The following is a 57,671-nucleotide window of genomic DNA, read 5'->3' as shown; positions in this document are numbered from 1 at the left end:
TTGCGCAGAGCCTGCCCGAGGCGGAGGAGCTGTTCGTCGGCAACCCGTACGCCAAGTACGCGGCGCCCTGTTTGCAGACCGGTCGGCGCTCCGGGACTGGCTACTTCGCACCCGGCCTCGACGCCAGCCGCTTGGCCCGCTCGGACCTCTTCGTCCGGGTTCCCCTGCGGCCGGAGGTCATCATGCCGCCGTGGGAGATCTACGGGCCTCGGCCACGAAAGGCCGCGGGGGTGACCGCCTGATGCCGCTCGGAGCACAGACCGACGTCACTGTCCTCAATGGTGTCCCCTTCACCGACCGGAGTTTCTCCATCCCGATGCTCTTCGGCGGGGTGGTCGCGGTCCGGCTGATGAACGGCCAGAGGATGAATGTCGCAGGGCTGCCCGTCTCCGGGGAACCCAGGGACTGGCTGACCCCCGAGGTCGCAGTCATGACCCGGCCGGGCGCCTCTCCGCTCCCCGTACGGCCGGTCCCCGTCGCCCGTCTTCGGAGGATCAGGCGCTCCGTGAACCGGCTCGCGGATCTCCTCCCCCACTGGCGCCCCCTGATGGCTCTTCCCGTGGAGTTCCATCTGACGGAGCAGGGAGACACCTCTCTGTCGGCCTCCAGCTACCTGTGGCCCCAGCACGTTCTCCTCGGGGACCCGTCATTCGACAGCAACGAAGCGCTCGACGAGCTGATCGTGCATGAGATGTGCCACCAGTGGCTCTACCTGATCGAGGAGCTGTGGCCCTTCGACGTCCCCCACGCGCGCCGCGTCGCCCTGCCCTCCGGTACCCCCAACCGGGCCCCACGCGAGGTCATCGGTGCCGCCCACGTGGCCGCAGCGACCCTGTGCATGTACCAGGCCCTCGGCGTGCACGGCGGAGAGCGCGTCGAAATGTTCACCGCGTACGGACGCGGCTGCCTCGCGCTGCTCGACGAGCTCGATGCAGACCTCACCCCGGCCGGGCGCACGGTCGCCGGCCAACTCAAGGAGGCGATATGACGACGACGCGAACCCATTCGACCACCTTCACGGCCTGGCCGACCGGCTTCTACCAGGCCGACCTGACCGCGATGGACGGCCCGGGGCTCGGCCTCGAGACGGTCCAGGAGATGAATTCCCAGCTCCGGACCCTGATCCTTGAGGCTGAAGCGAAGCAACCGGAGTACCGGTTCGGCGTCATCGGGGCGCAGAAGTCCAGCCTCGACATCCTGCGCTGGGACCACCCGGCCGTCGACTGGCTGCGCGAACGCATTCTTCACGCGATCCGCGACCTCACCCTCGATGCCCTGTCCGACAAGGAAGATCTGGCGGCGCGGGTATTCGAGAAGTCCGCGATCCGTGCCGAGGGCTGGGCCGTGGTCTACCACGAGGGCGGCAGCCACCGGCAGCACACGCACCACGACTCGGTGTTCTCCGGCACCTACTACATCGAGACCGGTGGCGTGGGCCCAGACGCCGGGCACCTCCAACTCCTTGACCCGCGGCCGGCCGCCGTCGCCCGCCATGGCTCCCCGGGGGTTTACTCCGTCCAGCCCCGGCCCGGGCTCCTCGTCGGCTTCCCCTCCTGGCTCCCACACAGTGTGAAGGCCACGCTCCACGACGGAGGGACCCGCATCTGCATCGCCTGGAACGCCGCATTCGACACATCGGAGGCCCTTTCATGAGCACGATGCTGAAGCCGGGCGAGAAGACCGTCACCCGCCTGTGGGAGACCGCCTGCGGCGTACGCAGAATCGACCTGGCGACGATCATCCGCCTCTTCGACATCCCCCTCGAAGGCCCGCAGCAGGAGTTCCTGCCCCTGGAAACCGCGCTGACTGACCCAGACACCTTGCGCGCTGAATTCATCTCCGCGATGGACGAGTTGGAGCAGGAGCACGGACTTCAGGGCGGTGTGCCGAGCTATGCGGCCACCGACGAGATGAGGCTGTCTGAGGCGAGGCGCCCCGACGGCACGATCAAGATGACCGTCCAGGTCTGGCGCCGCGGCTTCGAGCTTCCCCAATACGCCTCATCATCCGATCTCTTCGGCTGGTGCTTCCTGCACGCCACCCAGCCGAAGCACGAAGACTCCGGGTCCGTGGCTCTCCTCGACCCCCGCGCGGGGAGCGAGGGAACCGCGATGCCCGGTCTGCCCTGGGGAAGGGAAGTCACCTTCCGTCCCTCCCCCGGGCTGCTGGCGGTCGGACCGGGCTGGCTGACCAGCACGGTCCGGCCAGTGGAAGACGGCCAAGCCGTCGTGGTGGCGGTCGCAAGCAAGACCGCCTGACATCTGTATCCCGTCGCACAACAAGGAGATCCCGCATGAGCGACACCGTCGTCGAATCGAAGAGCCTCGCCCTGGACGCGCCCGGCATGGGCGTGACCGCGGCGGACGTCGAGGAGTGGACCGAGCTCGCGGCCGGCGGCCTGGTGGGCACCGGCGCGAACAACTGCGGCGCCGTCCAGAACAACAAGGCGCTGCGCCCGGACACCACCGTGACCCTGAAGCCGTCGACACCCACCGTCGCAGCCTGACCGCTCCGAACCGCGCTGAACGTGAGGCGGGGATCGTCGGTGGTCCCCGCCCCACCCACTGAGTGAGCGCGCCCGCATGACGATGGGGCCCGCACCAATCTGGTGCTGCGCCATCAGCATCAGCTCACACGTCAAAGACGACGAGGACTGATCCCAGCACTGCACAGGGTAGGAACCGTCGTCAGCACGTTCACGGACCGACTCGTTCAAGGAGGAATGCGATGAACGCCGAATCGGTGCTCCACGACCTGGAGGAGATGTTCACCACCTCGGCCCGCACCACGGCGCCGACCCCCGAGGCCCGGCACCGCAAGCCCTCGGGCCAGGGTGACCAGCGCGTCAACGAGGACGACTGACCCTCTGTCCTCAACGGGGCCCCTCCTTGCGAGGGGCCCCGTCCCAGTCTCCGAGCTAAGGAGCGGCTGATGCTGAGTATGCGGTTCGATACCGCGTCGATCAGCACGTCATGGGAGTGGGCCGGTGACCGCTGGCGCAGTGGCTCCTCCTGGATCTCCCCCTACGATCATCCCGCGCTGGAAACCTGGTCGGCCCAGGACAGCCAACGTGTTGTCTTCCAGGTACGCGAGCGAGCGCCCGGACTGCTGCCCCACTCACCAGGCTCACCAAGGCCATTGAGCACGCGGGCCTACAGCGAAGCGTTCAGTGAGGCGACTTCGTGGGCGCGGGCACACCATCTCATCGAGATCACCCCGAACGGGATCACAGTCAGCACCGGAGCGCACGCTCCGGCTCCTGTCTACTTGACGGCGAATCACGGCATCTTGCACGGGCATTGGGACGTGACGCGCTTGCGCAGCGCGATGCCCAACCAGCATCTTGACCCCATCGAGATCGCCCGGCTGTTGGCCCTGACCGGCCACTACAGCACCCGCACCGCGTGGCAGGGCATCTCTTTGCTCACCGAACGCTCTAGCGCCTGGTTCCATGATGGGGAACTCCGCGTGCGGATGCCTGAGCCTGCTCGCCACGATGAGCCCCGCGAACTCGCCCCGGATGCAAGGGTCCTCGACGGCTACGAACGGCTCCTCGACGCGGTATTGGCAGACCACCACTACGTACCCGAGCGGACCGCGGTCGAGTTGTCCGGAGGGATGGACAGCAGCAACGTGGCCATGTCGTTGGCCACCCGCCACGGGCCCGTCCTCTTCAGCGGAGCGCTGATCCAGGAAGGTGCTGCCGGGGAACAGCAGAAGCGGCGCCGGGAGGCGATGATCCGCTATGGCGGCTTCCGGGACACCGTGCTGCGTGCCGCCGATTACCTGCCGCTGGACCCGCGGCACGCCCCGCGCGTGCAGTTGGGACCCCACGAGGAGATCTACATTGCCGGGCACAGCCGGCTGCTCGCCAAGTGGAAGGCCGACGGCGTGCTCTGGGCCGCGGCCGGGGTGGGCGGGGACGAGATGCTGAGCCTGCCGCCGGAACCACACCCGCCGCTGGCGCCCTCAGACGTCCCCCGCTGGCTCACCCCCAGCACGTTCGAGGCCCTACGGGACCAGGAGAGCGGAATTCCCCCAGCACCCCCGATCTCCGACTCCACACTCCGCGCCCTCGCCTGCGGTGCGCCCATGTACCTGCGGGCCGGAGTGTGGCCGCTGTACCCGCTCGCCGATCCAGCGCTGTGGCGGTTCGGCCAGTGGCTGCCGTTCTCATGGCGCCGGAACAAGCACCTGGCCCGCACCCGCCTCCAGCGCCTCGGCTTCGACCCGGAGGTGACCCATCCGCCGCTGCGGGAAAACTTCCACGATGTGCTGCACCAGGCCCTCACCCGCTTCGGCCCGGCAGCGATCCGCACGATGCTGGACACGGGATCACCGCTGATCGATGGCAAGTTCGTCGACGCGGAAGAGCTGGCGGCCGCCGCCCTACGGCTGGAGCAGCAACAGCCAACGCAGCACGACGGGATGGTGGCGCACGTGCTGCGTCTGCACAACGCACTCATCTGATGCCAGTGGGGGCTTCCCGGCGTCCAGCCAGGAAGCCCCCACGGCTTAGATCAGAGCTCGCCGCAGCGCCACATCTCGTGCTGCTCGGTGAGGAGTGCTTCATCGACCGTCCGCTGACGGACTGACTCCACCCAGGCGGCCGCTAGTCCGCCGAAGGTCTCCAGGTTTTCCGGCATCACATGCTCGTCCACGATGAACAGGGCGAGCAGTTCAGCGGCTGCAGGGTCTGTCTGATCGCAGCCGCTGCACAGTACTGCTTCCTTGATCCCGGGGACGTCCTCGTCGCGGTTGTTCTTCCAGGAGTGCTGGTACCGGGCGAGGAGCACCGTGTTGCCGCCGCAGCGCGGACACGGGGGGGTTTCGTCGACCTTAAGCAGGATCGCGTCCTCGCCCTGCGGATCACTGTGCTGGTCGTCGTTCATGCCACGCCTTGCCATGCGTCCTGGCCGAAGGAACCCTTGATGTCAGACGCAATCGTCGTCGCGTTCACCGTCGACTGGAGCCGGAACACGGTGGTTTTCTGAGGGCCACGCACCGACAGGAGAACTGGGTTCTCCCCTGGATGGGCCCTCATGATCCGCTTGAGCTCCTTCACTGTGGGCTCGCTGATGCGGTGGTAGGGGAACGTGAGCTGGACTGGGGCTGCGCCGTTGCGCTCAGCTGAGGTGATGTCGAGCACCTGCAACTCCCGAGCAGCGACATTTAGAGTTCCGTCACGGTCCTGGATACGGCCTTCCAACGTCACGACGCTGTCCTCGACCAGTGCACCTGAGACGAGCTGATACACGGCAGGGAAGCACAGCACTTCGAGCGTCCCGTCGCGGTCGGCGAGGTTGATGATTGCCCAGTTGTTGCCCTGCTTGGTCATCTTGAGCTGAACGCTGGTGATCAGCCCGGACAGCCGGACAAAGCCCTCGGTACGTCCCGACGACACAAGGTCGACGATCGTGGTGTCCCGATTGGCAGCAAGGATGTGCTCAGTGCCGTCCAAGGGATGCGCGGAGACGTACATGCCGAGCATCTCCCGCTCACTCGTCAGGAGTTGCTTCCGAGGCCACTCACCATCGTCGATCCTTATATCGAGACCGACCCCAGCCCCATCGCCTCCATCATCGCCGCCCATCGCCGCGAAAAGGTCATCTTGGCCGTAGGCCGCGGCCTTCTTCAGCGGCACAACCGCGTCGATAGCCATTTCATGCGCAGCGGACAGACCCTTGCGGGTATGCCCGAGTGAGTCGAACGCACCCGCCTTAATGAGCGATTCAATGGCCCGCTTGTTGAGCGCCGGCAACTCGACCTTGTCGAGGAAGTCCGTGAAGGAGGTGAATTTCCCCTTGGACTTGCGGGCCGCGATGATCGCCTCAATGACGTTGTCACCGACGTTGCGCACCGACAAAAGGCCGAATCGCACGTCGTCGCCGACGGCCGCGAACTCGGCCAGTGACTCATTCACGTCAGGCGGCAGGACGGTGACGCCGAGCTTGCGGGCATCAGCGAGGTAGATGCCCGCCTTGTCCTTGTCGTCGCCGACGGAGGTGAGCAGTGCGGCCATGTACTCGGCCGGGTAGTTTGCCTTGAGGTATGCGGTCCAGTAGCTGACCAAGCCGTAACCGGCCGTGTGCGACTTGTTGAAGGCGTAGCCGGAGAACGGGAGCATGACGTCCCAGATCGCCTTGATGGCCTCTTCCGAGTAGCCGTTGGCCTCCATGCCATCGTGGAACTTCTGCCACTCGGCTGCCAGCACCTCGGGCTTCTTCTTGCCCATAGCGCGGCGCAGCATGTCGGCGCCGCCGAGGGTGTACCCGGCCAAGGTCCGTGCGATGGCCATGATCTGCTCTTGGAAGATGAGCAGATGGTGGGTCGAGCCCAGGATCGGGTCGAGGACTTCCTTCAGATCGGGGTGGATGGGGTCCGGGGTCTGCTTGCCGTTCTGGCGCAGCGCGTAGTTGGTGTGCGCGTTGGCTGCCATCGGGCCCGGCCGGTACAGGGCGAGGGCAGCCGCGATGTCCTCGAATCGGGACGGCTCCATCAGCTTGAGCAGAGCGCGCATGCCGCCGCCGTCGAGCTGGAACACGCCGAAGGTGTCTCCACGGCCAAGGAGTTCGAAGGTCTTCTTGTCATCGAGCGGGATGACCGTGACGCTGTTGTCGCCGTCGCCGGGGTCGACCGTGGCCAGCTTGACGCCGCGGTTCTCGCGGATGTTCTTCAGCGCGTGGTCGATGACGCCAAGGTTCCGCAGGCCCAGGAAGTCCATCTTGACCAGCCCCATGTTTTCGCAACTGGGGTAGTCGAAGCCGGTGATCTTGACGCCGTCTTTGGCGCGCATATGCAGCGGGATGCGGTCGGTCAACTTCGTCTTGGACAGGATGACCGCTGCCGCGTGCACGCCGGTGCCGCGGGTCAAGCCCTCGACACCCTTGGCGGTGTCGATGACCTTCTTCACGTCCGGCTCGTTCTCGTACATCGTCCGGATCTCGCCCGCCTCGCCGTAACGGGGGTGCGCCGGGTCGAAGATCCCGTCGAGCGGGATCGACTTGCCCATGATGTCCGGCGGGAGCGCCTTGGTGATCCGCTCACCGTGGGAGAACGGGTAGCCGAGAATGCGCGAGCTGTCCTTGATCGCGTTCTTGGCCTTGATCTTGCCGAACGTATTGACCATGGCCGTGTACTCGTCGCCGTACTTCTCGGTGACGTAGCGCACCATCGTGTCGCGCTGGCGGTCGTCGAAGTCGAGGTCGACATCCGGCGGGTTGATGCGCTCGGGGTTGAGGAACCTCTCGAACAGCAGGCCGTGCTCCAGCGGGCACAGCTCTGTGATGCGGGTCGCGTACGCGACGATCGAGCCTGTGGCCGAGCCACGGCCGGGCCCGACCGGGATGCCTCTGTCGCGGGCGTACTTACAGATGTCCGCGACCACGAGGAAGTAGCTGGAGAAGCCCATGGGGCCGATGACCGACATCTCGATCTCGAACCGCTCCATCACCTCGGCGGGAAGCGGGGCGCCGTAGCGCATCTCCAGGCCCTTGAGGCACTCCTTGCGCAGCCACGACTCCTGGGTCTCCCCCTCCGGCACGTCGGGGAACTGCGGCATCTCGTCGACATTCTCGAAGACGCTGTCGTATGACTCGACGCGCTCAGCGATCAGCAGCGTGTTGTCACACGCTTCCGGAAGTTCGGAGAACAGCGAGCGCATCTGCTCTGCGGTCTTGAGGTAGTAGTCGGCGCCAGCGAACCGGAACCGCTTCTCGTCGGCCTTGTTCTTGCCGACTCCGATGCACAGAAGGTTGTCGTGTGCGTCAGCCTGGTCTTCGTGGATGTAATGCGCATCGTTGGTGGCCAGGAGCGGGATGTTCAGGTCCTTGGCCAGGCGCAGCAGTCCATCCCGGACCTGCTTCTCGATGGAGAGACCATGGTCCATCAGCTCCAGGAAGTAGTTCTCCCGGCCGAAGATGTCCTGGTAGGCCGCGGCGACCTGCCTCGCCTCGTCGTACTGGTTCAGCCGCAGCCGGGTCTGGATTGCACCGGAGGGGCAGCCGGTAGTGGCGATGATGCCCTCGGCGTGCTCGCTGATCAGCTCCATGTCCATGCGGGGCTTGCCCGCGGGGAACTGCCCGGTGTAGCTGGCCTCGGTGGACAGGTAGAAGAGGTTCTTGAGGCCCTGGACGTTCTGGGCCCACATGGTCATGTGGGTGAAGCGGCCTCCGCCGGAGACGTCCTTCGATCCCTCGCCGTCGTCCGACATGGCGCGCTGCCCGCCCGGACCCCAGAACTCCTGCTTGCGGTTGCGGCGCGAGGATGGGGCGACGTACGCCTCGATCCCGATGATCGGCTTGACGTTCTCGAAGCCCTGGCTCACCTGATGGAACTCGTACGCACCGAACATGTTGCCGTGGTCACTCATGGCAACGGCTGGCATGCCCTGCCGGTCGACCTCAGCGAACATCGGCTTCAGCTTTTGAGCGCCGTCGAGCATCGAGTATTCGGTGTGATTGTGCAGGTGAACAAAGCTGTCGGCCACCGGGCGGGCACCTCCGAGATGGATCGTGGAATGCCCCACCCTATCCCTCTCAGAAGATCAGATCTGGGGGCTTCGCACGGCCTTCTGGCGCGTCGGAAATGATCACATCTGTGACCTTCAATGATCACGCAAAGGTGTTGATCCACTCCAGTGAGTTGCCCCAGACGGGCCACGTGTAACAGATCACGGCCGTTGACGTTTGGGCTGTGAAGGGGGTTGCGGTTTACGTCAACCCCGCAGCGCTCCGGAGGAACGGTGACTACCGCGATAGCTCCCCTCTCATCCGAGACCGGCCACCGGTCGCACCTGCAAGAGAGCTTGTTCGCCTGGCTTGGGCCCGAGATGGCGCCCAAGGCGGAGACCAAGACGCTTGAGGAGTCCGCCACGGAGCCCCCGGCCCCGCCGCCAACGGAGGAGAAGCCGGATTTCTCACACGTGTGGGTGGTGGCCGCGGAGATCGAGGTCACGCCCAAGGTCGCGAAGATCGCGGACTACCGCGGCTGCTTCAAGGCCGTCGAAGGGCAGCGCGTTGACGCCCTGGAGGTGTACTGCAAGGGCTGCCGACGCCCGTACGACGAAGTACGCGGCGACGACTGCGCAGCCAAGATCGACAACCGACATCTGATCGGCGGCGACCAGAGCACCCGCGCGAAGCGGAAGATCCCCGTACCGCCGAGGAACGCCCGCGTCGTCCCCGGCGGCACCATCCAGCGCCGCGGCATCGGCGCCTACATGTCCGGCGTGTCACGGCCCCCACGCTGAGCACGCGACACTAACGCCGCCCGCTGTTCATGGTGCGCGGCGTGACTACTCAGCAACCTCAGCCGTCGAACGGCGACCCGATTGTCGCCACCACCGACATCACTGGGTCGGTGCTCCCCGACGCGAAGATCGGCCGGGAGGCGTTCGGGTTCCTCCTGCTCTCGTTCGGTGTGCTCGGCGGCCTCGGGGCGCTGGGCGCCTTGCACTGGACCGCGGGCCTGTCCGCCGCCCTCGTCGGCCTGTGCGCCAGTGGTGTTCTCGTCCGCCGCAACTCCGAGCGCCGATGGCAGCAAGACGCCGGAGCCATCGCCGCGTTCAGCGGCTACGCGGGGCAGACCGCCGTTCTGTTCTACCTGTTGCCGCCGCTCGGATGGCTGGCCATCAGCATCCTTGCTGTCGCCGCTGGCCTGTGGCTGTCCAGCGATGAGGGGGCCTGATGCCCCGCCAACTCTTCCCCGGACTCCGCGGTCTCCTCGTCCCGCGGACCGCTGCACCTCCGCCGCCCACGGAGACAAAGGATCTCCTGGCGGGCAACGCGTACGTGTCGATGACGTACGCCGGCGTCACGAACATCTGGGGGACGCCCGGCCGCGCGGACGGCTGGGATCTCGAGCGCGTCATCGTCGAGGGCTACGAACGCAGCATCTGGACCTTCAAGTCCATCGAGGCGATCAGCAAGCACGCCAGTACCCTGCCAATCCAGATAGGCCGGGGAGGCGACGAACGGCGCTTCAAGGAGACCCTCGACGACCACCCGCTTCTTCGCCTGCTGAACAAGAAGGCCAACCCCTTGGAGACCGCCGACGTCTTCAAGAAGCGGCTGAGCGCGCAGCTCCTTCTGTCGAAGAAGGGCGTGTTCATCGAGAAGACCTACTCACGCGGCGGCACCCTCACGCGGCTCGATCTGCTGCCACCGGACCGCGTCCAGATCATCCCGGACGACGAGAACGGCGACTACCTCAAGCACTTCGAGTTCACCAACTACGCCGGCCAGGTCCGGGAACTGAAGCCGAAACACGTCATCTGGATCAGGGACCCCCACCCCACCGATCCGTTCTGCGGTGTCACCCCGCTTGAGGCCGCGGGATTGTCCGTCGACCTGGACGTCAAGGCCCGCACATACAACATCTCATTTATTGACAATGACGGCAGACCGGGCGGAATTGTCGGTATCGACCTGGACGGCGTCGACCCGCGTGAAGTCGACCGTATCCAGAAGCGCCTGGCCCCGGGCGCGCACAACGCCGGGCAGCTCACCCTCGTCGGCACCGGCCCTGGCGGTGTCACGTACGTGGACACCTCCGCGCGGCCGCGCGAGATGGCGTACGAGACGCTGGCCGGCATCTCCAAGGGCGAGATCCTGGCCGCCTTCGGTGTGCCCGAGAGCATCGTCGGCAACGCCTCGGAGCGCACGTATGCCAACGCTGACCGGGAAGAGTGGAACTTCTGGGACCACACCGAACTTCCACACCTCAACCTGGTGGCCTCCGGGTTCGACCCTGAGCTGGACGACGGCTGGACCGTCCGGTTCGACACCTCCCGCGTTCAGGCCCTCGAGTTCCCCCGCCGCCAGGCGCGGCAAGAAGCCCGGGAGGAGTTCGACAAGGGCCTCATCACCATCGACGAGTACCGGGAGATCGCGGGCCGGGAAGCGTTCAACGTCCCGCAGTCCCGCGCCCTGTGGATCAGCCCGCAGAAGGCACCCATACCCGCCAACCCGCAGGACGCCGCGGCTCTCGGCCTCGGTCCCGACCCGGCCACCGGCGGAATGTCCGGCTCGGCGCCCACCGGCACCTCGCTCCCCCAGGGCGCAGCTACGGAAGACTCCGCGGCCGCGGACGTGGCAGCCGCGCGCGCCGTTGGGCCCGGCCAGGACGCGGCGGGCGCCGTCGCCGCGGCACGAGCGCAGGCCCCCCTCGCACTGCCCGCAGGCAGCACCGCCGCGGATGCCGTCGCCTCCGCGCGCGCCACGAACACCGCGGCCGCCCCGGGCGATGCGGCCGCCGACGTCGACCGCGCCCGCAGCGCACGAGAGCAGACCCAGCCTGGCGAGGCCTTCGAGGACGTTGCCGCCGCTCGCGACACGATCGAGAGCAAGGCACTCCCCCAGGACGACGGATACGAAGTCACAGACGACGACTTCGACGCCCTCTCCATGGCCGTGGCAGCCGCCGTCACTGCCCTCCTGGCGCGCCAGGAAGGCGTCATCCTGGCCCGGCTCCGCGCGCCGAAGATCCGGAAGTACACGCGGTACTGGCAGCCGGAGAACGACAACGACGTCCGGCACGGCGACGCCGACCTCGACCAGAACCGCGTCGTCAGCGCCGCCCGCTGGGCTGAGGAGACCTCTCAGACCCTGACGCCGATGCTGCAGCAGGCAGCCATCGCCACCGCCCGCAAGGTGGGGCAGTCCCTCACCGGCTCAGACGACGTTCCCCCTTCCGCGGCCGCGGCCGCCATCGTCACCGCGGCGTTCGCCGGCGAGGCCGTGACCGCGTTCCTCACCGAACTCGCCGACGCACTTGCCGCAGCGCAGAACGACGCCAAGGACGTGGGCGACCTGGAGCACACCGTCGTCAGCCACTACCACTCCGCAGAGCCCGCCCTGATCGCCCGGATCGCCGAGACCTGCGCCATCTCGACCATCAACGGCGCCGCAGACGCCGCCGCCGAACACGCCGGCCCCGGCGTCGTCCGAACCTGGATCACCCGCGGAGACGACCGCGTACGCCCCGCCCACAAGGCGCTGAACGGCAAGACGCTCCCCGTCGGCACCCCGTACACCGTCGACGGCTCCAGCCTCCGCTACCCCGGCGACCCATTCGCACCGATCGCCCTGACGGTCAACTGCCGATGCCGCCTCCACTACGCAACCGCCGAGGAGGCGAACTGACGTGAACACCTACCCCGCCACGCTCGAGCACGTCGTCGACGGCGACACCCTCGACCTCGACATAGACCTCGGCTTCACCATCCGCACACGCCAACGCGTCCGCCTGACGGGCCTGAACACCCCCGAGAAGAACACCGATGAGGGCAAAGCAGCGAATGCCTGGGTCACCGACTGGCTCGCTCAGCATGGCCCCGGCCTCGTCGTTGAGACCCACCGCCGCGAAAAGTACGGCCGATGGCTCGCCACCATCAGGTCCGTCAGCGGCGCATGCCTGAACACCGACCTGATCGACACCGGCCACGCCGCCCCGTACGACGGCCACGGCCCCCGCCCCCTCCCCGAACCGAAGGAGTAGCCGCCATGTGGGCCGCCATCTGGATCGCCTGGACCGCCGCGTTTGCCCTGGCCGAGGGCATCGCCCTGGCCAACAAGCGGGACGAGGACACCCTGTCGGAGAACGTCCGCCGCATGTTCCGCACCCGTACCAGCAGAGTCGGCCGAGCCATATTCGCCGCCACCTGGTTCGGATTCAGCGGCTGGTTCGCCCTGCACATCCTCACCGAGACCATGTGAGCGCCCGGGGCGCCCCACAGCCGCACCATGCCCAGCGCGCGACGCTAAGCACCCGCGCTCTGCATGGTCCGCGGCATGCTGAATCGCCCCACTGCACAGGCTGAGTCGCAGGACCTGAATCGCGACCTCGAGGTCAAGGTCACGCGTCGGCCGTGGAACCCTGCCCTGCACCCCCGCGACAGCAAGGGCCGCTTCATCGAGACGGGTGGAACGGTCAGGCTCTGGGGCGGCAAGCTCGCGCGAGTCGTGCGCGCCCTTCCGCACGACCGCGTCCTCGTCCAGGACCAGAGCGGCCCCAACGAGTTCCGGGGACGCCGGCACACCACGAGTGCCAAGTGGGTGACGATGGTCGCCCGTCCCGACGGCACCGCGCCCACCGAGGACGAGAACAAGGTCGTCGCCGAGGACGAGCGTCGGCACGAGGACCCACGCCGCGGCAACGGCGTTGCCCGGGACGACGACGGCGACCCGGACACCCCCAACGACCCCCACGACGTCGACGACCAGGGCCGCCCGATCGGAGACGACGAGGGCAACGGCCCGGACCACGAGGACGACCAGGACGAGCCGGAAGACGGCGCCCACCCCGTCAACCTCGACGCGCTTCCCAACCAGCAGAACGCAGCCGGAGCCCGGTACGCCGACACCGCGGCCGTCCGCCGCCACTTCACGCAGCTCGCCCAGCAGCCCGGCACCAAGCCGGAGATGGCCACCTTCCTGCGATCGGTCGCCCAGGACGACGACCTGCAGGTGACCCCGAACGGCCGCTTCGCGATCCTCCGCGACGACAACGGCCGCTGGTACCTGACGGCCACCGGCACCGGACAGCGCATGGACGGCGCCGGTGACTTCGACACACCGCAGGACGCCGCCCGGTTCGCCGAACACCTCGACAAGACCGCCGTCAACGGGCAGATCACCAAGTTCGGCCAGCCGTTCGACTTCTCCGACCCGCAACTGGACCGCGCCGCCCGCGACTGGCGCTCCACCAAGGGCGAGAACATCCAGGGCGCCATCATCCGAGCCCGCAAGGAGTTCGACGCCACTCCCGCGCCGACCACCAACCCGGCCACCCCGTCGGCCCCGGCCGCGGACGGGCGACGGTTCGCCACCCTGCAGGACGTCCGCACGCACTGGCAGGGCATCCGAGAGCGCCTGAGCCAGCACACCGACCCCACCTCCCGCGCCGCGCTGCAGAAGCTGGACAGCCTCATCGCCGACGACCGCCTCAAGCTCGTCGGTCGGGGCCAGCTCGTCACCCACCGGGACGGAGACGGCAATTGGCAACTCGTCGCCACCGGCAGCGGCTTCACCCTGCACCCCCGCTTCGAGACCCAGCAGGAAGCACAGCGCTTCGGCCGCTTCCTCGTCGCCTCCAACATCAAGGGCGAGGACGGCAAGCCGCTGGACCTCTCCCACGTCACCGTGAGCAAGTGGCGGTCCGAGGACAACAAGTCCTTCCGCGAGGTCGTCGACGAGGCCCTCGCCAAGCTGCAGCAGGAACAGGGCGGTGGAGCCCCCGCTGGCCAGAACGCCCCGGCAGCCGCGCCCCAGGCCCCGAACGCCCCCGACGCCCCTCAGCAGCCGGAGGCCCAGCCGGAGCCCACACCGGCACTCCCGGACGGCGCACAGCCTGTCGACGGCGTCGACGGCTACCACTACGCCAACGACGGCGGCGCGATCACCCTGTACGGCCCCGACGGGCAGGTCGCCGCCACCAGCGAGCGCGGCTACCCACCGAAGGCCACGATCAACGGCGTCGTTGTCCCCGTCCCGCAGTACCCCAGGCAGGGCGCCCAGGTCATGGCCCGCCTCCACCTCGCCGCGCAGAACCCGCAGAAGCGGGACCGCGTCACCGCGGCGTGGGTGATGAAGCCGGGCAAGGACGGCAAGCCCGCCAAGCGCGTCATGGTGTTCCGCGGCACCATCAAGGGCGACCAGCGGGACTACGACGCGGTCGGCAAGGTCAAGGCCGTGAAGTGGGCTCCGACGATGGGCCCCGTCGGCTCCTGGCAGACCCAGGCGAACATGACCGACGCCACCCGGGACGAACGCATCTCGGAGGTCCTGAGCAATCTCGCCCGCCAGGGCCGCAACGTCCACGTCACCGACGAGACCAGCCAGGGCACCCCCGACGCACCCGGGGACAGAGGCGACGAAACCGCCGCGCTGCGCCGCGAGATCAGCGACGCCACCGACACCCGGCTGAACCAGATGAAGAACGAGCGGTACACGAAGTACCGCACCTCCCGCTCCGAGGCCAACCGTCGGCGCATCGACAGCGAGATCGACCTGATCACCGAGGAGCAGAAGCGCCGGCGCAAGGAGCGGGACGAAGCCGCGGCCCGCGACGCCACCCAGCTCAGCGACGCCGACATCGAGGCCCGCGTCAAGGAGTCGCAGCAGGAACGCGGCACGTACGGCTCCCGCAGGGGCGAGACCGCGAACGACGTCGAGCGCGCCATCTACAGCGAGCGCCGCCGCCGCTCCCAGGCTCTATCCGACGAGAACACCGACCTGACCACGATGGCCGAAGAGGACCTCGCCAAGGCCCGCGGCGCCGTCGCCCACCGGGTCACCCTGCACCAGGCCGCCGGCGACGACCACGAGGCCGAGCAGACCGTACGCCAGGCCCTGCAGAAGCGGCACGACGCCATCGTCGGTGAGCAACAGCGCCGCCGCGCCGAGCAGATCGCCGACCGGCCGCCGGTCGCTGACCTCGACGACGAAGCCCTGTCCGAGGAATACAACGAACTCATCAAGCGGGACTTCCGCAAGGCGTCCCCGGAGGCTCAGCGCGTCCTCGAGGGCCGCCTGGAGGACATCAAGCAGGAGCGGCGCGAACGGGAGAAGCGGGCCATCACGGACCGGGACACCCCCGACGCCGTCGACTCCAAGAAGCTGCTCGACGAGTACACCGAACTGCGCCGCGGCCGCTCGAACTACGAGGCTGACGACGTCAAGGCGGCCCGCGAGGCACGCATGGCCGCCATCGAGGCCGAGCTGAACCGCCGGGCCACCACCCCCGAGGTCGAGCAACTCCTCGCCCGCATCGACAACCCCGACTCCAACGGGCAAATCAGCATCGACGGCGGCGCCGGGTACGGCTACATCGACTACAACCAGAACGTCGGCTACGGGCGCGACCGCCGAGAGATCGGCTGGACCTGGGGCAAGAACTCCTGGGGCCACGGCAACACGTCGTACCCCTCGCGAGCCGTTGCCCTGGCCGCGATGGTCCGCGCCTACGACCAAGACCCGGACACCCGCGGTGAGCGCACCTGGGGCCGTGAGCGGCGCGTGTTCGTCCCGAAGATGTTCGTCGAGCTGTACCAGACGGCCCGCCTCGGCGACCGGCTCTCCAGGGCATCCGAGGAACGCCAGTATCTCTTCCACCTGTTCCGGGACCGGTACGGCTGGGACGACGGCGTGAACCCGCTGGTGCCCAGCAACAAGAAGGGCCACCACATCAAGGGCCGGAACTTGGTCATTCCCGAGGGTCTCCTCGCGGAGCTGCACCGGGTGACGGAAGAACTGTCGCGGGACATGTCCGTGCAGGCCGCGGACCGCGACGCGGACAAGTCGGACCGGGCGAAGGCCAAGACGCGACTCGCGTCCATCAACGTGGCGCTGCACGCGATTGAGTCAGCCCGTGAGGCAGTCCGCAAGAATGGCGGGAACGACGACCAGAAGGTCATCTCCCGCGAGGAGATCGAGGCACAGCAGGCCGCGCTCCGTGCAGCGCTGGGAGGCGACGACGATGAACATGTTCAGTCCGACGGTCCGGGATCACTGGCGGACGTACCGGCCGCAGGAGTGGGCGGCGATGGACGATCCGGAGGCGTTCGTGGAGACGAAGGCCAGGGAGATCGAGAGCCGGATTCTGGTCGCGGAGCAGGCGCTGGAGGAGACGGTGCCGGAGCCGGAGGGCTACGACGAGAGGGTCGGCCGGCTCAAGCAGATCAGGGCGGACGCGACGGCGATGGTTCTGAGGGAGCTTCTGCCCGAGCCGGAGCCGGAGGCGGAGAAGGCGCCCGAGCAGACGCCGATGGAGCAGCACCTGCAGGAGATCAGGGACGCGATGTACGACGCGTAGCGCGGTTCCGGCCGGACCCGGCCGACGCGCCAAAGGGCGCACGCGCGCGTGCGGCCGCCAACGTCGAGGCCATCAAGGTCCTCAAGAAGCTGGAGGCAGAGAACCGGCCGGCCACCGACGAGGAGAAGCGCATCCTCGCCCGCTGGTCTGGGTGGGGTTCGGTGCCGATCATCTTCGCCAGCGAGCCGAACGAGAAGGAACCGCGCTACCAGCAGGGCGGCACCCGGTACGGCAAGTTCGCCAAGGACCACGAGCGGTGGTCCGAGTACAGCGACATCCGCGGCGAGCTGCAGCGCGTTCTGACGCCGGTTGAGTTCCGGCAGGCGTCCCGCGGCGTGCTGTCCATGCACTACACGCCGCAGCCCATCGCCGAGGCGATGTGGGATGGCCTGCGCGCCTTCGGGTTCGACCGCGGCGACGTCCTCGAAGCCGGTTCCGGCGCGGGCACGTTCTTCGGCGTCGCCCCCGACGGCGCGCGCCTGACCGGTGTGGAGCTCGACCCGACCACGGCCCGGATCGCTCAGGCGATCTACCCGCACGCCAACGTCCTGAACGAGTCCTTCGCGGAGACCGACGCCCGGCCGGGGACCTTCGACGCGGCGATCGGCAACGTCCCCTTCGCCCGCGTCCCGTTCGATGACAAGCGGTACCCGGCGGAGAGCCTGCACAACGGGTTCGTCACCAAGGAGATCGCCCTCGTCCGTCCGGGCGGCATCACAGCCGTCATCACCTCCCGGCAGACGCTCGACTCCAAGGGCGACAAGGCCCGCCGCCAGATGGCCAAGTACGGCGACCTGGTGGGTGCCGTCCGCCTGCCCTCCGGCGTCTTCAACGACGCCGGCACCGGGGTCACCACCGACGTGCTCGTGTTCCGACGCCGTGAGGACGGCACCGAGCCGGCCGACACCTCATGGCTGGACGCCCCCGAACGGGACCTCAACGGCACCCCGCACCACATCAACGCCTACTTCGACGAGCACCCCGAGCACATCCTCGGCACGCTGACCACCCAGTCCGGCCCGTACGGACCGGAGGTCACCGTCAAGGGCGACCCCGCCAAGGCCGCCGAACAGCTCCGCAAGGCGCTCGAGGACATCGCTGAGAAGGCGAAGGCCGACGGCCGCGGCTACGAGCCGCACCCCGACGGCGACGACCGGCCCCCGGTCCACCTGCAGACCGCCCGGGAGAAGCACGCCAACGACTGGACCGGCCGCCTCTACGAGGGCGACGACGGCCAGTTCTACCAGCACGTCAACGGCGCTGAGCCGGTCCTCATCGACCCCGCCGACGGCAACACCGCCCAGCTCCGCGACCTCATGCAGCTCCGCGACGTCGCCGCCGAACTGCGCGAGCTGGACCGCAAGAACGACGAGGAGGAGCGCGCCGACGCCCTCCGCGCCCAGCTCCGCGACCTGCACGCCGCCTACGTCGAGCAGTACGGGCCGCTGTCCAAGCCCGGCCAGCACCGCACCAAGAACGGCCGCCCGACAGCGTGGGGTTACTTCCGCGCCGACCCGGATGCCGCGGCCGTCCTCGCCCTGGAACGGTGGGACGCCAAGACCGGTGAGCCGGTCCTCTCCCGCATCTTCACCGAGCGCGCCGCGGCCCGTCGGCGTCAGTTGACGTCGACCGACGACCCGAAGGCGGCCCTGGCCGCGGTCGTCGCCGCGCACGGCGAAGTGGACCTCGGGGAAGTCGCGCGCCTCCTCGACGTCGACCCGCAGGAGGCGTTGAAGCGCCTTGGCAACGAGGTCTTCACCAACCCGGCTACCGGCCGCCTCGAGCTGGCCAGCGCCTACCTGTCTGGTGCCGTCCGCGACAAGCTCGACGCCGCCCGCAAGGCCGCGGAGAAGGACCCGGCGTACGCGGTCAACGTGGCCGCGCTGGAGGCCGTACAGCCGCCGGAGCGGACCATCGGCCAGTTCACGCCCGAGATGGGCGCGCACTGGACGCCTCCGGAGCTGCTGCAGGGCTTCCTGCGCGAGTACCTGGGCGACCGGACCCTGCGTGTTGCGCACGATGACCGGTACGGCTGGATTCTCAACACCGGCCGCGTGCCCGAGGCCAACAACGTCATGTACGGCGTTCCGGCCAACCCGGAGAAGGGCACCAAGGGCAAGTCCGCCGTAGAGATCGCCCGCGCGGTCCTCGGCTTCGGATCGCTGACCGTCTACCACGACGACAAGCGAAAGGACGTCGACGAGGCGACCTCCCGTCTGATCCGGCAGAAGGCCGACCAGATGCGGGCGGAGTTCGCCAAGTACGCCACGGCGAACGCCGAGCGGCTGACGGTCCTCACCGAGTCCTACAACCGCATCATGAACGGGCACGTCGTCCGTTCGTACGAGGGCATGTCGCCCACCCTGGAAGGCTTCACGCCCGACAGGACCCCGCACGCCTGGCAGCTCGCCGGAGCCGCCCGGATGCAGTTCGAGCGGGGCGTGATCCTCGCCCACGAGGTGGGCCTCGGTAAGACCTCAACGCTCGTCATCGGCACACAGGCGCTCAAGGCGTCCGGGCAAATCGAAAAGCCCATGGCCGTGGTGCCGAACCACCTGGCAAAGCAGTGGGCGGACGAAGCGCGGTACCTGTACCCGAACGCCGATATCCACCTGATCACCTCGGCGGACCTCGCCAGTGACCGGCGCTCCAGCACGCTGGAGTGGCTGCGCGCCAACAAGCCGGACCTGGTCATCTTCACTGAAGAGGCGTTCGGCTCCATCAAGATGAGCCCGGAGGCTCAGGAGGAGTACGAGTTCCGGGAGCTGGAGGCGCTGCGCGAGCAGCTTGACCGCCAGTACGAGGACGCCGACAACCCCAACCACCCGTTCATCGTCGCGAAGATCGAGCAGCGCATCGCGACGGTCCAGCGGAACATCAACAAGAACGCCGCGCCCATGCGGAAGCCGGGCGAGACGTACTGGGATGACCTCGGCTTCGACTACTTCGTCGTCGACGAGGCTCACCGCTACAAGGGCGTCGGCTTCCGCTCCAAGGAGGCCGGCGGCGACCCCGCGTCCATCCGCGGCGTCGACCTGCACCAGAAGACCACCGACCTGCACCGCCGCCGCGGCGGCCGCGCCACGATCACGCTCGCCACCGGCACGCCGCTGTCGAACAGCATCAGCGAGCAGTTCACCATGCTCCAGTTCGCGGCGCCGTGGGTGCTCGACGCCTACAAGGCGGGCGCCCCGGACCTGTGGGCCAACACCTTCGGCCGCAAGACCCTGCGCATCGAGAACGCTCCCGACGGGTCCGGCCTGCGCGTCGTGGAGCGCTTCTCCGAGTTCCACAACAAGCGCGCCATGAAGACCATGTGGGGCCTGGTCGCGGACACCAAGCGCGCCGACGACGTCGGCATTCCCCGGCCGAAGCTCAAGGGCAACGCCCCCAACCTGATCATGGTCGACGCCACCGCCGACCAGAAGAAGCGTCTCAAGGGGCTCGTAGCCCGCGGCCGCGCCATCCACAACGGCGAGGTCGACCGCCACCAGGACAACATGCTCGCGGTGTCCAACGAGGGCACCAGCGTCGCCCTCGACCCGCGGCTCATCGACCCCAAGGCCCCGGCCGGTAACAAGCTCAAGGCCGTCGCTGACCGGCATATCGAGCGGTACCACGCCAACAAGGACCGGGTTTACAAGGTCGCGTACGGCAGCGACGAGAACCACCCCGTCCGCGGCGCCCTACAGATGATCTTCCTGAACGAAGGCGTCCCGGGCGGCAACAACAAGGGCGGCTTCGACGCCTACGCCGAACTCAAGCGGCTCATGGTCGCCGGCGGCATACCCGAAGACAAGATCGCCTTCGTCCAGGACGCCAAGAAGTCCGGCAAGCCCGAGGACATGACGGAGCTGTTCCGGAAGGCCCGCGAAGGTGAAATCGCGGTCCTCATCGGCTCCAGCGCCGTCGCGGGCACGGGCATGAACGCCCAGGACCGCATGATCTCCCTCTCGCACGTCGACCTCGACTGGGGCGCCGCGCAGATGGAGCAGCGCAACGGCCGCGTCCTGCGCTACGGCAACATGAACCCCGAGGTCGAGATCGACATCTACGCGACCAAGGGCTCCATGGACGGCTGGAAGGCCGGATTCGTCGCCGCCAAGGCCGAGGGCCTGGTCGACATCCAGCGGCCCGAGCCGGAGGACGGCGACACCAGCGACGTCGTCCAGGAGATCGACGGCGCCGAGTTCGACTACGAGACGATGGAAGCCGAGATCGGCGGCAACCCCTACATGAGCCAGCTCATGAAGGCCCGCCGCACGCTCAAGGACCTCGAGATCGACCAGCACAACGAGGCCGCCGAGCGAATCCGCCGCGCCGAAGCCCTCGATGAGCTGCGCCAGCAAGCCCAGGCCACCCGAGACGGTATCCAGCGCCGCGAGCAGGCCCTGCCCCGCATCCAAGAGGCCGGCGACCGCTTCACCATGACCATCGGCGGCTCCCCGTACGGCGAGCGCTCCGACGCCGGCAAGGCGCTGCACCGCGAGGTGACCGCCCGGCTCCTGGACCACAACCGCGAGGGCATGAGCCCGTGGCACGTCATCGGCCAGTTCCGCGGCCTGGACTTCGGCGTCCGTACGGAGAGGAAGGAGGACGCCAAGCTCGTCGCCCACGTCGGCTTCCCGGACCTCCGGAACTCCGACTTTGAGCGCACGGTCGAAGACCTCCAGAAGAAGGGCGCCGGGTCGGGCATGATCACCCGCCTCGGCAACGCCCTCGACAAGGCGCCCGCCCTGCAGGAGTCGGACCGGGCCAAGGTCCCCGAGCTGGACGAGCAAATAGCCTTGCTCCAGTCCGCCCACGCCGCCGCGGACCTCACCCCGCAGATCGACCACGCGCGCGCACGGGCCAACCTGCTCGAGGAGGTCGTCGCCCGCATCACCGACCTCGACGCCAAGCCCGAGATCGACCCCGACGAACTCGACAAGAAGCGGTACAAGAAGCACGACCGCGAGATGATCGCCAAGGAGAGGCGCGAGGAGCGGGCACCGCTGCAGGCCGCGGTCGACGAAGCCCTGGCAAACCTCCAGCGCTGGGACGAGCAGAACCCGGAGCCGGAGAGGGACGACACCGTTCACCTCTCCGAGGACGAGGTGCGCGACACCCTCGCGCGTCTGACCCCCAACCCCCCGGCGCACGACGCCTCGCAGACGGACAACGGTGACGGCAACTCCACCGACACGACCCCGGACGCCGACGCATCGGGCCCCGAGGAGACGAACACCGCGGCGCCCGACAACGCCAGCAGTACGGGCGATCTCGCCGACGAGAACGGCGACCAGGAGCACGACGACACCGTTCGCCTCTCCCAGGACGAGGTCAGCGACACCCTCGCCAGCATCCGACCTGACGACACGGAGAGCCAGGACACCGCGGACGCGGAGGAGCCCGACGAACCGCTCAAGTACGCGTGGGACAAGCCCGAGGACTTCGTCACGCTGACCATGCCGGCGGCACTCGTCGACTTCCTCAACGTCGACGAGACCGCGGCCATGGAGGACCCGGACACCCGGAAGGCGCTCAAGGAGGCCAAGCCGGGCCGTAAGGGCACGCTCAAGGTGACGGGCCCCATCGAGGTGCACCGCGCACTCCTGGAGTGGGCGTGGACGCTGGAAGGCGGCGAGGGGCTGGAGTCCGACCCGTCCGAGGTGCGCGCATACCGCGCGTACCGCAAGGCCATCGACGAGGCCGGGGTCGAGCTGCGCCGCCGCCGCGCGGAGCGGGAGAGCAACGACGGCGACTTCACCGACGCCACCCCGGACGTCGACGTACCGGACACCGCGGAGACGAACACCCCGGACGCTGGCAGCGCGGGCGACGGAGGCGACGACGAGCCGCCGGCGGACACCCCGTCGGGCACCGGCGACCTCGGCGACGACAGCAACGACGACCAGGACCAGGGCGCCGACCAGAGCGAGGCAGACGGCGAGGAAGGCAACGACACCGTCACCCTGACTCCGGACGAGGTGTCCGACCAGCTCGACGCCGTACGCCCCGAGGGGTCCAAGGCTCCGTCCTCGATGGACGATGGCGAAATCCGCGACGAGATCGTGGACCTGATGGGCCGCGAGATGGCCAACGGCGGGGAACTGTCCGGCGTTGACCGCACCCGCCTGCAGGTTCTCGAAGCAGAAGAGGCCCGCCGCGCCGGTCGCGCCCCGAAGCAGGAGCCCAAGCCCAAGCAGACCAGGGAGGAGCCCGGCGGCCTCTTCGACGTCGACGAGCCGACCACCCGGCAGGCGGACAGCACCGCGGACCCGGACAACCCGGAGGACCGGCCTGCCGACGAGTTCGGCACACCGGACATGTTCGCCGCCGCCCAGGGCCGCGACACCAGCGACCTGCGCCCGGCGCAGATGCGGAACGCCGCCGACCTGGAGCCGGGCGACCGGTACACCGACGCCGACGGCCGTACGCACACCGTGGCCGAGCCGCCGGTGCGTACCGGCCGCGGCCGTACCCGCATCGTCACCAACGACGGTGAGGAGCGCTTCTACAACTCCGACGCCCAGGTGAGGCTGCGTTACCCGGACGAGGAGATCCCCGACAACCACAGGGACGAGCGTTCCGAGTCCGACGTCGACGAGACCAGCACTCCCGATAACCCCGACACCGACGGCACCCCCGACGTCAACGAGCCCGCGGTCGACGAGCCGGAGGCCACCCCGGACAGCGGCCGAAGCGACATCAAGGACCGCACCGACCGCATGTCCGACCTGGTGCGCCAGGCCACCGACGAAGCGGGCGGGGACGATCTTCCCGAGATCCGCGACGTCACCGACGCCATGGGGCGCGCGGCGGACTCCGACGACCCCGACGCCGAGCTGCGTGACGCCGCCGACCGGCTCGACTCCCTCGCGGAGATGTACGAATTGGGTGGCCCCGATGGAGAGCGCGCGGCCGAGCGGTTCCGCCGCGCCGCCCGGATCGCGCGGGGCGAGGACGACGGCAGCAACGACCGCCGCGACGACGAGAACAACCGCGACGAGAACGAGACCAACGTCCCGGACAACACCAGCGACAGCGACACCGAGGAGGACCAGGACCAGGGCAACGAGGAACGCCGGCAGCGCCGTGACGGCGACCTCGACGGCGGCGCCGACCCTGACGGGGGCGGAGCCGACACCCCTGACGCCCCGTCCGACGATGAGGAGAACAGCAACAGCTCCGACGCGCCGGACAACGCCGACGACCAGCAGGACGAGCCGGACGCCAAAGACCAGGACAACGAGGACGAGCAGGACGACCGCGACCGGCGTAGGCGTCGCCGGCGCCGTCGCAACGGCGGCAACGGTGGCCCCGGTGGTCCTGGTGGCCTCGGCGGGCCCGGCCTGCCGCACCTGAACCTGCCCGACTCCAACGTTCCGGCCGCCACCGGCAACGGTGGCAACGGCGAGGGGCACACCCCCGACGGCCGCGACCGCCGCTCTCCGGTCCACCACGGTGACGTGGACTCCCTTCGCCGCGCCTGGAGGAACGGCGAAGGTCTCACCGCGGCTGAGGACACCGCCGAGCGGCGCGCCGCCCTCGCGCAGGCCGCCGAGCGGGAAGGCATGGTTCTCTCCCCGGGCGGTGGGCTGGTCACATGGCCGGAACCGCAGGACGACGGCACCACCCTGTGGCGGTTCGCTCAGGCCCGCAACGGCACCAACCTGCCCGGCCTGACCCTGCGCACCGACAACCCCGAGGAGGCCCGCGCCCTTGCCAGTCGCTTCGAGGAGATCACCGGCAGCGACGGACAGCCCTTCGACTGGCACCAGCCGTGGGGGCCGAGCACCGTCGCCCAGTGGCGCGACAGCGAGGGCCGCAACCTGCAGCGCGCCCTCCACGCTGCCCTCGATGACTTCGAGCAGCAGCGCACCGCGGACACCGAGCCGAAGCCGCGCGCCCTGCCGGACGACCTCACGGAACTGGACGACGACGCGCTGGTCGACGCATGGGGCGACGACCTCAGCCCCGAAGACCAGATGCGCCTCATGCAGGAGATGGACCGCCGCGACGGCTACACCGACCAACGTGTTCGCGACGCCGTCCCGGACACACCGCCGGCCGACGCCGAAGAGGCGGAACGCCGCGGCAGGGCCATGGACGAGGCCCTGGGCTTCGGGGGCAGCGACGTCACCCGGCCCCGCCGCACACAAGAGGAAATCATCCGCGCGGCGTTCGCCGACTTCGACGAGGCCCGCTACCAGCAGGCCATCGAGGAGACGAACGGCTATTTCTTCAACCGCAAGCACAAGTACGGCTACAACCGTCCCGACGAGCGCTCGCTGTTCTCTGGCGGCGAGCTGGCAAAGTTCGGGCGCTGGAGGGAGTACGCCAGTGAGGAGCTGATCAACTGGTACGACGCCAACGGCGGCCGGATCACCTACAACCAGTTCAAGCTGCAGTACCGCGACAACGACCGCAGGGACCGGGAGATCTTCGAGGAGGAACAGCGCCGACAGGCCGAGGCAGAGCAGCGGCAGCAGACGGACGCGGGCGAGGCCCCCGAGGAGCCCACCGCCACCACGGAGCCCGAGCCCAATGCCAGCGGCACGCCCGCGCCGGACGCAGATGCAGCAGCGGGCACGGACGCTCCACGTTTCGCCAACGTTGACGAGGTTCGTGACCGGTGGCGGCGCGGTGAACTCGACGAGCCAAGCCACGCCTCGTCCGTTCCCGAGGAGCGCTTCCGCGACCACTACGCGGACAACCCGACTCTTGAGCTGTCTGAGGGCGGACACCTGGCCATCCTCGGCAGAGATGACATCGGGGCGAGCTGGACCGTCATGGCGCCCGGGTCGATGGAACCCGTCGCCCGTGCCTTCGACCGTGACGACGCAAGGGCGTATGCGCGCATCCTCGAAGGCGTTCGTGACGAGAACGGTCGCCCCTTCCCTTGGGACGCACCGGATGCAGCAGAGCAGGCCCGCACCTTCCGCGGGCCCAACGGGGAATCCCTCGGTGAGGCTGTCGCGCAGCGCATCGTCGACCGCGGCGAGGCGGAGGGCCTGCACAAGCACTGGCAGGACAAGGCTCGTCTCTACCTCGACCGTGAGCGGCAGTTGGATGAGCACTACGACTCTTGGCGCGCCCAGCAGCACGTTGACGGCTACACCATCCCCGTCGACGTCCGCGACGCTCAGGCGGGCGACGACATCTCCGCGCTCGACCAGGACGAGCGCATAAGCCAGCGCGGTCGTCTCACCGGCCCGCTGCGGGCCCAGCACATGAACCGCACCGGCACCTGGCCGTTCACGAACGGGACGGACTACTCGGCGGACCTCGAGGGCAGGACAGTCGAGGTCAACCCGGATCACCCGGACCCGGAGAAGCGGGAGCGGGAGACCCCGTTCCCCTTCTTCGGCTTCCGGAACACCCCAGACCGGCCCACGGCTTTCCGCCGGCCGCGCCCTGGCGAGGAGGAGCAGAACGACCGGGCGGAGACGCCGCAGGCCGAGCCCACCAGCACCCCGGAGCCCGCCACACGGCCGGAGCCGACACCGGACAGGGCACCCGCGGAGCCCGAGCCTGCCACGCCCGACGTCCCAGCCGAGGAGCCGCAGGGCGAGCCCGAGCCCGTAGGTGGCCAGCCCGCGAACTGGGCCCGGGTCTCAGACCTGGTGCCCGGCGACATGGTCCGCATGGACGGCAGGACGAGGAACGGGCGCGCCGTCACGCGGTCCGGGTACGTCTTCACGGGCCCGGTGCGCGTGGAGGTCACCCGCAACGGCCGCACCGAGCACATGTGGCGTACGTACGTCACGGCGAACCCGGACGGCACCGGCAAGCGCGGCAACGTCTTCACGCCGCTCAACGCCACCGCCGCCCGTGCCGAAGCCCCGGACGACACCGTGCCCGGCTCTCCGGCCAGCGGCGCCCAGAGCGCCGTCCAGACCGGCAGCCTGCCCGACAGGGTGCCCACGGACCGCAACGGCCGCGGCCTGTTCCCGGGCAGCACCGTCACCGGTGTTGACGGGCTGCGCACCCGGGAAGGCACCGTCACCGGCGCCACCAGCACCACCGTGTCTGTGCGCTGGGACAACGACGACACCGCCGACGGCCTGTCGCCCACCACCCTCACGGTGACCGGCGGCGACCGTCCCGACGGCTGGACCGCATCCGGGCAGCGCGTCACCCCCGGCCACATCGTGACCGACGCCGACGGCGCACTGCTCGGGCCCGTCGACGAAGTCAACGGCGACCGCGTCACCATCACCACCGCTGAGGGCACCACCACCCGCAGCGCCGGAGACCTCCGCGTTGCCGGCGAAGTTCGGGACGACACCAACCCCGCCACCGCCCCGGTGACCGGCATCGACGACCCGGCGGCCGCGGACCTCAAGGAGGACGACGTCGTGGTCCTGGACCTCGACGGCACCCTCACCACCGTGGCGGTCACCGGCGCCCAGCGGGACGGCGACCGGGTCACCATCGACTATGCCGACACCACCACGGGCGAGATCGGCCAGATCGACGTCGACGCCGCCACGGTCCTTCCACGGGCCCAGGGCGCCGACGGCAACGCCCCCGACCTCGGCCCGGAGGACGCCCCGGACACGCCGGACGACCTCACGGTGCACGAGCCGCCGCGCCGCGTCGAGCCGGTCACCGGCCCGACCGTCGACCCTGAGCTGACCACAAGCGACCGGGACGTCATCGGTGACCTTGCGGACGGCCCGGACGATGACTTGGACGCCCATCAGGGCGCCGTGCGTATCACCTCGGATCTGCCGGTCACCCCGGAGCAGGCGGCCGCACTCGCCGCGCAGCTCCGCGACTCGGCAGACCCGTCGACTCCCGAGGGCCGTGCTGCACTGCGCGCCGCTGATCATCTCGACCGTGCCGTTGGCCGGACACCCCCGGCTGAACTCGGCCGTCCGCGACCGTCCAACGCCTCACAGGTCGCCGAAGACGACACCATCGCCATTCCGGACAGCCGCGGCAACGGTGTGACCGTCTACCGAGTTCGTGGCGTCCAGGACGGTCCCGGCGGAGTCCGTTCTCTTCTGCTGGAAGGGGAAGACGGCCGTACGCGCAGGCGTGTGGTCCACGGTGCGATGCCGTTGTGGCAGCTCGGCGAGCCGCAGCCCGAGGGCGACAACACCGCGCTTGTTCCGGCTGGCCCGGACTCCCCGGCTCTCCCGCCGGCCGGGGCGCCCCGCGACCCCAACCCGGCGCCGCAGACCGACGCCGATCGGATCATTCGCGACCACGCCCGTAGCCTTGCCGTTCGCATCATCGACGAGGCCATTGCGGGCACCGAACCGCCCGGCGACATTCACGCTCTGCGTGAGCAGATCGCCCAGCGCCTCACCCCCGAGGCGCTGCAAGAAGCCCGTACGGCAGCGCGACAGGACGCCGGAGCGGCCCTCGATGCCGCTGGTGTCACCGGTCCCGAGCGCTCCGCCGCCATGATGGCGCTCGGAGCGGTAGCGCAGGACTCCCACACCGCGACGGTTCGGGCCGCACTGCGCACCATCAACGACCTTGAGCCCCTGCCCGACGAGAGCGACGAGGACCTCGCCGCGCGCGCCCGGGACTTGCTCAGCCTCATCCCCGACCAGATCGGAGGCGCCCCCAACGGGCCGGACACCGACGCCGACGCGGACGTCAACCGCACCGTCGCGGGACACGTCGACGACGCGGTGAACACCGTGCTGCAGCAGCTCCAGGCCGCGGGCGTGGACCCGGGTGACGCCGAGAGGATCGCCCGTGCCCTCACCCGGCGCATGGATGGCTCCCGGCAGGCCACCGCCCGCCAGATTGCGCGGCGCGTCGCCGCGGCGTCGCCGCAGGCCGGCCGTCAGCCGGGCCTGCTCGCCCGGATCGTCGCGGCGCTCGTCCGCCTCGCCAAGCGCATCGCGCTCCTGGTGAAGGCCGGAGCCGAGAAGATCGCCGAGAAGTGGCGGGACGCCCAGGAACGCATGGCTCGACTGCGCGCGTTCCTCGGCCGACTCGCCCGCCGCGTCCGTGACTGGCCGGAGTCCCGGCGTCTGGCCCGCCTTCACCGCGCGCTCGACCTGCCCGAGGCCGATGGCGAGTCCCTGGCCGCCCGGGTCTCCCACTGGGCCGGACTCCTGCCGGAGCCCGGACGGTTCGGCCAGGCGCAGCGTCGCGTCACCTGGTGGCAGCCCACGACGTGGGCGCAACTCGCAGCCGGGCGGCTCCCGGGGCGCAGCGAGCGTGTCCGCTGGTCCCCGGACCAGGCCGCGGACGGTGGCCCTGGCCTGACCGGGCTTCGCCACATGGCTGCCCTGCGGGCGGCGGGCGGCGACGTCGACCAGGCGGTGACCAGCCGTCTCGCTGACGCTCTCGGCGACGATTTCGGAGGCGACCCGCACGGCACGCTTCAGCACGCGGACGACTATGTGGCCACCACCGAGCGGCGCCTGGTCAACCTTCAGGCGGCGCGTACCAGTTCCACCATCCCTGATGACCCGGACCTCGAGGTGGAGATCGCCGCGGCGCGGATGGAAGCGGCGGCCGCGCGTCGGGAGTGGGAGAACCTGCGTTCCCGGTACGCCGCTGCGGTGCCCGATGCGGTCGCGGCCGCGCTCGCCGAGATCCGCGACATGGGCCCCGGCGACAACGCCGGCATCGTGTTCGGCCCGGACAGCACCCCGGACGCCGAGCGGGCCGTACGGGGCGCGCAGCGCCTCGTGCCGCGGCCGTGGCTCAACACCCCGGCCGCGCGCCGTGTGACTGCTGTGGACGGCGACGCGGGCCGCTACGAGCCCGACGGGCAGCGGATCACGGTCGCTGACCTCGCCGACGAGGGGCTCGGGACCGCCGGGCACGCCCTCGCGCAGCATCTGGCGCAGCACCTGGACGACTTGGATGCCGCTCAGCGGGTCTTCTGGTTCACCCAGACCCACACGGGCCAGCCGGGCGCCCGCCGTATGCGGCGCAGTGCCCTGAGCCGTCTCCTGTCGCGGCAGCAGACGCAACCGGAGACTGGTGACACCCTCGCGCGGTCTGTTCAGTCGATGTTTAACGGCGACTGGTACTTGGACGACGACCTTCGGGCGTTCCTCCTGGGCCTGCTCGCCACACGATGAGGAGAGCACAGATGCCGTTCACCGTCACCGGAGCGTTCGATGACGGGGCGACCTACAGCGTGCAGGTCACCGGGCGGGCCGACCGCCCGGTGATCGGGTCGCACCGAGTCGCTGCCCTGGTGGGCCTCCACCAGGGCGAGAGCATCGCCCTGTCACCGACCGGCCCCATGTCGGCCGTTGCCGGAGACGATGAGGCGACCGTCCTTGCGGTGCTCCGCGAGTACACCAACGTACTCGAGGCGAGCGGCGCGGTCCCCAGGCAGGCGAGCGTGCCCGAGAGCTGATCCGGTGCGCTTGCCCAATTGGGCAAGAATGATCTTGGTTTGGTGTGGCTGGGTGGCTGCGTTCTGGCAGCTCGGATGCCGCAGTTCCAAGGCCGACCAGGCCTTGCATTCGCCCGCCCTTCCTGGGCGCAGATGCGCAGGTCAGCGGCGGGGAGAGCTTTCTGTAGAGCCTCCGCTGGCACTACACAGAAATGACGCCTACACCCACAGGGCTCGCCACTGCACCGGAAAGGTCTGCACGATGTACTCGCGCAACTCGTCGGCCATCTCGACCAGGGCTTGAAGAGTTGTGCTGGCGTCGTCTTGCCAGGCAAGAAGGGCCTCCTCATCCACCGTGTCGGACGCGAGCGCCTTCGCGATCTCCTCTCGGTTGGCTTCGACCCACTCCCATCTCTGCTCAACGGCGGCGTTGAAGTCGGCTAGCAGCTCAGGGCAATACACCTTCATCGCATGACTCAGGGTCCGGCGGGCGGCAGCCTTGCGTTGCTGCGGGGTGAAGTGCTTCGTGAGCGAGACTTTAGGCGTCAGGTGCTCAGTCACGTCCTTCTTGATCTCTTCAATGATGTGGAAGTTGTTCGGCGGGATCATGGGGATGGGACTGGTGAAGGGAAGACGCCGACGGCGAGCAACCTGACGGCCATTGAGCTTGTCATGGAGCAGGACTTGTGACTGGCGGGCGGCTTCCACCCAGTCATCAAGGATCGCGTGTAGCTCCATCAACCCCTCAAAGAGGGATGGCCAACCTTGTGTGGCTGACGCCCGCTGCTTGACACCCTTGACGACCGAACCGCCAGCGCGGGCGACGACTGACACCTCTGCCCCTGAAACCATCTCTCCCCAACCGCCTGTCGCTGCATGAACGTTGGACAAGATAGATCTACCGCACCAACGCCTTGGCGATACGAGGTCTGCCGAAGCTGTGACGCCTCGTCGCCGAGACACAAGCCAACAGAGCCTTCATCGTGCGCCCGTGACTAGATACGGATACGCCATCAAGGCTCTCCCCAAGAAAGGCGCCAAGCCTTTCGGGGACGAGGACGACGAACAGACCATGGACACCGGCGAGGGGACGCCCGACGAGGAACTCGACCCCGGGGCGCTCGCTGAGGAGACGCCCAGCGATCCGGCCGACCTGACGGACCCGGGCGCACCTCCGGCAGACCCGGCTGCTCCGGGCCCGACCGCACCGCCGGAGCAGCCCACCGAGGCGCCCGCCGACGGTACGCAGCCGCCCGGCAACGAGCCTGCGGCCGATGCCCCGGAACCGCCGTCCGACGACGCCCGCCAGTGGGCAGGCGATCCCTACGACGAGGGTGACGAGACGGACCCGGCCAACGCCTTCGCCTCCTACACCGGCAGCAACGGCGAACAAGCGTGGCTGGATCAGGACGCCGACGGCACACTGACCGGGTGGGTACGGGATGGGACGGGACAGGTGTGGCGTTACACAGACCCAGACGCGTGGGCGATCGACGTCGACGACGCCCACATGACCCGAACGCACAGCAAAGCCGACGAGGCCGCCAGCCCACCCCAGGCCGCTCCTCCGAGCGACCGCGGCGTGCAGGACTCGATGTTCCAGTAGGGAGCTGACGACGTGCAGTTGAACCGTACGACCGCCCTGCGGTTGCAGCAGCAGGGCAAGGCCGCCTATCAGGCCGGCGACCCGGGCGACGCCAGCCCGTACGACCGCCTCGGGAACGCGGAGCAGCAGTTCGGCTATCGCTACTGGTCGCGCGGCTGGTCCATGGCCCGCTCGGAGGCCGAGGAAGCCCAGGCGGAGCCTGCGGCCAGCACAGGACACTAGACAGACGCGAACGGCACCGTGCCCGGCGGCCCACTGTCCACCGCCGGAGGTTTCCCGCCGTGCCGAGCGCTCCACCTACAAGATCGTCACACCCAAGCACCCTGCGAGGCACCAGCCGGGCAATCTACGCCGTCACTGGTGTGGTCGACGAGGTCAACGACCTCATCGTCCCCGGCGCCTTCGCTCAGACCCTCGCCACCCGCCGCGTCAAAGCCGTCTGGCACCACGAATGGAAGGATGCCGTCGGCGTCGTCCTGGACGTCGAGGAGTGGATGCCCGGCGACCCCCGGTTCGCCGAAATCCCCAACTGGCCTGCCGAGGCCGGCGCCCTGGTCGCCACCGTCGAGTACAACCGCCGCACCAGCAAGGGCCGCGACACATACGAGCAGGTCAAGCAGTGGTACGAGCACGGCGAAGCCGCATTCTCCATCGGCTACCGCGTACCCACGGACGGAGCCACCCGCCGCGCTGACGGCGTCCGCGTCATCCACCGACTCGACCTGTTCGAGGTCAGCCCCGTTCTGCACGGTGCGCACCCCATGACTCGGGCCCTCGAGGTGAAGGCCGCGGCCAACCCCGGCATGGAGTACAAGGCCACCCCCACCCCCGTCGAACTCGAAGCCGTCAAGGACGAGGACCGCATCAATGTCGCGGGCCTGGCCCTCAAGGCAGCCGACACCAGCCGCGTCCTGCTCATCCAGCGCGCCCTCGAAGACGACGATCCAGCGGCCGGCACGTGGGAGTTCCCCGGCGGTCACCGGGAGAAGGACGAAGACGCCCTCGCCGCGGCACTGCGTGAGTGGCAGGAAGAGACCGGCGCGGACCTGCCAGGGACGGCAAGCATCGTCGGCTCCTGGACCGCCCCGAACGGCATCTACCGCGGCTATGTCGCAGTCATCCCCAGCGAGTCGGCCGTCTCGCTCAACCGGCCCCACGGTGAGCGGCGCGTGGCCAACCCCGACGACCCGGACGGCGAGGCCACGGAGGTCACCGCCTGGTGGCCCATCACCGCCCTCCCCGACATGTCGCTGCTCCGGCCGGAGTGCCGAGACACCCCCTGGTTGCTCCTGGCCGGTGCCACCCTGCCCCAGGGCCCGCCGAGCACACAGCCCAGCCCAGAAGCCCAGCAGTTCGCCGCCGGCGTCATGAACACCTTCGCCGCCCTCGGCGGAGAGGAGAAGTCCGCACGGGCCACCGTGGCGGCCGCCCGCATCCACGGATCGCGGGTCGAACACAAGTCGGCACGCGCCATGGTCGCTGAGGCCAAGGCCGCCGGGGGCACGGACCAGAACCGCGGCGACGCCGAGCAGTTGCGGCACTGGTACGTCCACGGCGAAGGCGGCGCCCAAATCGGCTGGGGCACCCCCGGCGACTTCGACCGCTGCGTGGCCATCGCCGGACGCCACATGAGCCCGGACAACGCCAAGGGCTACTGCAACCTGCGCCACAAAGACGCCTTGGGGATCTACCCCGCCACCCACGCGGCCGAGAGCAAGAGCGCTCGCCGCGCCGTCCTCGAAGCCAAAGCCCGCCTCGCTGCCCCTGGAGAGCCCGTGAACACGATCCAGCCCCTTCCCGCCTCGTTCGAGCAGATCCGCGACCGACTCGGCCAAGCCGTCCGCACCCTCCTCGCCGCGGATGAAAGCACGTGGGCATGCATCCAGGGCACCTACCCGGACCACGTCATCGCCTCCGTCCACTCCGACGGCGAAGACGAGCAGCACTACCTGGTCCCGTACACACTCGGAGAAGACGGCGACGGGGACGACGTGGCGCTGGGGCAGCCGCAACGCGTGGAGCTGGCAACCGTGGTCGTCCCCGATGACGACGACGGCCCGCGCGAGGCAGACGAGAACGAGGAGATCGACGCCCGCGTCGTGCAGCCCACTGTCGACGCGCTCAGCGACGCCACCGCCCGCATCAGCACCTCGGACGCGAACCCCGGCCAGCTCGAAGGCGTACGCGACAAGGTGCGCGCCCTCATCAGCGCCCTGTCCGCCAAGGGACTCGACGTCGACCAGCCGCCGCCGAAGCAGCCCGCCCCCACACCCAACCGCGCGGCCGGCCCGACCGGCATAGACCTGTGGGACGAGTACACCTTCGACGACGACGAAGGCGACGACGAAGTGCCCACCGAGGACGGGACGTCGAGCAACGGCACGACCCCCGAGGACGCCGTCGACCAGGACCAGGAGGACCCCGACACGGTGCGGCTGGATGCGGACGAGGTGAAGGCCGCACTCGCCTTGCTGCAGGGCTGAGTCGCGACTCAGCTCCCGCCCCGCGAGTGCAGGCAACCGGCCCACAACGTACGAAACCGCAGGTCACAACCTATGTGCTGCCCGCTCTTGACGAACTGAGCGGGCAGCACGCGACGTTAACCCCTCTCTCCCCTTTCCATTCCGCCTCGCGTTGAGGCTGTCCCGGTGCTGGCCGGGCGGAGCGACGCACGTCAACCGCACCCCAGCATCAGGGAGAGAGCAGCAATGCCCGACAACGCTCGCATCAAGGAACTGCAGCGGCAGCTCCAGGTGAAGGCCGCGGAGGCCGAGGAGATCAGCAAGGGATTCAAGGTCGAGGACGGTGGCGGCTTCGTCGTCTCCACCGAGCAGGCCAACCAGTTCCGCAAGGTCTCCAGCGAGGCGCAGGAGATCAAGGCCCTCATCGACGCCGAGCAGGGTCTGATCCAGGTCAAGCAGTACCTCGACGCCCCGGAGAACCCGCCGGCCGCGGCCACCCACTACGGGCAGACCCCGACCATGGAGCAGAAGTCGCTCGGTGACCTGTTCGTCGAGTCCGACTCCTTCAAGCGCGCCGCAGAGGCCGGCTTCCGCGATCGGCCGTACGTCCGTGCCGAGATGGAGGGGAAGTCGATCTTCTCCCTGTCCGCGGGCACGGTCACGCACCAGACCCTCGGTAGCGTCCAGAGCCTGGGCATCGCCGAGCGGGCCTACCGCAAGTGGCACATCCGAGATCTGTTCCCGAAGTCCTCGACGAAGAACGCCGTCCTCTACGGCGCCCGGGAGACCGGCTGGACCAACAACGCCCGACAGGTGAAGGAGCGTTACGCCGCCGACGGCACGTCGCCGGCGACGGGCGCGGACACCGACACCTGGGGCCGCGCGCCGCGGTCGAAGCTGTCGCTGACCCCGGTCATGTACCCGGTCGCCGAGGTCGCGCACTTGATCGATGCGCACAAGAACATCCTGAGCGACGAGCCGCGCCTCAAGACGTTCATCAACGGGCGCATGGTCGAGGGCGTCAAGTACCAAGAGGACTGGGACCTTCTCCACTCCGTCGGCGACGGCCAGTCCCTCACCGGCATCTACAACACGCCCGGCGTCCAGCAGTACACCGGCCTGGCGGCCGACAAGTACAGCGTCCAGATCCGGCGCGCCATCACCAAGGCTCTGCTCGCCGAGTACGAGCCGACCGGCATCGTCCTGTCCCCGACGATGTGGGAGCACGTCGAGGTCGAAGAGGACAAGAACGGCGCGTTCCGCGTCGCCGTCGCTGTCGCCATCGGCGCGGAGAAGAAGGTCTGGCGGCTCAACGTCGTCGAGACCACGGCCATGGCGGATGACGACTTCCTGATCGGCGCCTTCGGTTTGGGCGCCCAACTCCACGACAGGGAGAACGTCAGCGTCACCGTGTCCTCGGAGAACGCGGACAACTTCGAGAAGGGCCTGATCACCTTCCGCGCCGACGAGCGCCTGGCCCTCGAGGTCCCGCGCCCCGAGTCGTTCGTCATCGGCACCTGGACCGAGCCGGCCGCGACCTGATCCAGACGCGGATGAGGGGGTGCGCCCGACCGCGGGTGCACCCCCTCCACGTACCACCATCACGACGACGGAGGACGCCGGTGATCGAGAAGCAACCCATTGGCCTCGCGGAAGAGTTGGACGCGCTCGCCAGCGCCCCCGCCACTCACCGGGGCCCCCAATGCAGCGTCGGCACCTTCCTCGCCGCCGCAGATGAGGAAGTAGCGGCCTCCCTCCGCGCGGCACTGGACTCCGACCGTGTCACCGCCAAGGCCATCGCCGACACTCTCAGCAGGTACGGCGACCCGATCACCGCGTACACGGTGGCCCGGCACCGGCGGCGCGGTGAGTCCAACGGATGCCGGTGCGAGCGATGACCCTGAACAACGACCTGCAGGCGCTGCTCGAACCCGCCGCCCCCGAGCAGAGCCACGCCGCTCAAGTGCAGCGGCCACAGCCCACCGCCCCTCGCGGCTGGGAAAGCGGAGTGCGGTACGAGCCCGGCGGCACGATGGTCGTCACGGCCCCGCCCGCGGATACACCCCCCGCCGGCGAAGCGGACTGGCGCGAGCGCGTCGAGGAGATGGGCCTCGCCATCCCCGAAGGGTTCCGTGTCCGCCTCGTTGAGGCCCGGCACGACCCGGCCGCATGGCACCGCGACGCCCAGGGCGAAGACGCCGTCACCCGCGCCGTCTGGCGCTGCCGGTACGTCATCGAGCCCGCCGCCCAAGCGTGGTTGTCCGCCGGTGACGTCGACGCTCTCGTACGCGACGCGATGCGCCGCCGCCGCAAAACCCGGCCCGCCCTCGACACCGCGGAGCGCGCCCTGGTCGTCGTCTACGCCGACGCGCAGGCCGGGAAGGTCGGCCGGGACGGCGGCACCCCCGAACTGGTCGCCCGAGTCGCTGAGCGGTTCGACCGGCTCGACGACCACCTGCGCGACCTCAAGGCCGTCGGTCGTGGCCCCACCGCCGCGTACTGGATGGATGCCGGTGACTGCGTCGAGAACTACGAGAACACCGCGCAGCAGGCGTACACCAACGACCTCGCCATGACGGAGATGATCCGCGTACACCGAAGGATCACCTTCGAGGGCCTGGACCGGCTCGCCGGGCGCTTCGGCCGGGTCGTCGCCGCGACGTGCGGCTCAAACCATGGCCGGGTCAGGCGCGGCCGCGAGGCAGTTGGGCCGCCCACTGACGACTGGGGCATAGAGGTGCTGTCGCAGATCGCGGACGCCTACGCCCGCAACGAGGACGCCTACGGGCACGTCAGCTTCGTCATGCCGGAGCGGTGGCGGGAGTCCGTATCGCTGGACGTCGCCGGGAAGATCGTGGGCCTGGCGCACGGGCACCAGTACCCGCGCCCGGACAAGGCCGTGGACTGGTGGCGTGGCCAGACGTTCGGCCGTCAGCCGATCGCTGACGCGGACGTGTTGATCACCGGCCACTTCCATCACTTTCGGTCACAGCAGGTGGGCAACGGCCGCCTGTGGATTCAGGCCCCCACCCTCGACAACGGCTCTGACTGGTACACCGCCCGTAGCGGCGAAGTCTCCACGGCCGGCCTCCTGGTGTTCAGCGTCGGCCCGGACGGCTGGGACGACCTTCGGCTCCTGTAGTCGACCAAGATCGTTCTTGCACAATTGTGCAAGCGCCTCCGAATCCAGGGCACGACGCAAGCCTGACCCATGTCCCATCCTTCCGCGGCCACCACACACGGAAGCAGCGGAAGGACACCGATGGGCCTCTACCGAGAGAACGGGCAGCGGATCACGAAGGCGGCATTTCCCGCCGTCGACGTCTCCGACCCGCCCAAGCGCATCACCGAGACCGTCTACCAGACCGAGCCGTACGGCCGCGGCGACGGACGCCCCGAGGGCTCCCGTCGCCACCTGCTCTACCAGGCCGGGGACATCGTCCCTCAGTCCGCGATTGACCGGCTGTTCACCGCGGCGACCATCACCACCATCACGCCGTCCACCGGCCCGGCCGCGGGCGGCACCACGGTCACCATCACCGGCACTGGTCTCGACGGAGTGTCCGCGGTGAACTTCGGGGCTACCGCCGGGACATCGCTCGACGTCGTGTCCGCGACGGAGCTGCGCGTGAAGACGCCCGCAGGCGCGACCGGGGCGGTGAACGTCGTCCTCGCCGACGACGCCGGCAACGTCACCAAGACCAACGGCTTCACCTACGCCTGAGCCCAAACGCCCGGACGGCCCCCAGCTCGGGCAGGGAGCCGTCCGGTGTCACCGTACGTCCGCGCTCCGCCCTCCAGCGACAGGACGCGACACAAGCGCCGCCCAGTGTGCAGGGTGTGCGCCGACCGGAACACCACCCCGAGAGGGAGCCACCCATGGCAGCCACCACCCGCACCCGCAAGACCCCCACCGCAAAGACCGCGGAGAACGGCGACGCCACCGTCGCCGAGACCGAGCAGACCACCGCGGAGCCCACGGGCGACTCCAGCCCGCAGGAGACCGCCACCGCCTCGGCGGCCGCCGAGGAGACGCCCACGGCTGACGCCACCCCCAAGGCGCCCGACGTGGCCCCGCTCGAACCGCCGACCGTCCACGAGGCGCCCGAGCCGCCGGCGGCCACCGGCTATGTCTCTCCGACCGAGGTCATCCCCGACGACATCGCCGAGGTCATCCTCGATGACGCCACCAAGCAGCCTCCGGCCGACGTCGACGCCGTCTTCCAGCCCGTCACCCCGTACGGCTCCACCCTCATGTGCACGGTCCGCCTCATCGAGCGCACGTTCCTCGGGCCGCACCGCAACCCCGTCGAGCGGCTGCTGCAGCCCAAGGGCGCCCACGTCTCCGAGAGCGTCGCAGCCCGCATCCGTGAGCGCCTGGTCGCCCAGGCCGCCGCGACGCAGACCGAGAAGTAACGGAGGCCAGGGGTGTCGGTCTTCGACTACGAACCCATGTACGGCGGGGCGCACTACGACCCCGACCCGGCCGGCGGAGTCGTCAGCCGCCTGGACCTATACGGCACGGCCGACCGCAGCGGCCCGGTGGTCGCCGCGGCGACCACGGTCACCCGGCTACGCCCCGGGGTGTACCGGTTCGACCTGCCCGAGGTACCGGCCGGCCGCTACTGGGGCATGGTCACCTTCACCCCGAGCGACGGGGCCCAGCCGGTCAAGGACACAAGCGTGCGCCTCGACCTGCCCATGGGCATGGGCCTCGTTGCCTCCCCGGAAGCCGTCGCCGACGCACTCGGCGTACCGCTCCCGATCACGGCCGAGCAGCGCAGTGCGCTGGAGACAGCCATCCGCAACGCGCAGGCCGACGTGGTGGGCTACCTCAACCGCCCGGTCGTGCCGAAGGCCATCACTCTGCGCGCCGTCACGCCGTTCTTCGCCGGTGACCTGGACGATGCCGACTCCTGGCCTCTGCCCGACCAGAACGACACGGTTCGAGTCATCGCCTACCGGCCGCACACAGATGGCACCTACGACGTCGACTTCCTGGTCGGTCTCAACGGCGCCACCGAGGAGACCATCGTCCGCTACGTCACCGCGCACGCCGCGGAGTCCGAGCGGCAGCGACCCGGCGGAGTGGGCAACTCGGGGCGCCGGGTGTCCTCTGTGAGCGCCGAAGGACAGTCGATCTCCTACGAGGCCGCTCCCACCGAGGGGCAAGCCGGGGCGCTGCCCACACTGGCGTCCCTGAACCGGCTATGCCGCCGCCTCTACCAGCCACTCAACCGCCCACCGCGCCCGCCCTGGCCGTACTCCACATCACGTGGCCGGTACCGCTGATACACGAAAGGAGCGAGCCCGATGGGCGACCTCTACCAGTCCTACGGTGAGATGGCCGGCGGCCAGATCGAGGGCATCGACTACCAACGGATCTGGCGTGTCTCCCAGGTGTCCACCCTGCTGCACCTGGCCATCCACGGGGGCGGGATCGAGACCGGCACGACCGAACTCGCCGATGCGTCCGCGGCCGACATCCACGGCTTCTACAGCCTGGACGCCTTCAAGCCCTCCGGCAGCAACGCCGACTTGCACATCACGTCGACCCGGTACGACGAGCCGCAGGCCCTCGCCATGGCACAGGGCGCCACGCACATCGTGTCGTGGCACGGCGCGACGGGCACCACGGCGTTCACGTACTTGGGCGGGTTGGACTTCAACCTCCGTGACCAGATCGGCCAGTGCCTGCGGGACGCCGGTTTCACCGTGCAGCTCGCCTCCGAGGAGCTGAACGGCAACGACCCCAAGAACATCTGCAACCGGAATAGCCGCGGCATGGGTGTCCAGCTCGAAATCAGTACCACCCAGCGCGCCGCGTTTTTCACGAACGGCGACATGACCCGGGCCAACCGGAAGAACACCACCGCGGCTTTCACGGCGTACGTCAACGCGGTCAAGCTGGGCATCTCCAAGGCCCTCGTTGTCGCCGGAGCAGGCTGACATGGCCGTCGTCCTCCCGAACGCCTCGCTGACCGTGTACGTCCTCGCCCACCCCTGGGGTCGGGACGCCAACGGTGTGCCCGTCCCCCCGGACCCGAACCAGAAGCCCGTCCCGCGCGGCACCTGGCCCGGGTCGGTCCTCCAGCAGGACGACGGCTCATGGACGGTACGGCTCGACCCGCAGGCATGGCCGGTCAAGGACGGCGACACCATCAGCGATGAGGCCGGCCGTTCCTGGACGCTGACCGGCTCCCCACGCCACCACACGGTTCCTGGCTGCCCGGATGTCGACTACGTCCAGGCCGCCGCGACCCTGAACCCGCCCGAGGTGTTGTGATGGCCGGCGCCAAGTTCACGCCGAACCAGGGGCTCGAGGAGGCTCTGGCCCGCATGATCGCCCCGGCGGTGCAGCGCATTGCGCACCAGGTCGAGATCGAGGCGAAGCGGCTGGCCCCGCCCACCAAGCGATGGGTGACCGTCGGCGACGACAAGGTCCGCCCGACCCACGTCGCGGCGCAGGGGCAGGAGGTCCCCGGGAACCTGCGCTTCTCGATCAACTCCATGGAGTGGGACATCAAGCACCGCGGCGTGGGCGCGCAGACGTACATGCTGGAGCCCCGCGACGAGAGCTCCCGCGCTGTGGCCAACCTCAAGAACTGCCGCTGCACCACGCACAGCGACCCGGAGGGCCTCGCCCGGCACATCAACACGGGACCGCCGGTCGTGGCCGGGAAGAGGGTCACCGTCACCGTGTCCGTGCAGGCCCCGAAGGTCGTCGAGGCCGAGGTGGGCACCGTCTACCCGGGCAACCTGCGAGCGGACGGCACGCACTTCATGTCCCGCGCGGCCGCCATCGTCGCCGCCCGCCGCTGACGGCGCGACACAAGCGGGCCGGGCCCTCACAGTGCCCGCCATGGCTACGAACACCACCACCAAGAAGCCCGCCACCGCGGCGGAGGAGAACACCGAGGCCGTCACCGAGACCGCCGAGGCCCGCCCTGAGCGCGCTCGCCGCGCCCCGACCGTCGTCGGCCCGCCCCTGGGTGAAGACCAGGAGCCGGTGACCGTCACCCTGTCGCATCACCTGCGCATCGACGGCGCCGACTACACGCCCGGCACCGAGATCAACGTGTCCCCGGACTACGCCCGCCGCCTGCGCGTGCAGGGCTTCACCGCCCGCTCACGATGACCGAGCTGACCGTCGCGGACGCCGACCCGGTCTCCGTACTCCTGGCCTGGCTCCAGCAGAGCGATGAGGCCGCCGACGCCCTCGGTGGTCCCGGCCGCGTGTCCGGCATCCCCGAAGCACCCTGGCCGCACCTCGTCATCGGCCACGGCCCCGGCGGAGACCTGCGCGACCTGCGATGGGCCACCGCGCCGGAGGTGACGCTCGAGGTGCACGGAGACCCGGGCGGCTGGCCAGGCAGGGCGGAGCTACGCCGCATCCTCGTCCGCTGCGCCCAGGCCGCCCAGAACATCGTCGAGGCGCCGCACACGCCCGGCCTGCCGGTCATCAACGGTGTCAAGCCCTCCGGCCTCCTCGTCTGGTCGCCCCTCGTCGACGGTCAACCTCGATGGCTGATGAACCTCTCCGTGACCCTCCACCCGTGACGACGCGACGTTAATCACCCCAGCTCTCCAAGGTGTCCGCGCCCTAGCACCGGACACCTTGGAGAACCCCGTCATGGCAGGCGAGACCACCAACAACAACCAGATCGTCATTCCGTCGATCACCCGGGTCTATCTGGCCCCCGTCGGCACGACCGCCCCGGCCGACGCCACCGCGGCGCTGCCCGCCGCCCTGCGCAGCGTCGGTCTCACCACCGAGGACAGCTTGAAGTTCAACAGCGAACCGAACTTCGAGCAGGTCAAGTCCGCCCAGTCCTCGTATCCGACCCGCACCTTCCAGACCTCCGATGCGGCCACCATCGAGGTCGACCTGCAGCAGTGGTCCGGTGAGAACTTCCGCGCGGTGTACGGCGGCGGAGAGATCAGCACCATCAGCGTCGCCGGGCCGCCCGCGGCAACGCACTACAAGTTCACCCCGCCGCGCATCGGTTCCCGCACCGAGGTGATGGCAGTCATCGAGGTCATCGACGGCGGCAAGCACTACCGCTACGTCGTCCCCCGCTGCATGCAGATGGAAGGCGTCTCCAAGGATCTCGCCAAGACCAAGGAGGCCGTGCTGCCGCTCAGGCTCGCGGTCCAGGGCGGCGACGACCTCGACGCCTGGTACGTCCTCACCGACGACCCGGCCTTCGCGCCCGCGACGTGACCCCTCGCGGCAGCGCGCGACACAAGCCCCAACGGCTTGCCACTGTCCGCGCGCTGCCGCACCACCGCGACTCAGCTACGCAGACACGAGAGGTCACCCCCATGTCGTTCGTCATCGACCTGGACGCCGAACGCCGCGAGGTTCAGCACCCCGACGGCATCCCGGTCCTGTTCGGCGGAGAGCAGTTCATCTTCCCGGCGGAGCTGCCGGCCGACGCCCTCGACCCGATCCTGTCCGAGGAACTGGACCTGATGGGCCTCCTCGGTGAGGTCCTCGAGTCCTCCGACGGCGACGCCGGCGTGAAGGAGGTCGTCAACGCCCTCTTCCGCCGCCCGTCCCTGCCGCTCAAGTTCCTGGAAGCCGTACGCCAGACGTACGCGATCCTGCTCGGCGACCAGCACGAAGACTTCCTCAAGGCGCGCCCGTTCATCGGCGACTACGTCCGCCTGACGATCGCCCTCATCCGGGTCTACGGGGTTGAGCTGGGGAAACTCTTTCGGTCGGACGACTCCTCCGCGAACGATTCGCAGACGTCGAATCCGACCTCTCCCGCTTCCACGGAATCGACGCCCGACGCGTCTGGCTCCGACCAGGACAGCCCGGATTCATCGGGCTCCGACGGCTGATCTCCCTCGTCGACGGTCTGCCAGACGACTCCCAGGTCCGCTCACGCCCCCTCGGGGGCTGGAACCGCGTCCTGGAGCTGCTGGCGCTGATCGTCGAGGAGATCGGACTCCTCGCCGCAGACAAGCGGCGTGAGGAGCCGACCACCATCGTTCGCCCGCCGCGCTCCACCACAGCGAAGCACAGCCGCTCCGGCCCCTCGCCGCAGCAGCCGCAGCCCGAACCGGAGCCGCCGGCGCCCCGCATGACCGGCCACCGCCAGATGCTCATGGCCGCCATGCAGAGAGGAATGGTCCGCAGTGGCTGAGGGCCTGCAGGCCGGCCGCCTCGACGTGCCGGTCGTCGCCGACCTTGCGGGTTTCGCGGCGAAGCTGCGCAGCGAAGTCGAGGCGGCCGCCGAGGGCCTGGCCGCCAAGATCAAGGTTGAGGTCAACGCAAAGGGGCTGCGCAAGCAGCTCAAGAAGGCCGTGGAGGAGGCGTCCAAGGGCGTCACCGCCAAGGTCAAGGTCAAGGTCGACGAGGAGCGGTTCCGCAGCGAACTCGACGGCATCCGCCGCAGTATCGACGACCTCGACCTGAACCTACCCGTCAGGCCGGACGGCGACGGCGAGAACGGCGGCCGCCGCGGCGGTCTCCTCAGCGGGCTACGCAACCTCATCACCGGCGCCCAGGATGAGGCAGACCGCCGCCCGGTCAACGTTCCGATACGGGCGAAGATGCCCAGCGGCCGCGGGCTTCTCATCGGCGGACTCCTCTCCCTGCTGGAGCCCGCGGTCGCCCTCATCGGCCAGTACGGCGCCGGACTCACCGCCCTGGTGTCCGCGGCCGCGCCCGCGGTCGGTGTCCTCGGCGCGATCCCCGGGCTGATCGCCGCGGCGGGCACCGCCGCGATCGGAACCAAGATTGCCTTCTCCGGCTTCGGTGACGCGCTCAAGGACACGCTGAAGATCCAGCAGAAGCATGACGCCGGGATCAAGGTCACCAAGGCCGAACAGCAGAAGCTCGACCAGTCCCTCGGCAAGCTGTCGAAGTCAGCCCGCGAGACCGTCACCGAGGTCTCCTCTCTCTCCGGCGCATGGGGCAAGGTCCGCAAGAGCATCAGTGAGCGGTTCTTCTCCAAGATCGCCGGTGACATCAAGCCCCTGGCGAAGTCAGTCCTTCCCCTGTTGAAGGACGCCCTCGGCGACTCCGCCTCACAGATGGGCTCCCTCGCCGACCGCGCCGCCAAGGCCATGAAGTCCGGCGTCTTCCGCAAGGACTTCAAGACGATCGCGGGCACGAACTCCCGCGTCATCGGCAGCCTGGTCGACGGCCTGGCCAACATGGGCCACGCCACCACCGACTTCCTCATCGCCTCCGGCCCGTTCGTCGAACGGGTCGCCCAGGGCGGCAAGCGACTGACCCAGTGGTTCCGGGCCTCTGTGCAGGCAGGCCGGGAAACCGGCAGCCTCGCGAAGTTCCTTGATCACGCGGGAGACAAGGCCGCACAGCTTGGCCGCACAACCGGCAGCCTGATCCGGGGTTTCGGCGGAGTCGGCCGGGCGGCCATGGACACCGGCAACGCCCTGCTAGATGGCCTCGAGGGCAGCATGAAGCGCTTCGAGCGCTACGCCAACTCGGGCGCCGGGCAGAAGGCGATGAAGCAGATGTTCAGCGACGCTGCCCCCGCCTTCCACGAGGTCAACCTCCTCTTCGGGGACCTCATGCGCGGGCTCGGCCGGTCCATGAAGGACGGCGGAATCACCGACCTGGTCCGGCAGATCCGAACCGAGCTGATGCCCGCCTTGGGCACCTTCTTCAGCTCTCTCGGCCAGACCGTGGGGCCCGCGATCATCTCCGTGATCTCGAACATCGCCACGGCGATCGGGAACCTGTCGGCGGCCGGCTCCGGGCTCGGCGTTCTGCTGGTGACCTTCAACGGCCTGCTGCAGATCTTCAACGGGATCATGGGTGTGATCCCCGGGGCGAACAGCGCCCTGGCCATCTTCCTGGGCACGATGCTCGCCCTCAAGGTCGTCAGCGGCGTCGCCACCATGCTGCGCGGCTTCGGCACATCCGTCGTAGCCGCGGGAACCTCCGTGCGCACGCTGAACACCACGCTGCGCGGCACCGCGACCGCGTCAGGCACGAGCCTGAGCCTCTGGGGCCGCATGTCGGGTGTCTACAGCCGCGTCTCGCAGCAGGGCGGCCGCCTGACCGGCACCCTGCGCGGTATCGGTGCCGCCAACAAGGTCGCCGTACGGGCACTCGGCGGCATCACCGGTGCACTCGGCGGCCCCCTCGGTATCGCCATCACTGCCGCGACGATCGGTCTCGGCTGGCTCGCCTCGAAGCAGGAGGCCGCAGCGCGCGCCGCGGAGGCGCACGAGGAACAGGTCGAGAACCTGGCGCAGGCCCTGGCCCAGTCGAACGGCGAGGTCGACGCCAACGTACGGGCGCAGGCAGCGGCGTACCTGTATGACGTCAAGCTCGCCGATGGCAAGGGCAAGTTGGTCGATGTTCTGCGCGACGCCGGCGTGAGCCTCAAGGACGTCACGAACGCCTACCTGGACCAGGGCGGCTCAGTCGACGACCTGCAGAAGAAGCTGACGAGCTTGGCCGACGCCACGAAGTATTACAAGAGCTATGCCGCCGACAAGGCGTCCGAACTCGTCTACACGGAGCAGGGCGAGAAGTACAAGGCCGCGGCCGACGCCTTGGGGGACATGAACGGCACCCTCAAGGAGACGAGGAAGAGACAGCAGGAACTCGCCGACGCGACGAACGGCAGCACCTCCACCGGCACCACGGCGTACGACCGGCTGCAGACGGCCGTACAGGGCTTCGCCGACAAGACCAAGAGCGCGGACGAGCGGACCGACGCCCTCAAGCGGGCACTGGACGCCCTCAGCGGCAACACCCAGAGCTTCCACGATGCTGAGGCCCAGCTCAACAACGTGATGCTCCAGATCGACGACACGATGAAGTCGAACATCGACCACGCTGACGGCTGGGGCAAGGCACTCGTCGGCAACGACCAACTGGTCGACACGAGCACGAAGAACGGGCAGACCCTCAACAGCCAGCTCACGGAGCTGCGCGACAACATGCTGGCCGTCGCCACCAAGGCGCAGGAGGCCGGGGAGCAGGGCTTGATGCCCATGTCCGATGCCATGGACAAGGGCCAGGCCGCCATGGAGAAGGCCCGGAAGAAGGCCCTCGAACTCGCCCGGGACATGGGCGTCCCGAAGGACCAGGCGAGGGCGCTCGTCGACCAAATGGGATTCGTGCCTGACACCATCACCACCCTCGTCACCGCCAAGGGCATCCCGGAGGCGACCGCCGAGGTACTGGCCCTGCGCGGCAAGCTCGAAAGCATCCCGCCGGGCAAGGGCATCCAGATCAACGCGCCCACCGTCGCCGCCCGCGAACAGCTCGAAGCCCTCGGCTTCACCGTGCAGCGAATCCCCGGCAGCAAGAAGGTGACCGTCTCGGCCCCGACCGGGGGCGCGCGCGTCAACATCGCCGCCCTGGCGCAGGACATCGCCAACGCCCCGGACAAGAAGAAGGTCACAGTCCAGGCGATCATCCAGAAGGCCGCGGGCGACCTGAAGAACGTCCAGCAGAAGGTTGCGGGCCTGCCCAAGGGCAAGAGCATCGAGGTCAAGACGCCCACCGCGGTCGCCCAGAAGGCGCTCAAGGAGCTCGGCTACAAGATCCAGAACGTTGACGGCAAGGGCGGCAAGACGGTCAGGATCACGGCCCCGACGAAGTCGCCGCTGGCGAACGTGCAGCGCATCCAGACCGCGATCAACAACCTGACCGGCAAGACCGTGCACGTCACCGTCCAGTACAGCGAGTCAGGCAAGCCCTCCGTGGTCCACACACACGCGGACGGCGGCATCGTGCGGTACGCCAACGGCGGCATCCGCCGCGCTATGGACCGCGTCCGTGCCTTCGCGGCCGGCGCCGAGAACCACATTGCGCAGATCGGCAAGCCCGGTGAGTGGCGGCTGTGGTCGGAGCCGGAGACCGGCGGTGAGGCGTACATCCCCTTGGCCCCCGGCAAGCGCAAGCGCAGCGAGGCAATCCTCGAGCGCGTCGCCGAGATGTTCGGCGGCCGGGTCATCTACTTCGCCAACGGCGCGATGCGCCAGTACGCCCAGGGCGGCGTACGGACGCGCGCCACCACCGTCAGGCAGCGAACGGCGGCCGCGCAGGCAGCCGGGTCGCTCGTCGGCGGTGACCTCAATCTGAACATCGGTGCGGTCGCATCGACGGGAACCGCTCTGGAGGACGCCATGTTCGAGCTGCGCCGCATCCGCCTGGGAGGTGGAGGCAATGCGTGACGGTGAATGGCTCCTCGGCTACTCCTCCTACGACAACTACCCCGGGGCATCTTTGACCTTCGGCCGCGAGGCGCAGGGCATCTACTGTCTGAGCGAGCCGGACATCACGTTCGCCGACATGGACCTGGCCGACGCGGCAATGCCGGGCGAGGACGGCGTCCGCATGGGCCGCGACTACCAGCGCAACGCGACGGTCACGTTCGAGCTGGGAGTCGACGGCGTGGGCGGCCCCATCGACCTGCATTGGCCGATGCGCCCGTGGACGCGAGGAACCCGGGTCGGTGACTGGAGCGACACGGAGGCAGTGCTCGCGGCCTACAACAAGAAGGACCAGAGCCCGTATCAGTGGGGCCTGGACGGCGTGAACATGCTGCGCCAGGTGTGGCGGGCCGACGGCATCCGCGGAAAGGCCGGCCGGGCTGCCTGGCTGGTGCACAGCTCTGGGGGACGCACCCGCCAGTTGTACGGGCGGCCGCGGAAGTTCGCCGTCTCCCACTCCCGCCTGAGCCGTCAGGGCTACACGCCCGTCGTCTGCGAGTTCGCGGCCGTCGACGATCGGTTCTACGAGCAGACGGAAAAGGAAGTCGAGCTGTACGACCACCAGTTCATTGGGCTGCCGGGTCGGCCCGGCCGGATCTCGGGCGGCTCCTGGCTGTTCACGTCGAAGAAGACCGCTTCGTTCCAGCAGCGCGGCACGCTCAACACGTACCCCTACGTCGAGATCCACGGGCCGTGCAAGAACCCGAAGCTCACGGTGACGCCGGCTTTGTGGGAAGTGCAGCTCTCCATGACGATCCCCGACGGCGAGCACGTCACGATCGACGCCCGCCCATGGGCGCGTACGGTCACGCACTACACGAGCTCGTCGTCGAAGTCGGTGGCGGACAAGCTGACCCGGTCGAGCCCGCGGCTGTCGCAGATGTTCCTCCCGCCCGGGTACTGGACGGCGTCGCTGTCCTACACCAAGTCGTCGGCCCGCGCCCTTGAAGGGCCGCGGATTCGGATGGCCTGGCGGGATGCGTACTCGTGGTGGTGAGCGGGCGACAGTAGCGCCCGCGGCCTCGCACTCTCTCCTCTCCCGTACGGAGAAGGAGAACAAGTCATGGCGTGGGACGGCATCCCCTGGTTCGTCGAGGGCACGGCAGCGTCCGAGGAGACGCTGCGCCTGATCGTCGAGGCGGCAGCGTGCGGCGGTGAGGGCGTTATCGCCCCCGCCGACCTCCTCGTCACCGCGCTGGACGCCCCGGCCGGCGCCGTGCAGGTCGCGCCGGGGTCCATGGTTGCGAAGCGGCGCGCGGCCGCGGGCGGAGGCGATCAGTCGTACGCGGCCCGCATGCCGACATCCGAGCAGGTGGACATCGAGCCGACGTCCTCGGACGGGGGACGGTCGGACCTGATCATCGCCAGGGTTGAGGACCCCTACGGCGGGGAGACGTGGCCAGCCCCCGAAGACCCGACGGTGGGGCCGTACGTCTTCACCAGGGTCATCCCCGACGTGCCGCCCGGCACCACGAGCGTCCTGGACATCGAACCCGATTCCACCGCCATCACGCTCGCCCGGGTCGACCTGCCGCTATCGACGACCACCATCACCGCCGGCATGGTCACCGACCTGCGGCAGATTGCGCGGCCGCGCACGCAGACCTCCCGCCGCTACCTGCCCGGCGCGTGGGCGTCCCCGGACGACGTCGGTCCCATCACCGACGTCTGGGAGCTGTTCCCGCTCGGCGCCACGTGGACGGAGAAGGTGCCGGAGTGGGCGACGCACGTGAGCGTGCACGTCCTCATCACGGGCTTGCTGCACCCGGACACGACGGAGGCCCGCGGGCAGGTGCGTGTGTCCTTCAACGACCAGCACGGTGTCGGCATGCCGTACGGGGCCACCCAAGCGGGTCGGCTCGCCGTCCAGGCGGGGCACAAGTTCCTCCTCGACCCCGTCGACCGCGGGCAGATGCGGGACATCGACATCGAGGGCATCGGCACGGCGGGCTTCACCGGCGTCCTGCGCGCGGACGCGTACACGGTGCTGTCGCTCGAAGTGACCTACTCGCAAGAGCCGGTGAGCGCCTGATGGCCTGGCGGTACATCGCGATGCGCGCGGTGTCGGGTGACTTCCTCGACTGGGACGTGCCGTTCGTCGCGGACTCGCCGCCCAAGCGGGAGCTGAACGGGCCCGGCCAGATGACGGGGAAGATCGAGCCGGAGTATCTGCGGCTGATGGCCAAGCCGGACGGTCTACCGGTCATCTCCGAGTGGTCGACGGCCCTGTTCGCCGAGTTCGAGGGCCGCATCCGATGGGGCGGCCTGGTCACGAACCTGTCGTTCGAGGGCCAGGCGATGAAGGTGTCCTGTGCCGGTTACACCGCCTACCCCAGCGGCATGCCCTACCTCGGGTCGGTGATCCGCTCCGGCGCCAAGGTCGCCCAGAAATGGGCGTACGACGGCAAGGACAAGAACCACGACGGCTACATCGACGGCACGCACCCCAAGAAGAAGATGCCGAAGAAGCCGAAGGACAAGGTCAGCACCCGATGGGATGCGTACGACGTCGTCCGGCACATCTGGGCTCACCTGCAGGACTACAAGATGGGCAAGTTGGGCGTCACCCTCGACGGCCACGACTCCGGGTACAAGCTGGGCTCCTCGAACGGCGAGGACCCGTGGGAGCTGCTGTGGTGGGACAACCCCGACTGTGGCTCCACGATCACCGACGTCCTGAACCTCGCGAAGGGCGATTTCCTCGAGCGTCACTACTGGGACGGCACAAAGGAGAAGATCCTTCACCACATCGACCTGGGCACACGGCGACTCGGTAAGGCCCGCTCCGACCTGCGCTTCGCTCAGGGCGAGAATGTGATCGAGATCGCAACCCCCAACTATCAGGGGGACTTTTTCGCGAACAACGTGTACGTCCTGGGCAAGGGGTCCGGGCAGAAGACTGCCCGGGTCCGCGTCGTCGTCGACGACAAGCGGCTGCGCCGCGCGAAGATCATCACTCACAAGAGCACCGCGAACACGAGGACGTTGACCGAGTACGGCAAGAAGGAGCGGGCCCGGCACTCGGAACAGCTCACCATCCCGTCCATCGCGATCCGTCACCACCCCAACGCCCCGCTCGGCTCATGGGCGCTCGGCGACCGCATCCTGCTCCAGGTCGAGGTGCCGTGGGTGGGCGAGCTCGCCATCTGGCACCGCGTCGTCTCCGAGGAGATCGACCCCGCCGCCGGCACCGCGGTCCTGCAGCTCACGCGCAGCGACTTCTACGGATGACCAGGCCGCGACACTAGCCCCTCCTTCCTTCCACTCTCCCGCCTGCCCCGGAGATCCCGGCGGCCGCGGAAGCAGTGGAGGGAGGACGGGTGTCGTCCTTCAACCTGGACGAGCGGGAGAAGGCGAAGCAGTTCGCTTCTTACTTCAAGCAGCTCGAGGACCGGCTGGCAGCGCTCGAACGGTCCAACCAACTCAACAACGCGTCTATCGAGGGCGGCTCCCTCGACATCTACGACGAGGAGGGCACCCTCAAAGGCTCCGTCGGTGTCCAGCCGGACGGCACGGTCGCCCTGGTCCCCGACCCCGTCAACACCGAGCCACCCCCGACGCCGACGGCCCCGACCGTCGAGTCCGCCCTTGCCGGCCTCCTCATCGGCTGGGATGGCCAGTGGGCCGACGCCGAGGCGGCGCCCAACGACTTCGCCCTGATTCAGGTTCACGTCGGGACGACCGAGGGCTTCACGCCGGACGTGACCACGCAGGTCGCCACGATCACGGCCTCTCTGGGTGGCTCGGTCACTGTGCACATCGAGGGCTACGCCCCCGTGTGGGTGCGCTTGGTCGCACAGAACACCGCGACGCTCACTGGAACCCCGTCCACGGCCGTACAGGGGCAAGCCCGGCAAGCCGTCTCGCAGGATCTCGTCGACGGCATGGTCACCGAGACCAAGCTGGCTGCTGCTGCCGTCACCGCGGCGAAGATCGCACTCGGGGCTGTCGGCACCACAGCGCTCGCCGACGGCGCGATCCTTGAGGAGAAGCTGGCCAAGTCCGCGGTCACCCTCGACAAGATCGCTTCGGGCGCGGTCACGATCAACGCGCTCGGTGGCGCGCTCAGCGACTCGGCAGCGCAGCGCTACGTCGACGCGATGGGCGATCCGACGGCCTGGACGACCGTCGCCAAGGGCTCAGGCGCTGCCTGGAACCACCTCACCGGAGTGACGGACGCTCCGACCGGGCGGACCGTCGGTCAGGCCCAGGGGTTTGTCCAGCAGCAGGGAACCACCCTCATCCCCTACGAGCCGGGCGTCTTGTACCGGGTCAGCGCCCGCGTCCGGCTCACTGCTCCCGCAGGAGCCTCGGACACCTTCTACGTCGGCGTGCTCGGCGTCGGCGCGGATAAGACCACGCTGGTCAACCGCAACGGGGCAAACAGCTTTAACAGCCATTACTACGTCGCCGCGTCCGGGCAGACCATCACCACGTCGAACAGCTGGGTCACCGTCGTCGGCTACCTCAAGGACCGGGCCGCGACGGGCGTCAATGGCTCGGCGGGCCCGAACAACGATCCCCGCTCGTCGGGGCTGGTCCACGCCGACGTGCGGTTCATCTCGCCGTACCTGTGGCTGAACTACAACGCGGTGGGTGGCGGCGCGTCGAGCAGCGTCATGCAGGTCGACGCATTCACCATCGAGGCTCTCAAGACCGGCCTCGTCGACTCAACCAACCTGGTCGCCGGAAGCGTGACCACCGCGGCCCTCGCCACCGACTCGGTGACGGCTGGAAAGGTCGCGGCGGACGCGATCGGCGCCCGAGAGCTCCAGGCCAACTCCGTAACGGCTCTGGAGCTGGCGGCAGGCTCGGTCACTGCCAACGCCGTGGCGGCTGGCGCCATCACCACGGACAAACTGACCGTCACTGGTGGCGCGAACATCCTGCCCGACCCCAGCTTCGAGGGCGCCGTCACCGCCTCACTGATCCTGGGCCTGACGTACGCAGCGCAGGACAAGACCAAGGGCAACGGCTCGGCGGCCTCCCTCAAGATCGACTGCCGCTCGGCCACCGCCGTGTATCGGGACGTGCCGCTGACCCTGATCCCGATGCTCGCCGGTGACCAGCTCTACCTGGCCACGGACTACTTCGCGTCCACGGACTGGGCCGGCGCCTCGCTGAACATCCACGCCCGCTGGGAGGACCAGGCCGGCACCATCCTGGGCTACGGCGTCGTCGGCACTACCGGAACCCCCGTGCTGGGTGGCTGGACGAGGCTGTCCGGCACCGTCACCGCCCCAGCCGGAACCGTCCGGGCCGCCATCCGAATCCAGGTCGCGGGCGTGACGGCGGGTGACGCCTGGTTCGACAACGCAGCGCTACGCCCCGTCGTCCCCGGCGTCCAGATCGCGGACGGCTCGATCACAGCGCCGAAGATCCTGGCCGGGGCGGTCACCACGGACAAACTGCTGGCCCTCGCCGTGACCGCGGAGAAGATCGCCTCTTTGGCGATCACCACGGACAAGCTGGCGGCCCTCGCGGTCACCGCGGACAAGCTGGCCGCGAACAGCGTCACCGCGACGAAGATCCTTGCCGGCACGATCGACGCAACTCACATCAAGGCTGGGTCACTGACCGCCGACCGACTCGCGCTCGGCACCGACGGCAACGTGATCGCCGACCCCAGCTTCGAGGGCGCTGTCTCCGACCAACGGGTCACCGGGCAGACGTACTGGTCCATCGTCACCCCCGGCAACAACACCGCGCGTGCCCTACAGGTCAACGCCGCCAACGGCACCGCAATCACCCGCTCGATAACCCTCGCAACGCTGCCCGCGGTCCCCGGCCAAAAGCTCTGGCTCTCCATGGACTACTTGGCCTCCGCCGACTGGGCCGGAACCCGCATCAGCATCTACGGGCAGTGGCTCGACTCGACAGGCACGGTCCTCGGCTACAGCACCATCACCACCGGCGACGGCCTGGCCGTGAAGGGCACGTGGACCACCGTCAGCGGAGTACCCGCCGAAGCAGCCCCAACAGGCACCACGCAGGTCCGCGTTGCATGTTCCACCGTCGAGAGCACCGCTGGCACGGTCACGTACGACAACACCTCATGCCGAGTCGTGATGGCGTCCGGCGTGGCTGGCCAGCGGGCCGAACTAAGCCCCGCGGGTCTGCAACTGTTCGACGACGCCGGTGAAGAGGCGGTATCGCTCCTCACAGGCCGTCCCAACTACCTGACGATGAGCACCGATGGCGTGCCGGTCGCCACCATCGACCAGGAGGGCAAGGCCGGCTTCCAGGCGATGGCCATCGCTGACACCCTGACCATCGGCGGTGACGACCTCGCCGCCATCCTCGATCAGCGACCGCGCGGCATCATCGCCTACGGCGTACCGGCTACGACGGTGACGTCGACGGGCACAGAGATCGGCTTCTTCGAACTGCCCGCCACGATCGTGAGCGGACGGATGTACCGCATCAAGTTCCACGCGACGGCCGACTTCGACAACGCCAACGACGGTGAGGCCCGGGTCTACCTGCGTGACGGCGGTACTGCCACGCCCACGATCACCTCGACGCTCCGTCAGCACGTGATCCTCGCCCCGTCGAACACGGGCCGGTACTGGACGGCCGAGCTCGAGCACATCGTCCCGGCGAGCGCCCTAGGCGCGGGCCTGCACAGGTTCCTGCTGTCCTTCTACAACGAGGGCGGCACCAGCGGGCAGACGTTCGAGTTGGGCCTCCCCACCACCGGCCGAAGCTGCTACTTCATCGTCGAGGACATCGGCGCCGAGATCCCCAAGACCGGGGTCTACAACACGGGCGGCGGCACAGCGGACCCGCCGGTCCAGCAGTACATCAAGACCTACTCGGCGACCTGGTCCGGGTCGTACGCGAACCGCGGCTCGTACAACTCGTACTACGGGAACTCCTGCTACCAGGGCTACTACAGCTCGACCAACGGCATGCAAGCGAGCTTGATCGGCTTTTCCTCGTCCCTGGGCACGGACCTGTCCGGCGCAACCATCCAGAAGGCAGAGATCTACCTCTACTTCGATCACTGGTACTACAACAGCGGCGGCAGCGCCGTGATCAAGGCCCACAGCTTCACGTCCCGCCCGTCCACGTTCTCCTGTGACCCCGAGTCCAAGACCGTGAGCTGGGGCAAGAACGTCGGCAAGTGGGTCGACATCACCAGCGTGTTCGACTCGACGAAGTGGCGAGGCATTGCCCTGGACCCAAACAACTCCAGTCTGACGTACTACGGCCGCGCTCGGGGCTACGGCCAGACCAACCCCCCGAAGCTCCGCGTCACCTACACCAAGTGAGGAGTCCTCAATGCCTGCGCTGCCGCTGCCGCTGGACGTCATGTGTGGTCTCGCGAACGAGGCGTCTTTACTGCCACGCATCCGCATGGCCATCGCTGTGGTCGCGCAGGAGGTCTTCGCCGAGGCATCGGATACGCCCGGCACCCTGATGCGCTGGAACCTGGCGAAGACCGTCCTGAGCCCAACTCCGGCGCAGGCCGCGTCAATGGCCGTCGGCATCGTCTGCTCTCCGCCCATGCTTGCGGCCGCCGCTGGCACCGGCGCCACGGACCCCGCCGCCATGGCGGCCGCCATCACTGACGACCAGATCCTCGAAGCGATCCGCGCAGGGTGGAACGCGGTGGCCGGCATCAGGCCGGACGCGGCCGCGCAGGTGCAGGAGACGACGACGTAAAGCCTCGCGGTGGTGCAGCGTTCCGGGCTGCGGGGAGCCTCGGGCCTTCGGGCCCCGGCTCCCGCGCACCCAAGCTGACGACCGATGACCGAGGAGGCGCCCCGTGGAGTGGCTCACCTCTCTGGCGCCTGTCCTCTCCCCCTTCTTCAGCATGACCGGTGTGCTGGGCGGGGCGTGGCTGGTGTACCGGGGGAACAAGCGCAAGACCGACAGCGACGCGCAGGCACAGGAGGCCAACACCTTCGTGGCGTCCGTCCAGACCGTGACCGAGGGCTTCACCAAGCTCCTGGAGCAGCAGCGCGAGACGAACGCCAAGACCCTCGAGCGGGTGACCACGCTGGAGAACCGCGTCGAGCGCCTGGAGGAAGAACAGCGGCAGTGGCGCCGCTGGAAGGCCGCGGCGGTCGAATACATCCACCAGCTCCGCGCCCTGGTCGCCAAGCTGTACGACCGTCCCGCACCCACGCCGCCGCGCGAACTCGCCGAGGACCTGGTCGACGGGCCCGGTACTTGAGCGAGCACGCGACGCAAGGCACCGGCGCCGCGCACAGTCCGCCCGTCACGCAACCCAGCATGAAGGGCAGGACCCATGAGCACTCTGCAGTCCCTGACGACCGGCGCCCAGGTGGGTGCTGTGCTCCCGCTTCTCACCGCGGTGGTGCAGCGCCCGGCCTGGCCGGCGAAATGGAAGAAGGTCGTAGCGGTCGTGGCCGCGCTGATCGCCGGTGTCGCGGCGGTGGCCGCGGACGGGGGCCTGGACCAGTTCCAGCACGGAAAGCTGACGGCCGCCACCTTCCTGGGCGTCCTCGCCGCCTCCCAGACCAGCTACGACCTTCTGTGGAAGCCCAGCAAGCTCGCACCGATGATCGAGTCCCTGACGACCAAGAGGACGCCTCAGCAGGCCGCATAAGAGCGACGGCGCCCGTCCGGCCCCCCGCCGGCGGGTACCATCAGCACTCGAGGTGGCTGTATCGCTGCCGCGACAAAGCGTTGAGACTGCCGTCAGGCGTTGGGTTCAGAGACACCGCGGTGTTCCTTCCCCAGGGCGCGCCTGACAAGTGCATCGAGACCACCGGGTGCGTGCAGAGCACTCGGGGCCGGAGAGTGGTTGCTCCTGCGATGACCCGGCACACGCTGTCGCAAGGCTCGGTACGGCCACCTCTTGCTGCCCCAGCCAGGCACGACGCGCACTTTCGGCCCGAGAGCAGCGGGCCCGACCCGAACCGGAGGAACCAACCGCATGGCCGAAGCGCACGAGATCGAGGCGGCGATCAAGCGCCTGTCGGGCATGGCGCCCGACGAGTTCATGAACGCGGTCGTCCGCCACGTCACAGGGACCCCCGACAAGCGCGACGCCCCGCACGACGTCCAGGCCGCCGCGTTGGCCGCGCCCCAGATGGCACCGCGGACCCTCGATGCGCTGGAGCTCGCCATCAAGCGGGCCCGCACCTTCCTGCCCCTCCAGGAGGGCGAGAGCAGGAAGCAGCAGGCGGCCCGCATCGCGCCGTTCCGAGCCGACCTGCAGGCGGCCATGCGCCCCTACCAGGACGTCGTCGAGGACCTGGCGCACGAAGAGGCCAAGCACCTCGCAGCGCTCGACGACGAGACGTTCACCCGGCGGTGGACGGCGTTTGTCCTCGACGAGCCAGTCACGGGACCAGTGCCGCGGCGGGTACAGGCCCTCGCCTTCCGGTCACCGAGGGTAGCGGCCAGGGCGGACGAGGTCTGCCGCCTGATGGCGGAGGAGCCGGGCCGGTTCCTGCCTGCGGCCGCGCCCGACGAGAGCCGCAAGGCGCACGACGCCCGTGTCCGTGGTCTCCGCGACCGGGCCGCTGCAGAACAGCGCTTCCTGCGGTACGCCATCCAGTACGCCGAGGCGCGCTACGGCCGGATGCCGAGCGAGCCGAACGTCCGGCTGCGTGCGCTTCGCCTCCTCGGTGACAAGCACCCCGAGGAGCTGTCGAGCCTCCTGCACCAGGTGCGTGCGGAGCTGCAGGAGGGGAAGCGGGAAGCGCGCCGGGACGCGCGCGCGGTCCGCCGAGCCGCGACGAAGCGCGCGCCGTAGGGGCGCGGCAACAGGCCGGAACACCGAAGAGGGCGCGCCCAGTGGCGCGCCCTTCATCGTCTCCGGGCGCGCCTCGCCCATGCGCGCAGGCGCGCCGAGCCCGCGCGCTCGAGGGAACCCGCGCGCGGAACCTGACAGCGCGGCCGCGCCCCGCTCCACGGTCGAGGGCGCGCCCTCGAGGGCCGCGCTAGCCAGCACGCGCGCCGCGCCAACCGTTGTCGATCACTTGCGCGGGCAGGCGCGCGGCCACCCGGGCAGAGGGCGCGCCATGGGCGAATTAGCAGGTCACAGGGCCCGCGCCTCCCGAACGGTGGGGCGCGCCCCCGGCGCGCGCGATGCCGCGCGGACACAGGCGCAGGGCGCGCTCGCCTCGGATCGGCGCGGCGCGCGGCGCGGCGAGGCCGGAGCGCCGCGCGCCAGATAGGGGCGCGCCTGGTCCGCGCGGACGCGGCGATGCGCGCGGCTGGAGGCGCGCCAAGATCAGCCCGTGGCGCGCGGGGCCGTGGGGGGGGGGGGGAACTTGCGGGGGCGGGG

General features: G+C 69.1%; 42 protein-coding genes (1 of these 42 running past the window's edge). 39 read left to right on the top strand and 3 right to left on the bottom strand.

Annotation, left to right across the window (positions count from 1 at the left end; translation table 11 throughout):
- The 7 genes from ACZ4RZ_RS38285 to ACZ4RZ_RS38255 all read left to right on the top strand — a co-directional run.
- Positions 1-242, top strand: partial view of a class I SAM-dependent methyltransferase gene (locus tag ACZ4RZ_RS38285; protein ID WP_467751741.1) — the 3' end only. The gene continues 553 nt to the left of window position 1, outside the view; the window shows 242 of its 795 coding nt (coding positions 554-795); the start codon falls outside the window, past its left edge; its stop codon occupies positions 240-242.
- Positions 242-988 (top strand): aKG-HExxH-type peptide beta-hydroxylase, encoded by a 747-nt coding sequence (locus ACZ4RZ_RS38280; RefSeq protein ID WP_467751739.1) that lies wholly within the window; start codon positions 242-244, stop codon positions 986-988. The genes ACZ4RZ_RS38285 and ACZ4RZ_RS38280 overlap by 1 nt, the downstream gene beginning before the upstream one ends.
- Positions 985-1,653, top strand: a complete 669-nt coding sequence (locus ACZ4RZ_RS38275) for a putative 2OG-Fe(II) oxygenase (RefSeq protein WP_467751737.1) — start codon at positions 985-987, stop codon at positions 1,651-1,653. Before ACZ4RZ_RS38280 ends, ACZ4RZ_RS38275 begins: the two co-directional genes overlap by 4 nt.
- Complete coding sequence (locus tag ACZ4RZ_RS38270; protein ID WP_467751735.1) at positions 1,650-2,258, top strand: hypothetical protein; 609 nt, start codon at positions 1,650-1,652, stop codon at positions 2,256-2,258. Before ACZ4RZ_RS38275 ends, ACZ4RZ_RS38270 begins: the two co-directional genes overlap by 4 nt.
- Positions 2,259-2,293: 35 nt before the next feature.
- Complete coding sequence (locus ACZ4RZ_RS38265; RefSeq protein ID WP_467751733.1) at positions 2,294-2,506, top strand: hypothetical protein; 213 nt, start codon at positions 2,294-2,296, stop codon at positions 2,504-2,506.
- Positions 2,507-2,727: 221 nt separating this feature from the next.
- Positions 2,728-2,862, top strand: coding sequence for a hypothetical protein (locus ACZ4RZ_RS38260; protein WP_467751731.1), 135 nt, complete (start codon positions 2,728-2,730; stop codon positions 2,860-2,862).
- 444 nt (positions 2,863-3,306) lie between these two features.
- Positions 3,307-4,470 (top strand): hypothetical protein, encoded by a 1,164-nt coding sequence (locus ACZ4RZ_RS38255; RefSeq protein ID WP_467751730.1) that lies wholly within the window; start codon positions 3,307-3,309, stop codon positions 4,468-4,470.
- A 50-nt stretch (positions 4,471-4,520) separates the two neighbouring features.
- Here ACZ4RZ_RS38255 and ACZ4RZ_RS38250 read toward each other — a convergent pair whose 3' ends face one another.
- Both ACZ4RZ_RS38250 and dnaE read right to left on the bottom strand, forming a co-directional pair.
- Positions 4,521-4,892: a DUF6300 family protein gene (locus ACZ4RZ_RS38250; RefSeq protein WP_467751728.1), complete on the bottom strand. Its 372-nt coding sequence runs from the start codon at positions 4,890-4,892 to the stop codon at positions 4,521-4,523.
- Positions 4,889-8,488 (bottom strand): DNA polymerase III subunit alpha, encoded by a 3,600-nt coding sequence (gene dnaE, locus ACZ4RZ_RS38245; protein WP_467751726.1) that lies wholly within the window; start codon positions 8,486-8,488, stop codon positions 4,889-4,891. Before dnaE ends, ACZ4RZ_RS38250 begins: the two co-directional genes overlap by 4 nt.
- 318 nt (positions 8,489-8,806) lie before the next feature.
- Between dnaE and ACZ4RZ_RS38240 the strand changes: the two genes are divergently transcribed.
- The 7 genes from ACZ4RZ_RS38240 to ACZ4RZ_RS38210 all read left to right on the top strand — a co-directional run bounded on the left by ACZ4RZ_RS38240 (position 8,807) and on the right by ACZ4RZ_RS38210 (position 30,142).
- Positions 8,807-9,250, top strand: coding sequence for a hypothetical protein (locus ACZ4RZ_RS38240; protein ID WP_467751724.1), 444 nt, complete (start codon positions 8,807-8,809; stop codon positions 9,248-9,250).
- A gap of 41 nt (positions 9,251-9,291) precedes the next feature.
- Positions 9,292-9,687, top strand: a complete 396-nt coding sequence (locus ACZ4RZ_RS38235; protein WP_467751723.1) for a hypothetical protein — start codon at positions 9,292-9,294, stop codon at positions 9,685-9,687.
- On the top strand, positions 9,687-12,143 hold the full coding sequence (locus ACZ4RZ_RS38230) for a phage portal protein (protein WP_467751721.1): 2,457 nt from the start codon (positions 9,687-9,689) through the stop codon (positions 12,141-12,143). The genes ACZ4RZ_RS38235 and ACZ4RZ_RS38230 overlap by 1 nt, the downstream gene beginning before the upstream one ends.
- Position 12,144: 1 nt before the next feature.
- Positions 12,145-12,498: a thermonuclease family protein gene (locus tag ACZ4RZ_RS38225; protein ID WP_467751720.1), complete on the top strand. Its 354-nt coding sequence runs from the start codon at positions 12,145-12,147 to the stop codon at positions 12,496-12,498.
- Between the two features lie 5 nt (positions 12,499-12,503).
- Positions 12,504-12,716 (top strand): hypothetical protein, encoded by a 213-nt coding sequence (locus tag ACZ4RZ_RS38220; protein ID WP_467751718.1) that lies wholly within the window; start codon positions 12,504-12,506, stop codon positions 12,714-12,716.
- A 75-nt stretch (positions 12,717-12,791) separates the two neighbouring features.
- Positions 12,792-29,858, top strand: coding sequence for a hypothetical protein (locus ACZ4RZ_RS38215; RefSeq protein ID WP_467751717.1), 17,067 nt, complete (start codon positions 12,792-12,794; stop codon positions 29,856-29,858).
- Positions 29,859-29,869: 11 nt separating this feature from the next.
- Positions 29,870-30,142, top strand: coding sequence for a hypothetical protein (locus tag ACZ4RZ_RS38210; protein WP_467751715.1), 273 nt, complete (start codon positions 29,870-29,872; stop codon positions 30,140-30,142).
- A 198-nt stretch (positions 30,143-30,340) separates the two neighbouring features.
- On the opposite strand, the gene ACZ4RZ_RS38205 is transcribed toward ACZ4RZ_RS38210, so the two are convergent.
- Positions 30,341-30,955, bottom strand: coding sequence for a hypothetical protein (locus ACZ4RZ_RS38205; protein ID WP_467751713.1), 615 nt, complete (start codon positions 30,953-30,955; stop codon positions 30,341-30,343).
- Between the two features lie 157 nt (positions 30,956-31,112).
- On the opposite strand from ACZ4RZ_RS38205, the gene ACZ4RZ_RS38200 reads away from it, so the two are divergent.
- The 25 genes from ACZ4RZ_RS38200 (at position 31,113) to ACZ4RZ_RS38080 (ending at position 57,137) form a co-directional block, all read left to right on the top strand.
- The gene (locus tag ACZ4RZ_RS38200) at positions 31,113-31,727 is read left to right on the top strand and encodes a hypothetical protein (protein WP_467751712.1); all 615 of its coding nucleotides are present in this window, start codon (positions 31,113-31,115) and stop codon (positions 31,725-31,727) included.
- 12 nt (positions 31,728-31,739) lie between these two features.
- A complete protein-coding gene (locus ACZ4RZ_RS38195; RefSeq protein WP_467751711.1) occupies positions 31,740-31,949 on the top strand; it encodes a hypothetical protein in 210 nt (69 codons plus the stop codon).
- Between the two features lie 140 nt (positions 31,950-32,089).
- The gene (locus ACZ4RZ_RS38190; protein ID WP_467751709.1) at positions 32,090-34,210 is read left to right on the top strand and encodes an NUDIX domain-containing protein; all 2,121 of its coding nucleotides are present in this window, start codon (positions 32,090-32,092) and stop codon (positions 34,208-34,210) included.
- 225 nt (positions 34,211-34,435) lie between these two features.
- A complete protein-coding gene (locus tag ACZ4RZ_RS38185) occupies positions 34,436-35,731 on the top strand; it encodes a phage major capsid protein (RefSeq protein WP_467751708.1) in 1,296 nt (431 codons plus the stop codon).
- A gap of 80 nt (positions 35,732-35,811) precedes the next feature.
- Positions 35,812-36,087, top strand: a complete 276-nt coding sequence (locus ACZ4RZ_RS38180; protein ID WP_467751707.1) for a hypothetical protein — start codon at positions 35,812-35,814, stop codon at positions 36,085-36,087.
- Complete coding sequence (locus ACZ4RZ_RS38175) at positions 36,084-37,331, top strand: hypothetical protein (protein ID WP_467751705.1); 1,248 nt, start codon at positions 36,084-36,086, stop codon at positions 37,329-37,331. The genes ACZ4RZ_RS38180 and ACZ4RZ_RS38175 overlap by 4 nt, the downstream gene beginning before the upstream one ends.
- A gap of 120 nt (positions 37,332-37,451) precedes the next feature.
- Positions 37,452-37,913 (top strand): IPT/TIG domain-containing protein, encoded by a 462-nt coding sequence (locus ACZ4RZ_RS38170; RefSeq protein WP_467751703.1) that lies wholly within the window; start codon positions 37,452-37,454, stop codon positions 37,911-37,913.
- Between the two features lie 155 nt (positions 37,914-38,068).
- Positions 38,069-38,605 carry a hypothetical protein gene (locus ACZ4RZ_RS38165; RefSeq protein WP_467751701.1) on the top strand — a complete coding sequence of 179 codons (537 nt, stop codon included), beginning with the start codon at positions 38,069-38,071 and terminating at the stop codon, positions 38,603-38,605.
- A gap of 12 nt (positions 38,606-38,617) precedes the next feature.
- Positions 38,618-39,481 carry a hypothetical protein gene (locus tag ACZ4RZ_RS38160; RefSeq protein ID WP_467751699.1) on the top strand — a complete coding sequence of 288 codons (864 nt, stop codon included), beginning with the start codon at positions 38,618-38,620 and terminating at the stop codon, positions 39,479-39,481.
- A gap of 21 nt (positions 39,482-39,502) precedes the next feature.
- Positions 39,503-40,138: a poly-gamma-glutamate hydrolase family protein gene (locus ACZ4RZ_RS38155; RefSeq protein ID WP_467751697.1), complete on the top strand. Its 636-nt coding sequence runs from the start codon at positions 39,503-39,505 to the stop codon at positions 40,136-40,138.
- 1 nt (position 40,139) lies between these two features.
- Positions 40,140-40,475, top strand: coding sequence for a hypothetical protein (locus ACZ4RZ_RS38150; protein WP_467751695.1), 336 nt, complete (start codon positions 40,140-40,142; stop codon positions 40,473-40,475).
- Positions 40,475-41,011: a hypothetical protein gene (locus tag ACZ4RZ_RS38145; protein ID WP_467751694.1), complete on the top strand. Its 537-nt coding sequence runs from the start codon at positions 40,475-40,477 to the stop codon at positions 41,009-41,011. Before ACZ4RZ_RS38150 ends, ACZ4RZ_RS38145 begins: the two co-directional genes overlap by 1 nt.
- 40 nt (positions 41,012-41,051) lie before the next feature.
- A complete protein-coding gene (locus tag ACZ4RZ_RS38140; protein ID WP_467751692.1) occupies positions 41,052-41,327 on the top strand; it encodes a hypothetical protein in 276 nt (91 codons plus the stop codon).
- Complete coding sequence (locus tag ACZ4RZ_RS38135; protein ID WP_467751690.1) at positions 41,324-41,749, top strand: hypothetical protein; 426 nt, start codon at positions 41,324-41,326, stop codon at positions 41,747-41,749. The genes ACZ4RZ_RS38140 and ACZ4RZ_RS38135 overlap by 4 nt, the downstream gene beginning before the upstream one ends.
- 73 nt (positions 41,750-41,822) lie before the next feature.
- Complete coding sequence (locus ACZ4RZ_RS38130; RefSeq protein WP_133041365.1) at positions 41,823-42,413, top strand: phage tail tube protein; 591 nt, start codon at positions 41,823-41,825, stop codon at positions 42,411-42,413.
- A 101-nt stretch (positions 42,414-42,514) separates the two neighbouring features.
- Positions 42,515-43,039, top strand: coding sequence for a hypothetical protein (locus ACZ4RZ_RS38125; RefSeq protein ID WP_467751687.1), 525 nt, complete (start codon positions 42,515-42,517; stop codon positions 43,037-43,039).
- A gap of 297 nt (positions 43,040-43,336) precedes the next feature.
- A complete protein-coding gene (locus ACZ4RZ_RS38120; RefSeq protein WP_467751685.1) occupies positions 43,337-47,365 on the top strand; it encodes a hypothetical protein in 4,029 nt (1,342 codons plus the stop codon).
- Positions 47,358-48,401, top strand: a complete 1,044-nt coding sequence (locus tag ACZ4RZ_RS38115; protein WP_467751684.1) for a hypothetical protein — start codon at positions 47,358-47,360, stop codon at positions 48,399-48,401. Before ACZ4RZ_RS38120 ends, ACZ4RZ_RS38115 begins: the two co-directional genes overlap by 8 nt.
- A gap of 66 nt (positions 48,402-48,467) precedes the next feature.
- On the top strand, positions 48,468-49,436 hold the full coding sequence (locus tag ACZ4RZ_RS38110) for a hypothetical protein (protein WP_467751682.1): 969 nt from the start codon (positions 48,468-48,470) through the stop codon (positions 49,434-49,436).
- Entirely contained in the window at positions 49,436-50,635 is a 1,200-nt protein-coding gene (locus tag ACZ4RZ_RS38105) for a hypothetical protein (RefSeq protein WP_467751680.1), read from the top strand. The genes ACZ4RZ_RS38110 and ACZ4RZ_RS38105 overlap by 1 nt, the downstream gene beginning before the upstream one ends.
- An 89-nt stretch (positions 50,636-50,724) precedes the next feature.
- On the top strand, positions 50,725-54,678 hold the full coding sequence (locus ACZ4RZ_RS38100) for a hypothetical protein (protein WP_467751678.1): 3,954 nt from the start codon (positions 50,725-50,727) through the stop codon (positions 54,676-54,678).
- Between the two features lie 10 nt (positions 54,679-54,688).
- A complete protein-coding gene (locus tag ACZ4RZ_RS38095) occupies positions 54,689-55,072 on the top strand; it encodes a hypothetical protein (RefSeq protein ID WP_467751676.1) in 384 nt (127 codons plus the stop codon).
- Between the two features lie 103 nt (positions 55,073-55,175).
- Positions 55,176-55,586: a hypothetical protein gene (locus tag ACZ4RZ_RS38090; protein ID WP_467751674.1), complete on the top strand. Its 411-nt coding sequence runs from the start codon at positions 55,176-55,178 to the stop codon at positions 55,584-55,586.
- A gap of 75 nt (positions 55,587-55,661) precedes the next feature.
- Entirely contained in the window at positions 55,662-55,982 is a 321-nt protein-coding gene (locus ACZ4RZ_RS38085) for a hypothetical protein (RefSeq protein WP_467751672.1), read from the top strand.
- Positions 55,983-56,312: 330 nt separating this feature from the next.
- Positions 56,313-57,137 (top strand): hypothetical protein, encoded by an 825-nt coding sequence (locus ACZ4RZ_RS38080; RefSeq protein ID WP_467751670.1) that lies wholly within the window; start codon positions 56,313-56,315, stop codon positions 57,135-57,137.
- Positions 57,138-57,671 lie beyond the last annotated feature (534 nt).

It is taken from the genome of Streptomyces sp. NPDC027189, from assembly GCF_055566975.1.
Note: the sequence above shows the minus strand (reverse complement) of the source record. Positions and strands in the feature narration are given on the sequence as shown.

What these genes read in the sequence shown, in the direction of transcription:
- ACZ4RZ_RS38280 (WP_467751739.1), top strand. Translation starts at nt 242, where the DNA reads ATGCCGCTCGGAGCACAGACCGACGTCACTGTCCTCAATGGTGTCCCC.
- ACZ4RZ_RS38275 (WP_467751737.1), top strand. Translation starts at nt 985, where the DNA reads ATGACGACGACGCGAACCCATTCGACCACCTTCACGGCCTGGCCGACC.
- ACZ4RZ_RS38270 (WP_467751735.1), top strand. Translation starts at nt 1,650, where the DNA reads ATGAGCACGATGCTGAAGCCGGGCGAGAAGACCGTCACCCGCCTGTGG.
- ACZ4RZ_RS38265 (WP_467751733.1), top strand. Translation starts at nt 2,294, where the DNA reads ATGAGCGACACCGTCGTCGAATCGAAGAGCCTCGCCCTGGACGCGCCC.
- ACZ4RZ_RS38260 (WP_467751731.1), top strand. Translation starts at nt 2,728, where the DNA reads ATGAACGCCGAATCGGTGCTCCACGACCTGGAGGAGATGTTCACCACC.
- ACZ4RZ_RS38250 (WP_467751728.1), bottom strand. Translation starts at nt 4,892, where the DNA reads ATGAACGACGACCAGCACAGTGATCCGCAGGGCGAGGACGCGATCCTG.
- ACZ4RZ_RS38230 (WP_467751721.1), top strand. Translation starts at nt 9,687, where the DNA reads ATGCCCCGCCAACTCTTCCCCGGACTCCGCGGTCTCCTCGTCCCGCGG.
- ACZ4RZ_RS38220 (WP_467751718.1), top strand. Translation starts at nt 12,504, where the DNA reads ATGTGGGCCGCCATCTGGATCGCCTGGACCGCCGCGTTTGCCCTGGCC.
- ACZ4RZ_RS38215 (WP_467751717.1), top strand. Translation starts at nt 12,792, where the DNA reads ATGCTGAATCGCCCCACTGCACAGGCTGAGTCGCAGGACCTGAATCGC.
- ACZ4RZ_RS38210 (WP_467751715.1), top strand. Translation starts at nt 29,870, where the DNA reads ATGCCGTTCACCGTCACCGGAGCGTTCGATGACGGGGCGACCTACAGC.
- ACZ4RZ_RS38185 (WP_467751708.1), top strand. Translation starts at nt 34,436, where the DNA reads ATGCCCGACAACGCTCGCATCAAGGAACTGCAGCGGCAGCTCCAGGTG.
- ACZ4RZ_RS38175 (WP_467751705.1), top strand. Translation starts at nt 36,084, where the DNA reads ATGACCCTGAACAACGACCTGCAGGCGCTGCTCGAACCCGCCGCCCCC.
- ACZ4RZ_RS38170 (WP_467751703.1), top strand. Translation starts at nt 37,452, where the DNA reads ATGGGCCTCTACCGAGAGAACGGGCAGCGGATCACGAAGGCGGCATTT.
- ACZ4RZ_RS38165 (WP_467751701.1), top strand. Translation starts at nt 38,069, where the DNA reads ATGGCAGCCACCACCCGCACCCGCAAGACCCCCACCGCAAAGACCGCG.
- ACZ4RZ_RS38155 (WP_467751697.1), top strand. Translation starts at nt 39,503, where the DNA reads ATGGGCGACCTCTACCAGTCCTACGGTGAGATGGCCGGCGGCCAGATC.
- ACZ4RZ_RS38150 (WP_467751695.1), top strand. Translation starts at nt 40,140, where the DNA reads ATGGCCGTCGTCCTCCCGAACGCCTCGCTGACCGTGTACGTCCTCGCC.
- ACZ4RZ_RS38145 (WP_467751694.1), top strand. Translation starts at nt 40,475, where the DNA reads ATGGCCGGCGCCAAGTTCACGCCGAACCAGGGGCTCGAGGAGGCTCTG.
- ACZ4RZ_RS38140 (WP_467751692.1), top strand. Translation starts at nt 41,052, where the DNA reads ATGGCTACGAACACCACCACCAAGAAGCCCGCCACCGCGGCGGAGGAG.
- ACZ4RZ_RS38135 (WP_467751690.1), top strand. Translation starts at nt 41,324, where the DNA reads ATGACCGAGCTGACCGTCGCGGACGCCGACCCGGTCTCCGTACTCCTG.
- ACZ4RZ_RS38130 (WP_133041365.1), top strand. Translation starts at nt 41,823, where the DNA reads ATGGCAGGCGAGACCACCAACAACAACCAGATCGTCATTCCGTCGATC.
- ACZ4RZ_RS38125 (WP_467751687.1), top strand. Translation starts at nt 42,515, where the DNA reads ATGTCGTTCGTCATCGACCTGGACGCCGAACGCCGCGAGGTTCAGCAC.
- ACZ4RZ_RS38115 (WP_467751684.1), top strand. Translation starts at nt 47,358, where the DNA reads ATGCGTGACGGTGAATGGCTCCTCGGCTACTCCTCCTACGACAACTAC.
- ACZ4RZ_RS38110 (WP_467751682.1), top strand. Translation starts at nt 48,468, where the DNA reads ATGGCGTGGGACGGCATCCCCTGGTTCGTCGAGGGCACGGCAGCGTCC.
- ACZ4RZ_RS38105 (WP_467751680.1), top strand. Translation starts at nt 49,436, where the DNA reads ATGGCCTGGCGGTACATCGCGATGCGCGCGGTGTCGGGTGACTTCCTC.
- ACZ4RZ_RS38095 (WP_467751676.1), top strand. Translation starts at nt 54,689, where the DNA reads ATGCCTGCGCTGCCGCTGCCGCTGGACGTCATGTGTGGTCTCGCGAAC.
- ACZ4RZ_RS38085 (WP_467751672.1), top strand. Translation starts at nt 55,662, where the DNA reads ATGAGCACTCTGCAGTCCCTGACGACCGGCGCCCAGGTGGGTGCTGTG.
- ACZ4RZ_RS38080 (WP_467751670.1), top strand. Translation starts at nt 56,313, where the DNA reads ATGGCCGAAGCGCACGAGATCGAGGCGGCGATCAAGCGCCTGTCGGGC.